General features: G+C 39.5%; 44 protein-coding genes and 1 tRNA gene. 28 read left to right on the top strand and 17 right to left on the bottom strand.

The features are described from left to right. Positions 1–92: 92 nt before the first annotated feature. The 3 genes from ACKPQ5_RS02380 to ACKPQ5_RS02370 form a co-directional block, all read right to left on the bottom strand. On the bottom strand, positions 93–1,502 hold the full coding sequence (locus ACKPQ5_RS02380; RefSeq protein WP_407677492.1) for a sulfatase family protein: 1,410 nt from the start codon (positions 1,500–1,502) through the stop codon (positions 93–95). A 25-nt stretch (positions 1,503–1,527) separates the two neighbouring features. Then, positions 1,528–4,728, bottom strand: a complete 3,201-nt coding sequence (locus ACKPQ5_RS02375; RefSeq protein ID WP_407677491.1) for a PVC-type heme-binding CxxCH protein — start codon at positions 4,726–4,728, stop codon at positions 1,528–1,530. Positions 4,729–4,996: 268 nt separating this feature from the next. Beyond that, on the bottom strand, positions 4,997–5,794 hold the full coding sequence (locus ACKPQ5_RS02370) for a hypothetical protein (protein WP_407677490.1): 798 nt from the start codon (positions 5,792–5,794) through the stop codon (positions 4,997–4,999). Between the two features lie 128 nt (positions 5,795–5,922). Between ACKPQ5_RS02370 and ACKPQ5_RS02365 the strand changes: the two genes are divergently transcribed. The 14 genes from ACKPQ5_RS02365 to ACKPQ5_RS02300 all read left to right on the top strand — a co-directional run bounded on the left by ACKPQ5_RS02365 (position 5,923) and on the right by ACKPQ5_RS02300 (position 22,556). Then, positions 5,923–7,416, top strand: coding sequence for an arylsulfatase (locus ACKPQ5_RS02365; protein ID WP_407677489.1), 1,494 nt, complete (start codon positions 5,923–5,925; stop codon positions 7,414–7,416). 98 nt (positions 7,417–7,514) lie between these two features. Next, positions 7,515–10,367 (top strand): DUF1553 domain-containing protein, encoded by a 2,853-nt coding sequence (locus ACKPQ5_RS02360; RefSeq protein ID WP_407677488.1) that lies wholly within the window; start codon positions 7,515–7,517, stop codon positions 10,365–10,367. 7 nt (positions 10,368–10,374) lie between these two features. Continuing rightward, on the top strand, positions 10,375–11,790 hold the full coding sequence (locus ACKPQ5_RS02355) for a DUF1501 domain-containing protein (protein ID WP_407677487.1): 1,416 nt from the start codon (positions 10,375–10,377) through the stop codon (positions 11,788–11,790). A 185-nt stretch (positions 11,791–11,975) separates the two neighbouring features. Next, positions 11,976–12,635 (top strand): 50S ribosomal protein L25, encoded by a 660-nt coding sequence (locus ACKPQ5_RS02350; protein WP_407677486.1) that lies wholly within the window; start codon positions 11,976–11,978, stop codon positions 12,633–12,635. Between the two features lie 46 nt (positions 12,636–12,681). Further along, on the top strand, positions 12,682–13,275 hold the full coding sequence (pth, locus tag ACKPQ5_RS02345) for an aminoacyl-tRNA hydrolase (protein WP_407677485.1): 594 nt from the start codon (positions 12,682–12,684) through the stop codon (positions 13,273–13,275). After that, a complete protein-coding gene (locus tag ACKPQ5_RS02340; RefSeq protein WP_407677484.1) occupies positions 13,272–13,562 on the top strand; it encodes a 30S ribosomal protein S6 in 291 nt (96 codons plus the stop codon). The genes pth and ACKPQ5_RS02340 overlap by 4 nt, the downstream gene beginning before the upstream one ends. A gap of 36 nt (positions 13,563–13,598) precedes the next feature. Continuing rightward, positions 13,599–14,060, top strand: a complete 462-nt coding sequence (gene ssb / locus ACKPQ5_RS02335) for a single-stranded DNA-binding protein (protein WP_407677483.1) — start codon at positions 13,599–13,601, stop codon at positions 14,058–14,060. A gap of 20 nt (positions 14,061–14,080) precedes the next feature. After that, positions 14,081–14,554 carry a 50S ribosomal protein L9 gene (gene rplI / locus ACKPQ5_RS02330; RefSeq protein WP_407677482.1) on the top strand — a complete coding sequence of 158 codons (474 nt, stop codon included), beginning with the start codon at positions 14,081–14,083 and terminating at the stop codon, positions 14,552–14,554. A gap of 35 nt (positions 14,555–14,589) precedes the next feature. After that, a complete protein-coding gene (dnaB, locus tag ACKPQ5_RS02325) occupies positions 14,590–16,071 on the top strand; it encodes a replicative DNA helicase (RefSeq protein ID WP_407677481.1) in 1,482 nt (493 codons plus the stop codon). A 7-nt stretch (positions 16,072–16,078) separates the two neighbouring features. Then, on the top strand, positions 16,079–18,478 hold the full coding sequence (gene bamA, locus ACKPQ5_RS02320) for an outer membrane protein assembly factor BamA (RefSeq protein WP_407677480.1): 2,400 nt from the start codon (positions 16,079–16,081) through the stop codon (positions 18,476–18,478). Between the two features lie 86 nt (positions 18,479–18,564). Beyond that, positions 18,565–19,071, top strand: coding sequence for an OmpH family outer membrane protein (locus tag ACKPQ5_RS02315; protein WP_407677479.1), 507 nt, complete (start codon positions 18,565–18,567; stop codon positions 19,069–19,071). Between the two features lie 36 nt (positions 19,072–19,107). Beyond that, positions 19,108–20,139: a UDP-3-O-(3-hydroxymyristoyl)glucosamine N-acyltransferase gene (gene lpxD / locus ACKPQ5_RS02310; protein WP_407677478.1), complete on the top strand. Its 1,032-nt coding sequence runs from the start codon at positions 19,108–19,110 to the stop codon at positions 20,137–20,139. 9 nt (positions 20,140–20,148) lie between these two features. After that, positions 20,149–21,099 carry a ribose-phosphate diphosphokinase gene (locus ACKPQ5_RS02305; RefSeq protein ID WP_407677477.1) on the top strand — a complete coding sequence of 317 codons (951 nt, stop codon included), beginning with the start codon at positions 20,149–20,151 and terminating at the stop codon, positions 21,097–21,099. 50 nt (positions 21,100–21,149) lie between these two features. Continuing rightward, the gene (locus ACKPQ5_RS02300; protein WP_407677476.1) at positions 21,150–22,556 is read left to right on the top strand and encodes a trypsin-like peptidase domain-containing protein; all 1,407 of its coding nucleotides are present in this window, start codon (positions 21,150–21,152) and stop codon (positions 22,554–22,556) included. An 8-nt stretch (positions 22,557–22,564) separates the two neighbouring features. Here the strand turns inward: ACKPQ5_RS02300 and pyrE are convergent, their stop codons facing one another. The 3 genes from pyrE to ACKPQ5_RS02285 form a co-directional block, all read right to left on the bottom strand. After that, positions 22,565–23,137: an orotate phosphoribosyltransferase gene (gene pyrE, locus ACKPQ5_RS02295; protein WP_407677475.1), complete on the bottom strand. Its 573-nt coding sequence runs from the start codon at positions 23,135–23,137 to the stop codon at positions 22,565–22,567. 107 nt (positions 23,138–23,244) lie between these two features. After that, positions 23,245–24,669 (bottom strand): c-type cytochrome domain-containing protein, encoded by a 1,425-nt coding sequence (locus tag ACKPQ5_RS02290; protein WP_407677474.1) that lies wholly within the window; start codon positions 24,667–24,669, stop codon positions 23,245–23,247. Positions 24,670–25,036: 367 nt separating this feature from the next. Then, positions 25,037–26,794, bottom strand: coding sequence for an ABC transporter ATP-binding protein (locus ACKPQ5_RS02285; protein ID WP_407677473.1), 1,758 nt, complete (start codon positions 26,792–26,794; stop codon positions 25,037–25,039). A 40-nt stretch (positions 26,795–26,834) separates the two neighbouring features. On the opposite strand from ACKPQ5_RS02285, the gene ACKPQ5_RS02280 reads away from it, so the two are divergent. Beyond that, positions 26,835–27,296, top strand: coding sequence for a DUF5069 domain-containing protein (locus ACKPQ5_RS02280; protein ID WP_407677472.1), 462 nt, complete (start codon positions 26,835–26,837; stop codon positions 27,294–27,296). Between the two features lie 8 nt (positions 27,297–27,304). Here ACKPQ5_RS02280 and ACKPQ5_RS02275 read toward each other — a convergent pair whose 3' ends face one another. The 3 genes from ACKPQ5_RS02275 to ACKPQ5_RS02265 all read right to left on the bottom strand — a co-directional run bounded on the left by ACKPQ5_RS02275 (position 27,305) and on the right by ACKPQ5_RS02265 (position 29,992). Further along, positions 27,305–28,747, bottom strand: a complete 1,443-nt coding sequence (locus ACKPQ5_RS02275) for a PP2C family protein-serine/threonine phosphatase (RefSeq protein WP_407677471.1) — start codon at positions 28,745–28,747, stop codon at positions 27,305–27,307. Positions 28,748–28,758: 11 nt separating this feature from the next. Beyond that, the gene (locus ACKPQ5_RS02270) at positions 28,759–29,259 is read right to left on the bottom strand and encodes an STAS domain-containing protein (protein WP_407677470.1); all 501 of its coding nucleotides are present in this window, start codon (positions 29,257–29,259) and stop codon (positions 28,759–28,761) included. A 265-nt stretch (positions 29,260–29,524) separates the two neighbouring features. Continuing rightward, complete coding sequence (locus ACKPQ5_RS02265) at positions 29,525–29,992, bottom strand: redoxin domain-containing protein (RefSeq protein WP_407677469.1); 468 nt, start codon at positions 29,990–29,992, stop codon at positions 29,525–29,527. A gap of 149 nt (positions 29,993–30,141) precedes the next feature. On the opposite strand from ACKPQ5_RS02265, the gene tyrS reads away from it, so the two are divergent. Further along, on the top strand, positions 30,142–31,326 hold the full coding sequence (gene tyrS / locus ACKPQ5_RS02260; RefSeq protein ID WP_407677468.1) for a tyrosine--tRNA ligase: 1,185 nt from the start codon (positions 30,142–30,144) through the stop codon (positions 31,324–31,326). Here the strand turns inward: tyrS and uvrA are convergent. Then, positions 31,323–36,743: an excinuclease ABC subunit UvrA gene (gene uvrA, locus ACKPQ5_RS02255; protein ID WP_407677467.1), complete on the bottom strand. Its 5,421-nt coding sequence runs from the start codon at positions 36,741–36,743 to the stop codon at positions 31,323–31,325. The genes tyrS and uvrA overlap by 4 nt on opposite strands. Positions 36,744–36,792: 49 nt before the next feature. Further along, positions 36,793–36,869 (bottom strand) — tRNA-Glu (locus tag ACKPQ5_RS02250). A 115-nt stretch (positions 36,870–36,984) separates the two neighbouring features. Between ACKPQ5_RS02250 and rpmH the strand changes: the two genes are divergently transcribed. Genes rpmH through metX form a run of 5 tightly spaced genes read left to right on the top strand, consistent with a single transcriptional unit; the run spans position 36,985 to position 42,216 of the window. Next, positions 36,985–37,140: a 50S ribosomal protein L34 gene (gene rpmH / locus ACKPQ5_RS02245; protein WP_407677466.1), complete on the top strand. Its 156-nt coding sequence runs from the start codon at positions 36,985–36,987 to the stop codon at positions 37,138–37,140. Between the two features lie 54 nt (positions 37,141–37,194). Beyond that, positions 37,195–37,518: a ribonuclease P protein component gene (rnpA, locus tag ACKPQ5_RS02240; RefSeq protein WP_407677465.1), complete on the top strand. Its 324-nt coding sequence runs from the start codon at positions 37,195–37,197 to the stop codon at positions 37,516–37,518. A 3-nt stretch (positions 37,519–37,521) separates the two neighbouring features. Next, positions 37,522–39,582, top strand: a complete 2,061-nt coding sequence (locus tag ACKPQ5_RS02235) for a YidC/Oxa1 family insertase periplasmic-domain containing protein (RefSeq protein WP_407677464.1) — start codon at positions 37,522–37,524, stop codon at positions 39,580–39,582. 40 nt (positions 39,583–39,622) lie between these two features. Beyond that, complete coding sequence (locus ACKPQ5_RS02230; RefSeq protein ID WP_407677463.1) at positions 39,623–40,375, top strand: YebC/PmpR family DNA-binding transcriptional regulator; 753 nt, start codon at positions 39,623–39,625, stop codon at positions 40,373–40,375. A 41-nt stretch (positions 40,376–40,416) separates the two neighbouring features. Beyond that, positions 40,417–42,216: a homoserine O-acetyltransferase MetX gene (metX, locus tag ACKPQ5_RS02225; RefSeq protein ID WP_407677462.1), complete on the top strand. Its 1,800-nt coding sequence runs from the start codon at positions 40,417–40,419 to the stop codon at positions 42,214–42,216. Positions 42,217–42,245: 29 nt separating this feature from the next. On the opposite strand, the gene ACKPQ5_RS02220 is transcribed toward metX, so the two are convergent. Next, complete coding sequence (locus ACKPQ5_RS02220) at positions 42,246–43,127, bottom strand: rhomboid family intramembrane serine protease (protein WP_407677461.1); 882 nt, start codon at positions 43,125–43,127, stop codon at positions 42,246–42,248. Positions 43,128–43,511: 384 nt separating this feature from the next. Then, positions 43,512–44,534, bottom strand: a complete 1,023-nt coding sequence (locus ACKPQ5_RS02215) for a tetratricopeptide repeat protein (RefSeq protein ID WP_407677460.1) — start codon at positions 44,532–44,534, stop codon at positions 43,512–43,514. Positions 44,535–44,676: 142 nt separating this feature from the next. On the opposite strand from ACKPQ5_RS02215, the gene ACKPQ5_RS02210 reads away from it, so the two are divergent. The 6 genes from ACKPQ5_RS02210 (at position 44,677) to ACKPQ5_RS02185 (ending at position 53,457) form a co-directional block, all read left to right on the top strand. Continuing rightward, positions 44,677–45,837 carry a tetratricopeptide repeat protein gene (locus ACKPQ5_RS02210; protein WP_407677459.1) on the top strand — a complete coding sequence of 387 codons (1,161 nt, stop codon included), beginning with the start codon at positions 44,677–44,679 and terminating at the stop codon, positions 45,835–45,837. Positions 45,838–46,476: 639 nt separating this feature from the next. Continuing rightward, a complete protein-coding gene (hrpB, locus tag ACKPQ5_RS02205) occupies positions 46,477–49,011 on the top strand; it encodes an ATP-dependent helicase HrpB (protein WP_407677458.1) in 2,535 nt (844 codons plus the stop codon). Positions 49,012–49,045: 34 nt separating this feature from the next. Further along, positions 49,046–49,468, top strand: coding sequence for a YraN family protein (locus ACKPQ5_RS02200; RefSeq protein WP_407677457.1), 423 nt, complete (start codon positions 49,046–49,048; stop codon positions 49,466–49,468). Between the two features lie 14 nt (positions 49,469–49,482). Continuing rightward, complete coding sequence (zwf, locus tag ACKPQ5_RS02195; RefSeq protein WP_407677456.1) at positions 49,483–51,030, top strand: glucose-6-phosphate dehydrogenase; 1,548 nt, start codon at positions 49,483–49,485, stop codon at positions 51,028–51,030. Positions 51,031–51,157: 127 nt separating this feature from the next. Next, on the top strand, positions 51,158–51,661 hold the full coding sequence (gene msrA / locus ACKPQ5_RS02190; RefSeq protein ID WP_407677499.1) for a peptide-methionine (S)-S-oxide reductase MsrA: 504 nt from the start codon (positions 51,158–51,160) through the stop codon (positions 51,659–51,661). A 1,022-nt stretch (positions 51,662–52,683) separates the two neighbouring features. Continuing rightward, positions 52,684–53,457, top strand: a complete 774-nt coding sequence (locus ACKPQ5_RS02185; RefSeq protein WP_407677455.1) for a helix-turn-helix domain-containing protein — start codon at positions 52,684–52,686, stop codon at positions 53,455–53,457. 13 nt (positions 53,458–53,470) lie between these two features. Here ACKPQ5_RS02185 and ACKPQ5_RS02180 read toward each other — a convergent pair whose 3' ends face one another. The 4 genes from ACKPQ5_RS02180 to ACKPQ5_RS02165 all read right to left on the bottom strand — a co-directional run bounded on the left by ACKPQ5_RS02180 (position 53,471) and on the right by ACKPQ5_RS02165 (position 56,901). Beyond that, a complete protein-coding gene (locus ACKPQ5_RS02180) occupies positions 53,471–54,562 on the bottom strand; it encodes a PulJ/GspJ family protein (RefSeq protein WP_407677454.1) in 1,092 nt (363 codons plus the stop codon). A 65-nt stretch (positions 54,563–54,627) separates the two neighbouring features. After that, positions 54,628–55,524 (bottom strand): archaetidylserine decarboxylase, encoded by an 897-nt coding sequence (asd, locus tag ACKPQ5_RS02175; protein WP_407677453.1) that lies wholly within the window; start codon positions 55,522–55,524, stop codon positions 54,628–54,630. Between the two features lie 38 nt (positions 55,525–55,562). Then, complete coding sequence (rpmB, locus tag ACKPQ5_RS02170) at positions 55,563–55,793, bottom strand: 50S ribosomal protein L28 (protein WP_407677452.1); 231 nt, start codon at positions 55,791–55,793, stop codon at positions 55,563–55,565. A 118-nt stretch (positions 55,794–55,911) separates the two neighbouring features. Beyond that, a complete protein-coding gene (locus ACKPQ5_RS02165; RefSeq protein WP_407677451.1) occupies positions 55,912–56,901 on the bottom strand; it encodes an FAD:protein FMN transferase in 990 nt (329 codons plus the stop codon). A gap of 147 nt (positions 56,902–57,048) precedes the next feature. On the opposite strand from ACKPQ5_RS02165, the gene ACKPQ5_RS02160 reads away from it, so the two are divergent. Next, on the top strand, positions 57,049–57,671 hold a 623-nt coding region (locus ACKPQ5_RS02160), incomplete at its 3' end, for a c-type cytochrome domain-containing protein (RefSeq protein ID WP_407677450.1).

Here is a 57,671-nt window from a genome sequence, read left to right as displayed (position 1 = left end):
CAGCACAATATTAGGTCTTTTGGCCGAAAGGGATAAATAAGCCCAAAAACAAGGATTGTGAAAATACTTTTTATTGATTTATTTAAATTTAATTAAAATTTCTTAAGTATTGATTTATATTCGGGTCGATCTTTCCATTTCCGCAAATATTTTTTATATTCTGGAAGTTCAGTCCAGAAAATTCTCGGTGGTTGTGGAAGAACTGATCCACTTGGGTAGTCTTTTCCATTAACACTTTTTTCAATGGATTTGCGAGATTCCACAAGGATTTTTCGTAAATGAATTACTTGAGGGTGTTTGGGTCGAAATTCATTGGTAGATTCTGTCGAGTCGGTTAACAGGTTATACAGTTCTATTTTTCTTCCGATATCTTTTGGTTGAGAAATCATTTTCCAATCGTTGTCAATTATTGCCATTCGTCCACGACTGCTGAAAACTAAGGGTTTTTCCCTTTTTGAAATCTTCGAGCTGAAAAGCGGAGTAAGGCTTACGCCATCCATAGGATTGAGCATAGCAGATTCTTGGATACCGGCAATGTCTGCTATTGTGGGAAATATGTCTACTGAACCAGAAGGATATTTGCTGATTCGGCCCGTCTTTATTTTGCTGGGCCACTCTATTATTGATGGAACCCGAATCCCACCTTCATACAGACTACCTTTATAATCTCTCAATCCACCCGTGGTGGACGGGTTTATTTTGGGTAGTCCCCCGTTATCACTGGTAAACCAGACTAGTGTATTTCGATCGACTTCCATATCTTTAAGTCCTTTGCGAAGAGTCCCTATGCTTCGATCCATCGCTTTAAGTTCCGCATAGTGATCCTGAGAATTTTTATCTAGCTCTTTAAATTCTTTCCTATCTTCTTCGAGTGCCATCCAAGGGCTATGTGGAGTACCATACCAAATGACACAGAAGAATGGTTTTTCCTTTTTTGCTTCCTGCTCCATGAACTTAAGGGCTTCCTCAACTATGATTTCGGAGGAATCTCCCTTGAACTCTTCGATTTTTCCTTGGCGACTCATAATTGGGTTGAGGTCAAAAAAATTGGTAACTGAGAGCCATCTCTCAAAACCAAATACGTGGGGCCCATGAGGGTCTGTCTTTAGTATTGGAACACCCGCTCCTCGTAGTCCAGAAAGGTGCCATTTTCCGAAATGTCCAGTAGAATATCCCGCTTTAAGTAGGGCTTGCGGAAGTGTTTTTTCCTGTGTTCTTAATGCATAGCCGTGATCAAACACTCCGGTTCGATCATGGGTTCTGCCGGTTAATACGGTAGCCCGTGTTGGCGAACATACTGGACCTCCTGCATAGAATCGATCCAATCGTAATCCGCACGAGGCCATTTTATCTAAATTGGGCGTCTTCAGCACAGGGTGATTGTAATAGCCAGTTTGTCCCCACCCTTGATCGTCTGTCATGACAAGAACAAAATTTGTCTTTCCATCTAACAGCAGCAGAGTAGAAAAACTCAGAAAAAGATTAATTATTAAAATCTTCATTTTTAATTAAGCGTATAATTATTGTTTATTTTACGATAAGATTACCTTTCATAATTGTCCAGTGTCCAGGAAAACTACAAAGGAAAGGATAATTCCCAGTTTTTTTAGGTGCATTAAAGCGAAGTATTTCACTTTCTCCTTGCTTGAGCATTTTAGTATGCACAATTATCTTGTTGGATTTCGGAATAAACTGTCCGCTTTGAGCTGCAATTGGATCCTTTGCCATATTGTTCGCAGCAAGACCAACCTCTTCTACAGAATTTGGTTTAACAAGAACAAAGTTATGTGGCGTGGCATCAGGATTTCTGAATTCAATTCGTATCGGTTGATTTCTTTTTGCATATATATCTCCCTTCAAGGACCTCTTATATTCTCCAAGGTTTGTCTTTTCCATAAGTTCAACGGAATAAAGCATTCTTTCCTTCATGCAGGAAACTTTGACTTTAACTAGATTTTTTTGTCGGTCAAATTTGTTATCTTCTTTTGTTTGTTCTGCTTTTTTATAAACATTTTTTTGTCTGTTTAAAAAAGCATAAAGGAGTGGTTGTTTTTCTTCCAATTCTTCCGAATCCCAAAATTTTTTCATGGGTGCTGAACCAAGGGAAGTTTTAATGGCGTAGCTTAAGTGTTTATCATTGGGTTTACTGCTTACAACTTTCAGTGCTTCAAACGCACTTTTGGTACCGATATAACTGCAAGCAATTGCTGCTTCTAATCTTACAAGCCCATTTTTATCTCGAGCCGCTTTTAGTAATAAATCATCTCCCCTATTGGTCAATGAATGCCAATGTCTAAGTTGTCGTGTGGCTGCTGCCCGAGCGTTGTGGTTTTCACATTGAAGCAATTCCGCAAGGAGTTTTATATTAGATTGCTCCACATTCCGGTAAGTCCACAATGCCTCGACTTGATGATGCCTGAAACGTGGATCATTGGTATCGAGTTTCTTGACCCATTGGTCGAGTGCTTTTTTAACTAGAATTGGTTCCATCTCTCGAATCTCCCTTTTAGCCCAGTAACGGTAGCGATATTCTGGTCGTTTAAGCAGATTGAGCAATTGAGGAAGAGTAGCACCAGTAATTTTCGGTGGATTTACTTCTTTTGCTCCCTTTGGCAGGATACGCCAGATTCGACCGGACTTTCGATCTCTCCTTTCATCTCGGAGAGAATACTGGGCATGTCCCTTTACCGGGTTGTACCAATCGCAGACATACATCGCACCTCTTGGGCCGTATCTTAGATCAACTGGAATAAAGCTGAGATTAGAGGAAAATATAATATCTGAAACATACTCTTCTTCGTATCCGTATTCGTATTCTTTCCACTTTAATAGCTCCACCCGGTTGGTTGATTTATAGCGGACTTTAACCATCATCCCCTGTAATTCTTTTGGCCAGTTTGGAAAGTCAATAAATTCCTGTCCGCATACTCCTGAATAAGCCTGCATCCCACTAGGCTTTGGGTGTTGTTTTGGGTAAGGAGGGTCGAGTGCATGATGGGCAGAGGCAAAAATTGGGTAACTGGCAACATGCTGGCCCCAGTCATCAAAGGTAACTCCCCATGGATTTGTACTGGGGTGAGTTCCAAAAGCAGTGAGTCTGTGTAGCTTGGGTTCCCAGGCGAACCAGCCGCTATTTTGTTGTCTAACTGGGCCGTAGGGGGTTTCCACCTGAGTGTGGTGAAAAATAGATTCCCGGAAAATTAGGTCCCCGTCCGGAGTCCAGACAAAGTCATGAAGTGCATGGTGAGAATCTTCACACCCAAATCCAGTGAGGGGGATTTCTCGGAAGTCCGCTTTTCCATCTCCGTTGGTATCCTTAAGAAAAGTCATGTGCGGTTCCTCTGAGACATAGACTCCCCCATTCCCAAATTCGAATGACAGAGGAACATTCAAACCTTCTGCCCAGACTGAACATTGATCGGCTTTTCCGTCTTTGTCTAAATCTTCCAGGATTACTATCTTGTCATTTGGAGCCTGTCCCGGATAGACATGAGGGTAAGTGGTTGAACAGGATACCCACATTCTACCTTTTCCGTCCCATCTCATTTGAATAGGACAGGCAATGTCAGGAAATTGCTCTTCACTTGCAAAAAGAGATACCTCGAATCTGGGATCAACCTTAAAAGCCGCTTTTTCCTCCTCGGGTGACATCCATTTGTTAGCACCCCTACTCTCCTTGGTGATGGGCAAGGGAGGGACATTAGAATCATTGATGATGGGGGAAGGCTTTTTGCCTTGGGCAAGGCGGTGAATTTGCCGATCCCTATTCTCGGTCATCAGATCAAAATTTCTCATAGCGGGCAGAAAATCGAGGTACCCATAACTCCCTTTTCTTCCACCGGTGTAATAAAATGTGTTGAGTGGGCGGTATCGATAAAAATGTTGTCTGTTTTTTTCAATCACCGCGGCGCGTATATCCTTATCTACAGAGGGAGCCTCTTTTTGAAAAACTCCTTCGAATAAAATTTTTGCAAACTTAGAATATCCGAGGGCATTTAAATGTGCTCCATTTATGGTTAGGTCGTTTTTTTTCAGGAGCATTTCTGCAGCAGTTCCATCAAACACATTGACGAAGCCGACTTTTTGTTTGTCCGCAACTTTTTTCATGGACTTACAGTAAGCCTTAATGTTCTTATTATTCAGATTGGCTGCGGAAACACCGTTGACATTTTCGTTTGCGATTGGCGAGACCAGCACCAGAAGTGGTGCGGATTTCCCATTGTACGATTTTGACCCTAAATTTAACAAATAATTTGCCAGGCGAGTTTCAAAAGAGGAAAGTTCTTTTATTCCACCAAACGATTCGTTGAACCCAAAAGCAGCGATAATAATGTCTGCCTTCATTGCAGTAAGGTGTTGTTCAGTATCGGCAAAATTGGCGGGCCTTGGTTGCAGGTCAATCTCATCCGCTGACCAAGCCAAATTCCTAACCACCAAATTTAGATCGGGATGTGCTTTTTGTAGGATTGCCTCGAAATGGCCAAAATTTCGCATTCGATCAAAAAGGGTGTTTCCTAAGAGTGCAATGCGGGCATTCGCCTGTAACGTAAAGGGTAGCCTGGAGGGGATTGGGTTGGTAGATTCAGGCCTTTCTGCGTTGGATGCAAACATGGCGTATTTTCGAAAGTCTTCCTCTTCCGAGTGAAGGGAGATTGAGTAGAAAAATGCGAGGAGCCAAACGAAAGATAAGCTTGGGCCCTTAAACACTTTAGAGATTCTGTTCTTCATAAAATTCATTTTTTAATACAAGTTTTTTGATGAAAGTTTGGGTACCCGTTGGATTTATTGCTTTATTTTTCGCACTCTATTGGAAGTGCAATCACTGTAATCTGATAGAATCTATTAAGGGCAACGACCTATTATCTTTCAACTGTCAAAACACATTCAATTGAAAATTCTAAATGAGGGGTATTGTCTTTGGAAAACAGTCGATGTTCCCATCTGAAGTTAATTTCAGTGGGGTTTTAAAGTTCGCACTGAATTATAAGAAACCAAGTTACCGATTTATTCGGATCGAGATTCCCATTCCTCGGGAATGAGTGTGAGTAATCCCCGAGTATCCTCCACCTGTCACTCCAACTCCATTCATGTTCATTCCTCCAGTGTAAGGATTGACGAACACCGGAGCCGGACCTCGGGGTAAAACGATCAGTGAGTTTGGATTTTGGTTTTTGCCTAGGACCACAATTCTTTGTGGTTGCTGGTAAAGAATGGGTCCCCCGACGCTAGGCATGCCGTATAAATTTCCTGAGGGGATAAGCACAGTTCCCGTATTTTGGGTAACGGATCGACTTGCCTGAAAGGATATACTTGCCCGCCAGTTGTTTTCGATTAGATCAAAATTTACTCTCGTTGCATTAAACCTACTATACGCCCGGCCTAGTTTGTCATAGCCGTCCACCCAAGCAAGAAAAGGGGTAGGCCCGTTTCCTATCGCAACCGGAGGAAGTCCGGGATTATATAAGACCGTTTGGCCATACCCCACTCCGCCTGAATTTAAAATTTGTAGGAACATTTGAAGATGTCCGGGGTATTCCTTACCGACATAAAGATAGTTTTCAGTCGCTCCCTCATGCCATTTTAAAGTATAGGCCTGATCTTCAACGCTAAAAGAAGAAAGCTTGCTATTAAAAGATTTTCCATCTTTCCGAATAATACTTACGACCTCTGATTTTTTATCATAGGCTGTAATGGAAGCCACGATTTTACGAACCCCATCTGCACTCGTGAATGTGCGGGCTTCCATAAAAGAAACAATAAGTAGAAGGCAGAAAATATGCTTAAATAATGGCATTTACAATCAATCTAGTCCGAAACCCTTCAAATCGTCAAATCGCAAGCTTGCTTTTTAAAGCTTGTGCATTCCGAAGGTAAGACTTGGGATGTTCTCTCAAGCCCCAATTTAAAACCAAACCATCAATCATGAAAGTAACTTTATTCCTCTCCCTAATACTCTCTATTTTTACGGTAAACAAAATCTTAATATCCAAGGAGCTACCCTTTGGAGTCAGGCCCAATATCGTACTCATGATAACCGATGATCAAGGTTATGGACCGATAGGAAAGCACGGCAATCCTTGGATCCAGACACCTAATCTTGATAAGCTACACGGGCAAAGCACCCGCTTTGAAAGGTTCTTGGTCAGTCCCACCTGCTCGCCCACCCGAGCCGCCCTTATGTCGGGCCGTCACCCCATGAAAAATGGAATTACTCACACCATTTTAGAAAGGGAAAGGATGGCATTAAGCACGGTGACCCTTCCTCAGGTGTTATCGAAGGCGGGCTATGTTTCTGGGATATTTGGCAAGTGGCATTTAGGGGACGAGGAGCCCTACCAACCACATAAGCGCGGGTTTGACGAAGCCTTTATCCATGGAGCAGGTGGAATTGGACAGAAATTTAATTGCTCATGTGCTGATGTTCCGGGTAATCAATATTTTAATCCAACCATTCGTCACAATGGTTCCTTTGTAAAGACTAAGGGCTATTGCACCGACTTATTTTTCACCGCTGGAATGGGATGGATGAAAAAAATGAAAGACCAAGGGAAACCCTTTTTTGCCTATATCACGACGAATGCTCCGCATGGCCCTTTTATTGCTCCGCCCCAAAATGCAAAACGATTTACTGATCTTGGTTTCTCCGAAAGAGATGCCGGATTCTATGGAATGATAGAAAACATCGATCAGAATATGGGGCGGCTTATGAGCAAGCTCGACGAATGGAACCTCGCCAAGGACACAATCCTTATTTTTATGTCTGATAATGGCTCAGTTGGCGGAATGGTACGAGAAGGCTCCAAGCTTGGTATGTCCAAGGACGGCAAGCCTATGGAAGGTTTCAATGCGGGGATGAAGGGTGCAAAAAGTTCGGCTGATGAAGGTGGGGTTCGCGTGCCATTTTTTGTTCGTTGGCCAGGCAAATTCGCAGCCGACCAAGCGGTTGAAAGGATTTCCGCTCATATTGATCTTTTACCCACACTTGCTGCTATTGTGGGAATTGACCAGTTACCCAAGGGGCAAGTCGAGGGACGGAGCCTCCTGCCGCTAATCAAAAATCCACAAGCCAAGTGGAAGGACCGCTATCTTTTTACGCAGGGTGCCCGTTGGAAAACCGGTTCCGAACCGACTGATCATATGTGGAAGCGTTTTGCAGTTAGGAACGAGCGTTTTCGCCTAGTGGAGAACAAGCTCTACGATATGAAGAAAGATCCTTCGCAACTTTTGGATATTGCAGACAAAAATCCCAAAGTAGTTCAGTCGATGCGTTTAGCCTACGAAAAGTTTTGGAAGGAAACCCGCCCCCTTATGGTGAATGAGGAAGTTCCCATGTCTCCAACCCAACCCTACCATATACTTCATGCCAAGCAGTTAGAGAATGGCGGTATTCCGGACTGGAACGCACCCCCACTTTAACTAAAAGAATCTAAGACCATTAAAAAGAAAATTAGCTAAATCGTGGGTGTAAATTTGACTTAAATAATTGTTTTTAATGGTTTAAGTATGACTTTGTCATGAATGTAATTTTCCGAACATTTGTCCTCTTTTGGATATTACAACTCGTCCATTTAAGTTTGGGGGTAGATGCCAAGAAAGTTGCGTTTTTTGAAAAGAAGATTCGACCCATTTTGGTAGAGAATTGTTACGAGTGTCATTCGGAAAAAGCCAAAAAAGTGAAAGCAAATCTATATCTCGACACGCGGGCGGGTTGGATTCAAGGGGGAGACAGCGGAACGGTAATAGTACCCAAAAAACCTGGTCAAAGTTTATTATTTAAGGCGATAAGTTACGAGAGTAACGACCTGCGAATGCCGCCAGATGGCAAGTTGTCTAAAGAAGCGATTAAGAATCTCCAAAAATGGATTTTGGAAGGAGCGATTGACCCTAGGGAAAATGAGATGGGAATGAAAAAAAAGCAAAACCCTATTTCCTTAAAGGAGCTAGCAGATGTACGGGACTATTGGGCTTTTAAACCGGTTCAATCTCAGCCATTTCCCAAAGTTAAGATGGCGGGATGGGCCGAAGATTCAATCGATTATTTTGTTTTGGCAAATTTGGAGTCAAAAAAATTAACCCCCTCGCGGTATGCGGATAAATATACTTTATTAAGAAGGATTTATTTTGACCTCATCGGATTACCTCCAAGCCCAGATCAAATTAATGATTTTATTTCTGATCGCTCTCCGAATGCGTTTCCAAAAGTGGTTGATGAATTACTCGGCTCAGAAAGGTTTGGAGAAAGATGGGGTCGACATTGGCTCGATGTTGCTCGTTATGCCGATACTATTGGTGGAGGCCGGAACAACCCTTTTCCTAATGCCAGCCGTTATCGAGATTATGTGGTATACAGTTTTAATAAGGACAAACCCTTTGATCGCTTTGTTATCGAGCAAATTGCGGGCGATCTGATGCCTTCAAAATCTAAATTGGAATATAATGAATATCTTACAGGCACGGGATTTTTGGCTCTCGGTCCGCATAATTATGAATTACAGGACAAGGAACTCTTACGCATGGAAGTGGTCGACGAGCAACTAAGCGCGGTGGGTCGGGCGTTCATGGGCATTACTATGGGTTGTGCCCGCTGTCATGACCATCCCTTTGACCCGATTCTAACAAAAGAATACTATTCTATGGCGGGTATTTTTCGGAGCACTAATAGCTTGGTTCCAGGAAATGTAGCTAGTTTTCATGAAAGAGTATTGCAGGATGACTTTGGCACCCAACGAAAAGAACACGCGAGAGTCTTGACTTCTCTTGAGGAGAGATTGAAGGAAGCCATTTTAGCAGTTAGGTTATTAGGTGGTAAAAAGATAAGTTTGATTAGACAAAAAAGGAATTTAGACCCACTTTACTTAGACGGAATTGTTGTGGATGATTCAGATGCCAAATTGATCGGTAAATGGATTTCCTCGACTCACACAAATGGCTTTGTGGGAAAGCGATATTTGCATGATGACAATAAAGGTAAGGGTACTAAATCGATTACTTTTTCGGCAAATATTCCACGCAAGGGAGAATATGATGTTCAAGTTTCTTACACCGTTGGTTTAAATCGATCAAACAGAACTCCGGTGACCATTATGCATGCGGATGGCGAACATAAAGTCCTACTTGATCAAACAAAAGCCCCTCAAATACTGGGAGCGTTTAAGTCGGTTGGAAGATTTAATTTCGACAGGAGAGTAATGGAGGTCGTTCAGATTACAACAGAAGGAACGAGGAAGGTTGTGATCGCGGATGCGATCCGCTTGGTTCCGGTAATGAAAGTGCCTTCTCTCGACAAAACGGCGAAAAAAAGTACTGCTGATTCTAAAAAAAATAACATGCTTAAAGTTCAGATTAAGAATGCAGAAATACGAGTCGAGGAGCTGAAAAATTTAATCGTTGAGCACAATAAGAAGGCTCCGCCTAAAGCTGAAAAGGCATTGTCAGTTCGAGAGCAGAAGGCAGTTGGTGATTGGCATGTTCATCTTCGTGGAGGAATCCGTAATTTGGGACCGCTTGTTCCGCGGGGATTTTTGGTAGTCGCAACCCCGCGGCATACATCTCCATTTCCCCAGATACCTGAAGGATCAAGCGGTCGCCTAGAACTTGCCCATTGGGTATCCTCTCCTCAAAACCCCCTTACTGCTCGAGTATTTGTCAATCGGGCTTGGCATCATCTTTTTGGTCGTGGAATCGTATCGAGTACAGATAATTTCGGGAAAATGGGAAGTCGACCTACCCATCCAGAACTTCTCGATGACCTAGCACAATTTTTCATTGATAACAAATGGTCTATCAAGACACTTATCCGCAAAATTGTACTTTCGGCAACATATCAAATGTCTTCCACCGCAAATGAAAAGGCATTAAAGGAGGATCCGGAGAATCAACTATTTTCTAGACAGAATAGACGAAGACTGGATGCGGAGGCAATTCGAGACGCCATGCTATTGGCAAGTGGGCAGATTACATTTGAAAACTCGAAGGCAAATCAAAATCGTTCATTGTTTCAAAAGATTGACCGGAACAAAATTCCAGAAATTTTTACTGTCTTTGATTATCCCAATCCAGGATTGGTTTCAGGGAATCGTAACACTAGCACTGTTCCTACCCAAGCTTTGTTTATGATGAATAGTGATTTTGTAATGAGGCAAGCTGTGCTTACCGCTCAAAATATCTTCGGTCGAGAAAGTGTAGATGTCGAACTCAAGATTAAATTGGTTTTCCTGAGCTGTCTTGGGCGTGAGCCGAATTACGACGAAAAGAAACTGGTTTATAGTTACTTAGATCAAAGCCTGGACGGAGAAACTGGCACTAAAGCAATGGAAGGCCTTGTGCATTCTCTTTTTGCATGTTTAGATTTTCGATATTTGAATTAGGAAAGTAATGACTAGGTGTTTTCAAGAATTAACCCGAAGAAGTTTACTTCAAACAGTAGCTTGTGGGTTTGGTTCTATTGCCTTAGCCGGATTAGAAAATGTAAATGCTCAACCCTCAAGCTCCCTTCTTGCGAAGCCTCCCCGTTTTCCGCAACGAGCTAAACGGATTATCTTTATTTTTATGGCTGGTGGCCCGAGTCATGTGGATACATTTGATTACAAGCCTGAACTTTTTACGAAGGACGGAAAGGAGATCGATTTTGTAGGGGTTCGCACAAATACATTTGGTAAAGCGAGCAAACGCAATTTGATGAAACCTCTTTGGGATTTTAAGCAACATGGACAGTGCGGAAAGCATATTTCCTCTCTATTTCCCAATATTGCGAGCCATGTCGATGAACTGGCTTTTATTCACTCCATGCATACCGAGGGAGTGGCTCACGGTCCCTCAACTCTTTTCATGCATACTGGAGCAACTAACTTGGTTCGTCCATCCATGGGGAGCTGGATATCGTATGGACTAGGATCGGAGAATCATAATTTGCCCGCTTTCGTAACTATTTCTCCATCTACAAGCAAGGGCGGTCCGAGAAATTATGGGAATGCCTTTTTGCCATCCATTCACCAGGGAACCGCCCTTGGAAGAGCTGGGAATGTGAATGGAGCCAAGATTCGAAATGTAGAAAATGCCATGCTCGGTGATTCTCAGAGAAAAAGTCGCTTTGACCTCTTGCAGAATTTAAATACGGTTCAGTCGAATCGTTATTCGCATGATGATGAGTTGGAGGCGACTATTGAAAATTACGAATTGGCTTGGCGTATGCAGATGGAAGCGCCGGAATTAACGGATCTCTCCAAAGAAACCAAGTCGACCAAAAGTATTTATGGGATCGACGAGAAAGATACCGATGATTTTGGAAAGCAATGCTTACTGGCAAGAAGAATGGTAGAGCGAGGTGTTAGGTTCGTAAGTGTTAATTATTCGGATGAATCCGCTAATCCGAGGTGGGATCAACACAGCAACATGCCGAATCATGCCAACCATGCCAGAGCAACCGACAAGCCGGTTGCTGGATTATTACAGGACCTAAAAGCGAGGGGCTTATTGGAAGATACCTTAGTATGGTGGGGCGGGGAATTCGGAAGAACCCCTTTTTCTCAGGGAAAAGATGGGCGTGATCATAATCCACGGGGCTTTACAGTATTTTTAGCCGGTGGTGGAATTAAGCCAGGTATTTCTTATGGTTCGACAGATGAAATTGGAGGCACTGCTGTTGATAACCGTGTCCATATGCATGATCTGCATGCCACCATTCTACACGCAATGGGCCTGAATCATGAAAAATTGACTTACAGATCTGCAGGGAGAGATTTCCGACTGACCGATGTACATGGAAGTGTGGTAGAGGATTTGTTTTCTTGAGGTCTTATCCTTTAAACTTAGGATATCGAATTCAAAAAAGGCTAAAAGTATTCAATCTACAATGTAGTACGTTGTTGTTAAATTTAATTCAGGATCTTCATTCTGATAGTAAAGAGCTTGCAAGATTTGCTGACAGCTGTTATTTCTGATCGCTTTCTCTAATTTTTGTACCCCCCCAATTTATTATGTCAGAATTAAGTGATTTAACTATCAAGGTAGCGCCACGCGAACAAACTGGCCGCCAGGCTTGTAATAGACTCCGTGCATCCGGAAGGATACCCGCTGTTTTTTACGGCAAACAAATTAACAAGTCATATTCAATTGAAGATCGAGCAATGCGCATTCTTTTGCGAAAAGCTTCAGGATCATCGTCTTTGTTCCGTCTGCTTGGAGATAAAGGGGAAGATGAGCTTGTTTTGATTAAAGACATGCAAATGGATTCTATCAAAGATACAATAACTCACATTGATTTTATTCAGGTTAATCGTGGTGAAGATCTTCAAACTAAAGTCCCTCTTACTCTTCTTGGAGAAGCGGAGGGAGTCAAGACACAGGGTGGAATTTTAGAGGCACTGGTTAATGAAGTGGAAATTCGTTGCCGACCTAGTAATTTACCTTCTCAAATTGAACTTGATATATCAAAATTAGAACTTGGAGAAAATTTACAGGTTAAAGATTTGCCGGTAATTGAAGGAGTCGCTTATGTTGCAGAATTGGATGGAATGCTTGTTTCATGCGTAGGTAGTGCGGGCGGTCGTTCATCGGCAGAAGATAGTGAGGACGGGGAGCCGGAGGAAGTTGCTACAGATCAAGAATCTACCGAAGAGACAAAATCATCTGACTAATCCGGAATTTTTTATAATCTTAAAACCTTTCGATTGTAAATGACTCGTGGTAAATTTCGCAATAATTGGACTTGGAAATCCTGGAGATATTTATCAAAGCACTAGGCACAATTTAGGCTTTTGGTTACTTGATAAAATTGCAGAAAAAGAAAATGTCCGGTTTAATAATAGTAAAGAATTTCATGCCGATCATTTAATTATGAAACGCAAGGAAAAAAAAGTTCTTTTAGTGAAACCCAAAACTTTTATGAATGAGAGTGGGCGCTATCTTTCGAGTATCCTGAATTATTTTCGATGCTCCCCTGAGAATGTTATAGTGCTTCACGATGAATTAACTTTGCCATTTGGCGAAATAAAAATTTCCAAAAATAGAGGAGCCGGCGGTCACAACGGGGTTAGTAGTGTAATTTCATCACTTGGTAATTCCTTTGTGAGATTTAGACTTGGAATCGGCAACAAGCCTTTCCCTCAAATGAAACTTTCTGATTTCGTTCTTTCCAAACTTTCTGCTGAGGAATGTTTATTTTTAGAAAATAAAAAAGATAATTTTTATGACGCTCTATTTGGGATTTTAGATAACGGAATAGATGCCACAATGAATTTAATTAACCAAACAAAACGATCCCAATCAACCTCATGAACAAGAGAAACTACTTAGCAACTATTGTATACAATGCCCGCGGGGCAGATGGATCTTCTGACGAAATGATTCCAAAATTAAGTGAAATCATCCGCCAATCAGAAGGAGAAGTCACAAAAGTAGAAAACCAAGGTAATCACGATTTTATCTACCCACAAAGCAAGGAAGTGACCTCTGGAACTTACCTCCAATTCGAAATCGAGGCTGATGCAGAAATGCCTCTCCGCTTGAAAGAAAAATTAAAGCTAGAAAAAAAAGTTGATCGCGTTCTAATTGAGCGCAAGTAAAGTAAGTTAAATCTTCTTTACTACTTTAAATTTATTATGGCATCGTTAAACAAAGTTCTACTCATAGGAAATCTTACCCGTGACCCTGATGTAAGAATGATGACTAATGGTCGCCCAGTTTGCAATTTCGGGCTTGCCTTAAATCGCTCCTACAAGGACGCAGAGGGCAATCGTAAGGATGAGACTACTTTTGTTGATGTTGAGTCCTTTGGCCCTAGGGCAGAAGCGGTCGGTCGGTTTTTCACTAAGGGTCGGGCAATTTTTATCGAAGGGAGACTTAAGTTAGATCAATGGGAGTCTAAGGAGGGTGAAAAGAGAAGTGCACTTAAGGTGGTTTTAGATAGTTTCGAGTTTGTTGATTCCAAGCAAGAGGGTGGTTCTACTGCACCTAGAAGTGGGGAGCAGACAGCACCACCTCAGGCAAATGAAGCCCGACCAAAACCTTCCCCCGAACCGGCTCCAGAAAGCAACGACTTAGATGACGATGTACCTTTTTAATCACTGACAAATTTATAATTATGGCCACCACAGAAATACTACTCGTAGAACACATAAACAATCTTGGATCCGAAGGAGATGTTGTAAAGGTCCGACCTGGATTTGCACGAAATTATCTTTTGCCCCAGAAGAAAGCAGTTCCATTAAATCACGCAAATAAAAAACGTTTAGATTCATTAAAGGTTGCCCGTGCTGCCAGAGAGACTGACGAACTTCAGAAATCACAAGAGATTGCCACCAAGTTAAAGGATACAAAAATCGCCGTGGCGGTGAAGACGGGTGCGGGAGGAAAACTCTTTGGATCCGTGACTGTTCACCATATTCTTGAAAAGTTGAGTGAAAAAGGATTTACTTTCGATAAGAAACACATCACTTCATTTTCTCCGATCAAGGCATTGGGAATTAGTAAGATTTCGATTTCACTACACAAAGAAGTGGAAGCCGAAGTTGAAGTTGAAGTTGTATCTGAGAATCCAATTGAAGAGAGCGAGTAACTCTTACCTATTCGCTAATTAGCAGGATTATTTGAATGCCAAGTCTAGGAACTTCTTCTTCCAAAGAAAAATCAGTTCCTAAGTACCAAGGTTCTGGAGCCAAACATCAATCATCTGTTAAAGATACCATAGAGGGTAAACCTCTACCTAGCAATTTAGATGCAGAGCAAGGTTTACTCGCGGCTTGCATTATGGATACATCCGGTGAGGTAATGGGAAGATGTGCGGAGCAAGCAATTAGTGCCGATCATTTTTATCATTTAAATCACCAAATTATTTTCGAAGCACTTTTGGACCTTAATCGTGATAATAAGGCTGCGGATGAAATTTTACTGGCAGAAAAACTTGAAAGTAGAAAGCAACTAGAACAAGTAGGTGGACAAAATGGCTTATTTGAACTTACTTCAAGAATCGATACCACTGCCCATGCAACCTATTGGTTAGAGATCGTCAAAGAAAAAGCCCTTTTAAGAAGATGTATATATGTTGCTTTTGAAATTATAGACGGTGCGAATAACCTACAGGGTGAAGTCGATGATTTTCTTTCTGGAATGGAGCAAAGGGTCTGCGAGTTGGGTGATGATCAAAATACCCGTTCCTCTATTCATTTTAGAGAGCCGATACAGAAAGCTATGGGTGAGATCCAGAAAATGCTTTCGAAGGAAGAATCGGATGGTTTGTTAACAGGCTATAAAGATTTGGACAATCTGACAAATGGCTTGAAATCGTCAGAAATGATTGTTATCGCGGCCCGTCCTTCTGTAGGTAAAACAAGCCTTGCGATGAACATCGTCGAGAATATTTCCTTCTCCCACAAGTATATTAACAACCCAAAAAATATCTTAGTTTTTAGTTTAGAAATGAGTGCCTCATCATTAGCGATGAGATTAATATGCGGAAAGGCAAAGGTAAATATGAATGATTTGCGTAAGGGCTTTGTTGCAAAGAATTACGCAGAAAAACTCAATGAAATAAGTCAGCAATTTCAACAAGCTCCCATTTGGGTAGACGATACAAGTGGCTTGAGTATCAATCAAATCCGTGCAAAAGCACGAAGAGTTAAATCAAGGAATGGTCTTTCTTTAATTGTGATTGATTATTTACAGTTAATTTCAGGGGATCGTTATTCTTCTTCTCGGGAAAATGAGATATCAGTGATTTCAAGAGGATTGAAATCGATGGCAAAAGAATTAGAAGTCCCGGTTATTGTTCTTAGCCAGCTCAATCGAGATTCTGAAAAGGAGAAAAGGGACCCCCGACTTTCAGACTTGAGGGAATCCGGTTCAATTGAGCAGGATGCTGATATTGTTATGTTATTGGGTAAAGAAAGAAAGGGGGAAGATATTCGTGCAAGTGATGTTTCTCAGACTGGTGAAGAAAGCCAAGCAGATGACTTTGAGCCTATTAAGTTAATCCTTGCCAAGCAAAGAAATGGGCCTACCGGTTATGTAAATCTTGCATTTGTGCGGAAATATACGAAATTTGAAAGTGCACAATATGACCCCCGACTTAATTAAAAATTAAATGAATAAAATTCGTTCTCTTTTCCCCATCCTGTTCCTACTTTCTGGAATGATGATTTTATGGTCTCAAGTAGTTCCAGATGGTAAAACAATTTCTTCCATATCCATCGAATTGGAAGGCCCTGATACCATTGGGAAATCTTTTATTTTACAAAATTTACAAATAGAAACGGGAATCCCTTACAAATCCAACGCGATAGACAAATCGATTACTAACCTTATGGCAACGGGTGCGATTGATGATGTAAAAGTATTTTTGGACCCAGAAATAAGCACTGAACAAGAGGTGGCCTTAGTTTTTAAGGTCTATACAAAGTCTCGGATTGGAACGATTATCTTTGAGGGTAATGATAAGTTGTCCGATCGAAAACTCGAAAAGGAAATTGAAATAAGTATCGGGGAATTGTTGGACGAGTCTGAGATAAAAGCTGATCAACGGGCACTTAAAGAGTTATATTTAGAAAAAGGTTTTTGGAATTCTCAAGTAGACAGTCAAATTATAACCAAAGAGGAAGGAAGAAGCGTCTCAGTTGTATTTAAAATTATAGAAAATGAAAAACGAAAAATAGGTAAAATTATTTTCGAAGGAAATAAGAATATTTCAGATAAAAAACTCTTAAAGGAAATGGAAACAGCACCCTGGAGATTTTGGAGATTTTGGTCTAAAAGATCTCGTTACCGACCTAGTATCTTTGAAGAGGACTTAATTAAACTCAGAACTGCTTTCCGGGATCAAGGTTTCTTAGATGTCACAATTGAGCAAAGTGGAGTAAAAATTATTCCGAAAGGATCTAATTCTTTAGATGTTGTCATCCGTGTGGACGAGGGTGAGCGATCCTATTTCGGTGAAATATCTATAGTTGGTAATTCCGTCATTACTGCAAAAGATTTAAAGCGACTGGATAGTCGTGCTGACAAAGAACTAAAGACAGGGGATCACTATTCGCCAACACTTCTATCCGAGGAAAGAAATCGCTTGCGAAAGAAATACGGCGAGCAGGGTTATTTGGATGCTAGAGTGGTTTCGATTAGAAAGCCTAATCTTCGAACAGGACAAATTGATCTAAGGTTTGAGATTACGGAAAATAACAAATTTACAGTGAACACAATTCAAGTTCGGGGAAATGAGAAAACAAAAACAACTGCCATTGTTCGGGAACTTGCTTTGGCGCCAGGTGAGACGTTCGATTTACTTCGAATGGAAACGAGCGAATCCCGTCTAAGAAATACGCGTTTTTTCGAGAAAGTAACATTGGATGACGAACCAATTGCATCACAGGATCCAGAATTGCAAAGTAGCAGAAGAAACCTGGTAGTAAATGTAGAGGAGGGTCGCACTGGCCATGTTTCTTTTGGGGTTGGATTTAGTACTTTAGAGAAAGCGATGATGTTTGCCGAATTTAGGCAAGGAAACTTCGATATAATGAGATGGCGTAGTCCCCATCGCTTGCAGGGAGACGGGCAGAAATTCCGTCTTCGTTTAAAGCTGGGTGCTCGAAGTAATGAGGTTCGACTTGCACTTGAGGAACCCTGGTTTATGAATCGCAGGGTTGCTGCTGGATTTGAGTTATTTCGGGAAAAGTCTGATTACTACAGTTCATACTACGATGAAATGCGAGCAGGGTTTGAGGTCTATTTTAGAAAGAGATTATTCGAGCTTGTAGAAGGTCGCTTATTTTATCGTCTCGAAGATGTCATCATTAGTGATATCGGAATTGGTGTTCCTGCTTTCATAACTAACGATCCGAAATATGATCCATCGAAAAACGAAATTGACCGAACAATTTCTAAAGTGGGTCTTAGTTTAACCCGTGATACAAGAAATAGTATCTTATTTCCCTCCGAAGGTAGCATTGTTACCCTAAGAAAAGAATTTGCCGGTGGCCCATTTGGTGGAGATGCTGACTATGGCCGTTTCGAATTACAGGGAGCGAAGTTTTTTGAGACTTTTACTCCTATGGAACAAGTTTTATCGATCGTAGGTAGAACAGGAACACTGGGTCGTTTTGATGGAAAAGATGCAGATGTACCTTTCTTCGAAAAATTCTTTTTGGGGGGGCCTTATAATTTGAGAGGGTGGGACTATCGGGAGGCAGGGCCACAAGATTCAAAAGAACCTAATGGAGGAAATTCTTACAGTTATTTAAGTGCAGAGTATACTTTTAAAATTGCTGACCCATTGCGTTTTGCAGTTTTTTATGACGGCGGTTTTTTAAGAACCAATGATTTTAAATTTCTGCCTGGAGATGATATGGAAGGCTGGCATGATAATTGGGGATTGGGAGCACGCATAATGGTTATGGGTATGCCCCTTCGACTAGATTTAGGTTTCCCGATCTCGGATCCCTCAAAAACAGGTGGATCGCCGCAGTTTCATTTTTCTGGTGGTACACGATTTTAAACTTTCACTATTCATTCATTACCTAACTCACATCTAATATGCATAAGCTAATTCTCTTTTTGACCCCTCTCGCCTTTTTGTTTTTAATGCCTTCTTTTTCGACTGCACAAAAAGTAGCGGTGGTAGATGTACAGAAAGTTTTTGATGGATATCAAAAGGTAAAGGAAGCAAGAGCTAGATTGGACAAGTCCAAGAAAATTGCGATGGAGGAACTCGAAATTTTCCGTGCAGAAATGGAGAAAATTGTTAAAGAACTAAAAGAGATGGAGGATAAGATTAAAAATCCAAATATTGACAGTACGGATCTTAGAAAAAAATACCAAGAAAAAGTTGAAAAAGCGAAGGTCAAGCAGGACGATATGGTTTCTTACGATAAACGAGCGAAGGCTACCATTTCTCAAAGGCAAAGAAACCTACTTGTCGAACATCTTGCAGATATCCGTAAAGCGGTACAACAAGTGGCAGGTGCTAAAGGGTATGATTTGATTTTAAATTCTTCAGAAACGCAGTTGGGTGTATTTTATGCAGGAGATAAATTTAATGTGACTGAGGAAGTTATTATTACTCTTAACGCATCCCAAGGTAAAAAGTAAGTAGTCCGTTTAAAACTGCTCTGAAAGTAGGAGCTTATGAACTTTAAGATAGCTTTCGATCAACTTCTTGTGATCCTTCCTTCTGCGGAAGTAGATGGAACTTTAAAGATTTCTAGTTTAAGTGGCATCGCTGCACTTGAAAGAGCGGTTGAAGGTGATATTTCTTTTCTAGGTAATTCAAAGTACAAGTCATTAGTTTCAAAATCTAATGCATCTATTATTTTATTGCCTAAGAACTACATTGGTTCTCCAAAAGAAAACCAAGTTTTTCTTCGAATTGATGACCCTTCTCGTGGATTGGCTTCATTATGCAGCTTTTTAGAGGGTGAATTGTATCCCCCGCCAAAAGCTGAAATTCATTCAACTGCCTGGGTTGATTCAGGTGCAAAATTGGGTGCTGGAGTTGCCATTGGCGCATTTTGTTTTATCGGAAAAGAAGTTTTAATTGAAGCCGGCAGTATTATTGGAACTCATTGCCATATCGGAGATTTTGCAAAGATTGGTCGTAATGCGAATTTACACCCCGGTGTGAAGCTATTATCAAGGTGTGAGCTCGGTAATAATGTTGTAGTTAATGCGGGAGCTGTCATTGGATCCGAAGGCTATGGATTTGATCAGGCCGAGGGCTCTCATAAAAAGATACCGCATCTTGGAAAGGTTGTGGTAGAGGATGAGGTTGAAATTGGTGCAAATACATGCATAGACCGTGCTCGATTTGAGGAAACAAGGATTGGTGCGGGATCAAAAATTGATAATTTAGTTCAAGTAGGTCACAATGTAAGAATTGGAAAAGGTTGTTTAATCGTAGCTCAGGTTGGCATTGCCGGCAGTGTTGAGTTTGAGGATAATGTAGTGGTAGGCGGTCAGGCTGGGTTTGCGGGACATTTGAAAATTGGAAAAGGAGCGAAGATTGCCGGGCAGGCAGGTATTACAAAAAATGTCGAGCCTGGTGCATTCCTCAAAGGCAATCCTGCATTACCCTTTCAATTAGCACAAAGAATTTCTATTTTACAAAAAAGATTGCCTGAATTGTTCAATAGATTTGATGGCTTTGCCGATAAGGGGTAATTTTAAACTATGGAGAACGGAAAAAAACTAAAGATTTTTACAGGTAATTCAAGTAAGCCACTATCTCAGGAAATATGTGAATACCTTGATGTTCCTCTAGGAGATGCAACCGTAACTTCATTTCCTGATAATGAGAGCTTTGTCCGTTATAATGAAAATATTAGAGGGATGGATGTATTTTTAGTACAATCGACCTGTTCCCCTGCGAATCATAATGTAATGGAGTTATTAATTATGATAGATGCCGCTAAAAGGGCATCTGCAGCAAGAGTCACCGCAGTACTTCCATTTTTTGGTTATTCAAGGCAAGACCGAAAGGATCAACCACGGGTTCCAATTACCTCAAAATTAGTTGCAAACCTTTTAGTAGCAGCGGGTGCCAATAGAATTTTAACAATGGATTTGCATGCACAGCAAATTCAAGGTTTTTTTGATATACCAGTAGATCATTTGTATGCATCTCCTGTTTTCTTTGAAGAATTAAAAAGTCGTGATGTTCAAAATATGACCATTTTTTCTCCCGACGTGGGTGGAATGAAAATGGCAAATGCATATGCTGAGGTGCTAGGCTGTCCGCTTGGATTTGTGGCAAAACGACGAACTGGTGCAAGCACAGTCGAAGCGATGAATTTAGTAGGAGAGGTAGAGGGAAGAGAAATCCTCATGATTGATGATATGACAGAGACTGCGGGTACATTAACAGCAGCAGCAAAAATTTTGAAAGAACGAGGGGCAAAAAAAGTAAGTGCAATTGTAAGTCACTGTGTTTTGAACGAGACTGGGAAAGAGAGGCTAAGGCAAGGTATTCTAGATGAATTAATTACAACGAATACCGTGAATATAGATATTGGTGATCTCCCAATTAAGAAATTAAGTGTTGCACCCTTACTTGGTGAAGCAATTAGACGAACCAATACAGATAGTAGTATTTCAAGCCTGTTTCAAATAAAAGGTTTTTAAGTATTTTATAAAATTAGACAACCGCGTGGAGTAAATACGCTATGATAGTCATGAAACCAATTATTTTAGGCCTCATATTATTTACAGTGCTTGCGATTGGAAATGGGAACCTTTTTGCTCAGAATCGCAAACTTTCCTTAAAAATTGAAGATGGTGTTCTTGACCGCTCATTAAATAGAGCACCTAGTAGTTATTCTCCTGCTCTCAAGAAGGCGACTCCAGCTGTGGTTGCAGTAACTACTCAGCAAGTAGTTAGAAGGCTTTATCCAGGGGGAGGAAGTAGTCCGCGCGAAGAATTACTGAGGAGATTTTTTGGTTTACCCCTTTTAAATAATGCTAGAGTGGAAGAAGAAATGGTCCCTGCAGGGATAGGTTCGGGTGTCATTGTTAGCCCGGAAGGCCATACTATTACCAATGCTCATGTTATTACCGACCCGAGAACTGGTGAACTAGTGGAAGAGGTAACAGTTCAATTATCGGATAAAAGGCAATTCCAAGCCAAAATTATAGGTTTTGATCGATCAACAGATGTTGCGGTTCTGAAAATAGAGGATGATAAACCATTCCCACATGTAACTTTAGCAAATAGTGATCATTTAGAGGTGGGTGATATTGTTTTTGCAGCTGGAAACCCTTTAGGAATTGGTATGACGGTAACCATGGGAATAATTTCCGCGACAAAGAAATCAGAATTAGGTGTTCTTGACTTGGAGGGTTCATATGAGAATTTCATTCAAACGGATGCAGCAATTAATAGAGGGAACTCCGGTGGACCATTGTTAGATGCAGTGGGTCGTTTAATCGGTATAAATACCGCAATAATTTCTCAAACTGGTGCAAGCATGGGAATTGGATTAGCGATTCCGGTTAATATGGTTCAAAAAGTACTGACCGACTTGGTTGAAAGAGGAGGAGTGAGAAGAGGTTTTCTTGGTGTTGAATTAGCACCTTCAAGTGATGGTACAGGTGTAATCGTTACAAAGATAGTACCGGGAAGTGCAGCAGATCTCGCTGGCTTTGAACCAAAAGATCGAATTATAAAGGTGGACTCTCAAGCAGTTGACTCAATCAATCAATCGAGGTTGGCAATCTCTCAAACTGCACCGGGCACAAAGATAACGATTGATGTTATCAGAGGAGGAAATAAAAAAACATTATTTGTTACGCTCGATTTAATGGGAGGTAAAAATAGAATATCAATGCCTGGCGTCTCCTTGGAAGAGTTGAGTGTGGAAAATCGATTACGGTTTCAAATACCACCTACAACAAAGGGAGTGGTTGTGACAAAATCCACTGGTAATGCCGAAACCTTTAAGGAAGGCGTAGTAATTGTGGAAATTAATGGATTCCAGGTAAATTCGATTCAAGAAGTTGAAGAACAGATCAAGAGTGGAATTAATCGTTTTTATGTATGGTACCGTAACAAGTACCGATTTTTAGCTTATCGCGTTCCCTGATATACGATTCAACTGCCTGGCTTTATTGGATCAATTAGTTTTAATTCATCCGGGATTTCGCTCGGGTCATAAGTTGGAAAATGAAGCTTGAGAAGCGGCTGGAATGAGACACCAAAATCTAACTCATGAGTACTTCGGTCCACCAGTGAAGTTACGGCACAAATAGTGCACTCTGTTTCATTCAGTATAGATAGAGCTTCGGTAACCCGGCCTCCTTTAGTAACAACATCTTCGACCAGTAAAACATTGTCTTTCTTAGACAAAGAAAAGTTTCTGCGCAGTTCAAGTTTATCTTCCACTTTCTCTAAAAACAAAAAGCGACAGTTTAGTTGTCTGGCAACTTCCTGCCCAAGTACAAGCCCGCCCATTGCAGGAGCAACAATAGTGTTGGGGGTTGGACAATCTAATTGCTTTATGAGCAAACTTGCTAAAATGGAAACTTTGTCCAAGTACTGACAAACTTGTGCGCATTGGAAAAAATGCCCACTACGCTGGCCCGATCTTAAAATGAAATGGCCAGTGAGAAGTGCTTTAGTTTCTTTGAAGATAGATATTACCTGATCATCGGTTTTATTTTCCATCAATTCACCATTTTGAAATAGGAAAATTTAGCAACAGAATTCACTCATTTATCTAATCTGCTTGAAATAAGTATTTAGGTTCTAAGAAAAGCCGGCGAATATGACCTCTATTTTTTTGAGACAGTTGGGTTTTTCCAGCCTAAATTAATTTTCGGTCCCATGTTATAAAGTTTTGCATTAATATTTCGGAGTTCTTGTTGATTATCTTCTATCAATTTATCCATCGATAGTCGGGCATTTTGCAAATTTGATGAGGCGGTTAAGTATTCTTCCGATGCTTTGAAGCTAGGAATTTTTGACTGAATGGCATTATCTTGATCAAATTTAGCTTTGCATTTATCGCAGCAAAACCCGACTTTTCTCCCTTTGAAAATAGAAAATTTTTCGTCTACGATTTCTTTTTTAGATACGGGGCATTTGTTGTTAAATGGGGTTTTATCTTGAGTACGTAGGCCAATTTGAATGGTCTCTTCTTCCTGTATTTCGAACTTTAAGGTTTCCACTGCAATTAGTTTTTTTAAAGAATCTTGCCTGTCTTTTTTCTGAGCAATGAGAGCATTATAAGTTGGTGAGTCTACAAAATGTTTTTTCAATGATTCTGCACCCTGAGGTGTTACTTTGGTTTGCCATAAAAAAAGTTTATTAAGTTTACCCAGTTTTTGAAGGTGAGGAAGAGACGCATCGGATATTTGAGTGCCATAAAGATTCAGGTACTCTAGGTTGGGTAATTTGGATAAGTGAATGGAGGATTTGTCTGTTATTACAGTATTTTCAAGATGCAACCGAGAGAGAAGTCCATATTTGGTAAGGGATGCAATTCCATTATCAGTAACCTTTGTCCTGGCTAGATTTAACCAAACAAGTTGTTCGGCAATTGGTTCTAGTAACATAATTTTCTTATCATCAAAATTTTGTCCTGCATAGGAAGCATTTACATATATCGCATTAGTATTTTGAGCGATTGGCATAGCTAAAATTCCTGCTTTCCGTAGATTGTTGAGTGCTTTGGGACTCGCTGGAGGCACGATGGGAAGCTTGGGTTGCAATATGATATTTTTGGATATCAATTTCTTCGGCATATTGGCTAAGATGTGAAAGGCAGATTTTTGAGTTTTATCATCTAGGTCAGAAATCTGTAGGTCAAAAGATGCTCCTATCTTAATCCATGCCTTCATAACTTCAAGTTCCTGTCGTGTCACAGGATTGTAGTGGTCAGAATCTTCCATCGGGGGCATGGCTTCTTCGTCTTCTTTGGGCAGGGTAATACGATAAATGAGTTCACTCTCTTCAATGTTCCCCTTTACGATAATGTCTGCACCTACCCCGCTACCACCCTTTAGAAAGTCTTTTTTTGTATGAAGCTTTAATTTGCCTTTGCTTTTGTTTTCTCCATGGCATTCTTGGCACTTAGCTGCAAACACCGGAAGAATGAGACTGTCGTAAACATTTTTGTCGGATTTATCACTCTTGCCATGGACAAAAATTGAATTAGTTAAGATAAAAACGGTAGCAGTATAGATAAAGAGCTTCATAATTCGATTGGGAAAAAGTAATTGATAAGTATTATAAAACTTATTGGTTTCGTAAATTGGAGCAAGTGAATGATTATTAAATGAATAAAAAAATTGATTGGAGTAAAGAGCTTTGGTGCATTCTTTTTTTTGGATGTATAGGATTTACTATTTGGCCCTTGATGGTTTATTATTTATCCCAAGCTTTAGGAGTACATTATTTTATTGAACTGCCACTTAGAGTTTGGGCAGAGAATAAAGTTTATGGTCCACTTGCCTACTTTAATTTTCGCTCCCTTCTTAGTTTGTTTTTTTTGTGCTTTCCTTACCTTTCGTCAATTATTTTAAGGCTCCTTATTCGTTATTCACGAAAGTAAAAAGTTTGAAATTAATTGTGAACCAAACTTTCTTGGTGTTTACAAAAATTAGCATAACTTCCCTGCATTGCGAGCAATTCGGGATGGCTTCCTTGTTCGATAATTTCTCCATGATTGAGAAAAATAATTTGGTCTGCATCTCGAATTGTGCTGAGCCTATGAGCGATGATAAGTGTAGTCCTATTCTTAATGAGTTGATTTAAAGCAACTTGAATATCTCTTTCAGTCTCAACATCAACACTTGAGGTTGCTTCGTCTAAAATAACGATAGGGGGTGACTTTAATATTGCCCGTGCAAGAGTAAGTCTTTGCTTTTCACCCATGCTCAACCGGACTCCTCTTTCCCCAATTAATGTATTGAGTCCATCAGGAAGTTTTTGGACAAATTCCCATGCACTTGCAACTTTGAGTGATGAAATGATATCCTTTTCATTTGAACAAGGCGAAGCCAGCAAGAGGTTTTCTTCCACTGTTGTATCAAATAAGAAAGGGTCCTGTGATACGAAGCCAATATTGCTTCTTAATGAGCTTAGGGAAAAATTCCTAACATCAGTGTCTCCAATTGAAACTGATCCCTTTTCCACATCGTAATAACGAAGAAGAAGATTTGCGATCGTACTTTTTCCCGCTCCCGTTGGTCCCACCAGTGCAGTCGTAGAACCGGACGGCAAACAGAAATCCAAACCTTTGACAATCGATTGCCTTTCATCATAAGCAAATGTTACATTTGAGAACCTAATCGAATGATTTTCTTTGGGAAAGCGGGCTGGGTGTTTCGGGCTTTTAATTGAAACCTCTTCATCAAGAATCTCAAAAACTCTTTCTCCCGAAGCTTTTCCAGCAGCAATCATATTATTAATTGATACCAATTGTCTAACTGGTTCGTAAAACATGTTGGTATAAAGCAGAAAAGCAAAGAATTGCCCATTTGTAAAATTGGGATCCGTTTGTAGCAGGTATGCCCCCATCCCCACAACAGCAAGGATTCCAAGAGAAGAAGTAAAGCTCGCACTCGGCCCTTGTATCGACCATCTGTACATTGCCTGGAGTGATCGAGCTTCTAATTCCCTGCTACTTTCGAGAAAGCGCTTTTTTTCCCGATTTTTTAAGTCGAATGAATGAATTAATCGATTACCTTGAATATCCTCTACTAATAAGGAATTCAGGTCTCCAGAAGCTTCGCGCACGGCCTTCCAATTTTTTTTGGAAACCTTTGAATAACGAAAGGCCATGACTAAAAGTACAGGAAGTGGAAGGAAAACCAAAGCGGCAAGCCTTGGTTCTTGTAAAAACATCATAATGGTAACTCCAATCAGGGTAAGAATTGCGATTACCCCTTGCTCCGTCCCATCCAAAATAGCCCGTTCAACATTTTGCACATCTTCAACTACTCTGGAGGAAATATCTCCACTCTTCCTTCGGTCGTAAAAATTGATCGGTAAGTCCAATAGCTTGTCATGAAGAGCTTTCCTAATTCGTAGAATAACTTTTTGTTCTAATTTGTTATTAATCCTAATTCGTAAGCAGTTTAGGATTTCCTTCGATAGAAAAAGCGCTCCGATAAAAAGAATTCCATTAATCAGAATTTTTGATTCTTCGAACCCTTGTGTGAAAATTTGATCAAGTACTCTTTGAATAACGGACGGCACCAATACAGAGAGTACAGTCATTATAAAAGCCAATGATAGGGTAAGGATAAAGAGAAATTTATGCTCAAAAATATATCCCGAAACTCGTTTAATTACTTTTTTGTTTTTGCTTTGTTTCATTTATGGTGTTGAACAGATAGACAAAACCTTTTTTTTCATTTTGACAAACATCGACGATCAATTAATCGAAGGACCCACAGGCGCTATACTTCGTGACCTTCCTTCGCCCTATCAATCTCATCCATCTGGACTGCTCCATCTTCCTCGCTTTATTGGAAAGATAAGAAAACATTTAAAGGAGGGGTTGCCGAAAAGCTATCAGCGTAATTTCACAAAAGGTTTTGATGGTTTTTTATGCCTTCACTTAGGCGTTGAACCGAGCGATATAATAGAATGCGTACGAATCTCCAACTCAGAGGAAGAATTAAATTCTAAATTAAAAGAACTCTTTCCGGCTGAACTTAACTGTCATGTGTGGAATCGAAAAGTAGTGCAAATGGGAATGTCTGATATGGCATTAGAAAAATTGGAAGAAATCAAATCTGACCTTGGAGCTAAAAATCGTCCTGATTTACGATCTTTTGCGGATGTGATTGATTATGACGAGGGACGTATAGATTAGAAAATCTATTAAACCCTTTTGACTGTCAAAAGGGTAATGTCGTCTCGGTCCGATGATATGGAGGAAAATTCCTCAAGGCTATTCATCAAAGAAGAATTGAATAAATGCGGGCTTTTTTCTAGAGCTCCCTCGAGTTTTTTACACAAGCGATCTATCCCGAATTCTTCCTTTGATTGATTTTGTGATTCTGTAACTCCATCAGTGTAGAGTACAAGCATATCACCCTTCTCGAATGAACAGGTTTGATCTTCAATAACTTCTTCAAAAAGATCGGAAGGAACCATCCCGAGAGCCATTCCACTCCCGCGAAGTTTTTCTACACTTAATTGTTGCCCATTCACCTTTCCTAAAAGCGCAGGTTCATGTCCAGCACGAGAAAAAGTAATGGTGTTGGCCTGGGTATCAATAATTGCAAGAACTAGGGTGATGAACATATCTTCCCGAATTCTTTCTTCAAGGTCCTGATTCAGCTTAATCAAAATTTCTCGGGGCGATTTAGATTTTTTTACATAATGCCGAAGGTTTGTTTGGCAAAGAGCCATAAGCAAGGAGGCGGGTACTCCCTTTCCGGACACATCTGCCACTGATACAGCAAACTTAGTAGCAGATAATTTATAGAAATCATAAAAATCGCCACTTACCTGAGCAGAAGGAATATATTGAGTATCAATTTCCAGTCCTTTAAAATAAGGTGATTCTTTGGCAAGGAATAATTCCTGGACATCTCGTGCCAATGTAAGATCTGAGTCCATTCGTGTTTTTTCAACCCGTAAGTTCATTGCGTCGGAATTTTTAATCGCTAATGCGGCCTGTTCGGCAAGAGAATTGACAAGTGATAGATCTGTTTCACTAAAGGTTAAACCATTAGCAGGGTTGGCGACAACTAGAACTCCTGAAATTTGATCATCATGTACAAGTGGCGAAAAAATTAGGGATCGTAGAGTAAGCGATGGATCATTGTGCTTTACTACTCTTGGGTCGTTGAGAGCTTGCGGAACATAGACTGACTTTCCTGTTTTTGCCACTTCACCAATTATGCCCTCCCCTTCTTCCAAAACTTCAGTAGCTAGAATATTCTCCAAGAAACGGGCACGGGTTGTGCTAGTTTCAGTAAGGGAGGATTTAATCTTTCGTTGCGGGGGGAAAAGGCCTTCAGTTGCTACACTTTGCAACTTTCCATTGGGTAGTTTTTCGTAGACACATGCACTGATTGCACCAGTTGTCATCACTGCGGTATGAGCAATTCTTTGATACAGATCTTTTCGGACGACTCCCTCTCCGATAGCCACTGCTAAATTATGCATGAAATCAACTACGATTTCTTTTTCTTGTTGAAGGCGAATCTTTTGGTCGCTCAGTTCAGTGGTTTCAATCTTTGCTTTTTTTCTTGAGTAATTCCACGCGAGTAAACCCAAAATAAGTCCCGCCAGAAAATAAAGCAATGAGTTCATAACATGAAGTACTAAGCTGAATCCTCGACTTTCTGTTCAAGGTAATTCACCACATCTCGGAAAATCCGGGAATTTTTCTGATTTAGATCAAGTAAGGTTTTGTGTGCTCTGTAAATCACCTCAGGGCAGGCTTTCTCCTCTTCCGCTTTAACTTGTAGATTCTCTAGGTCATTTGGACTTGAGATGAACTCAGAACTCACTACAGCAATTTTGTGAATACCAAGATTTTCTACAGTTTCTAAGTTTCTACCTACAAGATTAAGTAGCGTTAGGGTTCCTCCTTGTTTTTCTTTTTTTAACTTTAGTGAAAGTCCAACTAAAATTCCCAAAAATGTACTGTCCATACTAGAGCAGTTTTCAAAATCGATTACAAAAAATTTATTACCCTCCTTCACCATTTCATGGAGAAAGGAGCGGAGTGGAGCACAATTTAAGTACGACGCTTTTTCTTTTATACGAACAAAAACTTCTTCGTTTGTTGCACAAACTTGATAAATTGATTCTTTGTTCACGCAGGAATAAGGTAAAACAATATTTAGTTTACCTCAGCGAAGGCACACATAAAATAATCGAGTGACATATTGAAAAAACTCATAGTTGATCAAGTGTTTAGTCTCGAGAATTTCAATGCCACTAAGAAGCGAAAATGAAATAGGATAACCAGTACACCTTCATTTCAAACAAATACCGAAACAAAATGAATCGTTGGATTTTCCGAGGAAGATTGTTTAAAAAAGCAAAGAAGTCTCATAACTTCGTTTGTTGTAAAGGTTTGCCTTATAAAGCTTCCTTAATGGCCTTAAAGTCTGGGAGCTGCTTTGGGTCATCAGAAGACCACGCAAATGCTATTTCTCCTTGCTTGGAAATCACAAAAGCAGATCTTTTACTTACGCCTTTGAAACCGATAAAATCTTCGTATAATACCCCGTAATGATCTGAGACTTCTTTATTGAAGTCACTGAGGAGCGGGAAATTAAGGTTTTCTTTCAAAGCCATTGCTTCCTGTGCAAACGGACTATCCACGCTCAGTCCATACACTTTAGCGTTTAAATTTTCATAGGATTTTAGATCATCTCTAACCGAGCAGGCTTCTTCCGTGCAAACGCCCGTAAAGGCAAATGGAAAGAAAAGTAGTACTACCGATGATTCTCCTTGGTGCGAACTGAGAGTTACATCGGAAAGACCTTCTGGCGTTTTTGTTTTTAGAGTAAAGTCTGGGGCTTTCGAACCTAGCAATAATGTCATGGCAATTTCTTCAATTTTAGGGTGAATAAATAGACTTAAATTAGGTAACGGACTATACGACGAAAGCAAGAGGAATTCGTGTAGAATAAAAAAGAATTAATATTCTACGCTCGATGATTATGAAATCAGTCCTTATAATTTATAACTTTATGAGTGTGAAAGAATTGTTAATAAATACCGAAATAGTAATTGGAGAAGAAGAATTCGCTAAAAAAATCTCCAGTGGACAAAAGCTGAAAATCAAATTCGGAGTAGATCCGACTAGACCCGATCTTACTTTTGGTCACTTGGTGGTATTTAACAAATTAAAGCAGTTTCAGGATGATGGCCATGAAGCAATTTTACTAATCGGAGATTATACTGCAAGGATCGGTGACCCAAGCGGGCGATCGGATTTACGTCCGGAATTAACAGAAAGCGAGGTGAACGAGAATGCAAAAACTTATCTTGAGCAAGCTTTTCGAATTATTGATCCCGACAAGACAACGGTAAGAAGGAATAGTGAATGGTTTACCAAAATGGATTTTGCTGAAGCCCTCTCTTTGTCTAGAAAAATGACTGTAGCAAGAATGCTTGAACGCGATGATTTTGAGAAAAGGTTTAAAAATAATCAGCCTATTTCAATGGTGGAATTTATGTATCCATTAATCCAAGGTTATGATTCCGTTGTTTTGGAATCTGATGTGGAGATTGGTGGTTCTGATCAATTATTCAATATGTTGGTGGGTAGAACATTACAAAAGGATAAGGGAGTGGATCCACAAGCCGTTTTAACTATGCCCTTACTGGTTGGCTTGGACGGATCAAAAAAGATGTCTAAAAGTTATGATAACTATATTGCATTTAATGATAGTTCAAAAGATATCTTTGGCAAAACGATGTCGATTTCAGATGAAACGATGTGGGACTATTATAAGCTTCTTCTGATAAGGGATACAGAGGAAATTGAAGAGTTAAAAAAGAATCATCCTATGGAAACAAAAAAGAAATTAGCTGAGGAATTAACCGCACTTTTTTATAGTTCTAGTATAGCAGAAAGTGAAAAAAACTCTTTTTCCAATGTTTTTACTCAGCGAGAAAATCCGGACGAAATGAATTCCTACTCGATGTCAGAACTACTTCGTTCCGATGAGTCACCAAGTGTTTTAAATATTTTGAATAATTCAAACATTTTTGAATCTAAGGGACAAATTCGACGATTAATTCAGCAGGGAGCAATTAAAATTGATGGACAAAAAGTGATGAAGTCCGAGGATATAATCACTTTGGAAAAAGCAGACTCTGCAGTGGTGGTGAAAGCAGGAAAAAAAATCTTCTTTCGGGTTGTTTCTTAATCTAAAATCTTTCTGAGAAAGGGAGCAGTCATGCTCGCATCACAATTTAATATTCCAGAAGTGTTACCTTTGTAAAGTAATTCCCCCCCATTCTGACCACCAGTTGGTCCAAGTTCGAAAAGAAAATCTGCCTCTGCTACAATGTCGGTATCGTGTTCAATTACAATCACGGTGTTTCCTTCATCAACTAAGCGATGAAGTAATAATATCAGTTTTTTACAGTCTAATGTATGCAGCCCTATAGTTGGTTCTTCGAGTATATAAAGGGTTGGTTTACTTCTCCTTAGATTTTTATGCTTTTGCTTATCTATACCATGAGCTAATTCGGCCGCTAATTTTAATCTTTGTGCTTCTCCCCCCGATAATGTTGGAGAAATTTGGCCGAGTTTAATGTACCCCAGTCCGGTTTCAATCATAAGTGAAAACGTTTGATGAAGGTAGTTATCGAATTTAAAAAAGTCAGCCGCTTCTTCAAATGTAAAATCTAGGATATCCGATATATTCTTACCTTTCCAAAATAATCCAAGTATTTCTTCTTTGTATCGTTTACCATTACATTCTGAGCACTTTACAAATGAATTGGGTAAGAAGCTCATTTCTACTTTTATTCTCCCTGCTCCTTTACAAACCTCACATCTACCTCCTTTAACATTAAATGAAAAATGTCCAGGTGGATACCCTCTTGCTTTTGCTTCTGGTAATAATGATATCATTGTGCGTATCTTATCCCATACGCCTAAATAGGTCGCAGGAGTAGACCGCGTAGTTTTTCCGATTGGGCTCTGGGTTACTTCAATTGCTTTATTAAAAATATTTCCGTTTTTAATTCTTCCATTACCCAAAATTAGATCCTTTGAATTTTCTAAAACTGCCTGCTTTATTGCTTGGAAGAGAAAGCCTCTCACAAAGCTCGATTTTCCTGATCCAGAAACTCCGCAACACACCGATAATCTTTCGGTGGGAATTTCGATGGAGAAATTGATAAGATTTCTAAAATTAACTTTTTCTACTTTTATCCAGTTTTTATTTTTTAAATAATTAACTTTTGATCTTAGTTTTCGCCATTTGCCAAGCATCGGATGTACGATACCTTCTCGCATATATTGAGCTGTTGAGGATCCCTCTATTTTTGATACTTCGGCTGGTTTTCCTTCTCCGACAATTTTGCCACCCTCTCGTCCAGCTTCTGGTCCAATATCAATTAGGTAATCCGCTTGCTGAATTGTTTCCGGATCGTGTTCGACCACGAGTAATGAGTTTCCACGGGATTGTAAATCCCGTAAGGAATGTAAGAGTTTTTGGTTGTCTTTTGGATGTAGCCCAATTGATGGCTCGTCCAAAACATATAAAACCCCTGAAAGATTTGATCCAAGTTGAGCCGCTAATCTAATTCTTTGTGCTTCCCCTCCCGACAAAGAGGCCGTTTCTCGGTTAAGAGAGAGGTAATCTAGTCCGACTCGGGTCATGAATTTTAGTCTTTCTATTATTTCTGGTATAATCGCATTGGCAACTGACTGTAGTCTTTGTGGGAGTTGTATGTTATTTAGAAATACTATAATTTCATCAGGGGTGAGTTCGAGTAAATGTGGAAAAGATATTTTCTTTTTTTCAGCTCCATATAAAACTACATTCCGACTGATTACATTAAGTCGTTCTCCTTTGCAGTCTTTGCATTTTTCTCCATCCTCCATTTTCCACCAATTACCAGTTGCTGGTAAATCGTCTTTCATCCATTGGAAAATTTTACCATAGCCCTTACAAAATGGACACCACCCTCTCGCGGAATTCCACGATAATAAACTTGGTTCTAATTCGGGGTAAGATTCACCGTTGGATGAATCCACACGAGAGGTCGAATACCAAATACTTGTTTCGTCATTTAATGAAGCAACAAGGCTTCTGCCATTTCCCATCTGAAGAGATTGATGTACGCTTTGTCGAATCGTATTTCGATCAGGAATAGAATTCCATTCTTCTAATAGAACTTCAACATTATGCAGGCGGTATCTATCCAATCCTTCAAACCCGTTTGTATGGAGAAACTGGCCGTCACATCTTACAAAATCATATCCTTTTTCTCTCGCCCAATTTACGATTGGCTTATGATGCCCCTTTCTGCTCGTAATTAATGGAGCTAAAAGAAAAAGGGGTGCCTTCTTTGTCGGTTTTTTAAGCCGTATAATTTTTTCAATTTGATCCGCGATTTCAGTTTCACTTGCGATGGATAAAGGATTGCCATCTTGAACGCTTAATTGGGTTCCAACACGGGCATATAATAATCTAAGAAATTGTGCCACTTCAGTAATCGAACCAACTGTGGATTTCTTTGTCCCTCTGGTAACTCTTTGCTCGATTGCGACTGTGGGGGAAATTCCAGATATTCGATCTACTGCAGGCTTACCAAGTTGTTCAACAAATTGGCGAGCATAGGATGACATCGACTCCATAAATCTTCTTTGCCCTTCTGCGAAAATAACATCGAATGCGAGTGAGGATTTTCCTGAACCTGAGGGGCCAGTAATTACAACAAATTGATTGGTGGGGATTTGAAGGGATATGTTTTGAAGATTATTTTCTCGTGCACCTTCAATTTCTAGAAAATTACAAGACTTCCTTGCTTTATTCCCCTTTTCTTGAATCGATCTTAGTTTTACTTTCGTTTTCTTTTTTAAGAGAGAGCCAGTAGGAGTACTTAGTTTTGACAACTTCGCGGGAGTTGAAGAGGCAATCATCTGCCCTCCTTGCTTTCCCGAACCTGGTCCCATTTCTAAAATCCAGTCCGCTTGTGCTAGAACATGGGTATGGTGTTCAACAATGAGAAGGCTATGCCCGCTTTCCACGATTTCCTGTAGGCTTTTCATGAGTTGCTTTACATCCTCCAGGTGTAGACCAGTAGTGGGTTCGTCAATGATGAGTAAAGAAGGGAGAACTCCCTTCTTTAATGTTGTCATATATTTAACTAACTTTAAGCGCTGGGATTCTCCTCCTGAGAGGGTATTTAATGGTTGGCCCAGGGTTAAGTACCCTAGACCAACTTTTTTTAATGAACTTAATTTTCGTTTGGTTTTGGGAAAGTGTTCAAAGCGTAGAACTGCATCTTCTATTGTTAAATTTAATGTTTCCAAAACATTTAATCCATCTAATTGAATCGTTAGGATTTCCTCTTTAAACCGTTTGCCATGGCAATGACTGCATGGAATTTGAACATCTGATAGAAATTGCATTTCGACTATTTCATATCCCAGTCCGGCACAAACTTCACATCTTCCATTACCGGCATTAAACGAGAAATCGCTTGCGGAGAAGCCAAGTCTTTTTGCAGATTCTGTTCTTCCAAAAGCTTCTTTGATCGGGCTCCAAGCGTCGGAATATAAAACTGGGTTTGATCTGGGTGATCGCACCACTGAACTTTGGTCAATTACAACAACCTCATCAAATACTAGGTCGCTTTTTACATTTATGTCTTGGGTCGGATTTACCATCCCGGCATAAATAATATCGTGCAGGAGTGTGGATTTTCCTGAGCCTGAAACTCCGGCAATGCACACAAGTTTAGAAAGGGGTAATTGAGTGCTTAAATTTTGAATGTTATTAGACGATGCATTTTTAATATGCAAAAAAGGATCTTTCGCACGAACTTTCCTTTTAGCACTGCTTAAAAAGGCAGGGATGTAATCGTGATTAAGCCAATGCCCTGTGATGGAACTTTCGGATTGGTGGAGCTGTGCGACTGTTCCTTCAAAAGAAATTTCTCCACCTTTTGTTCCCGGAAGTGGTCCAATTTCAAAAACCTTGTCTGCTGCGTTAATTATTTGTTCATCATGTTCCACCACACAAACGCAATTCCCTGCATCTGCTAGTGCCCTCAGTATTGAAATTAGTTTGTGGATATCTGTTCCGTGGAGCCCAATGGTCGGTTCGTCTAAGGCAAAAAGCGTATCTGTTAAAGAAGCTCCTAGGCAGGCAGTTAAATTAACCCGTTGAGTCTCTCCGCCACTTAAGCTTTTAGCGGTACGATCTAAGCTTAAATAACCAAGTCCTACATCCTGAAGGTATGAGAGTCTTGCCTGGATACTTTCAATTGCGAGATCGGATTTTGGATCACCAGTCAGTTTGTAGGTTGAAATCTTTTTAAAAAGTTCATCAATGGGCATGCGATAGAGATCTGGTAATGAAAAGCTTTTCCATTTCCAATGGAGCGAATCTTCTTTGAGCCGATTTCCCTGACAGCCTGGACAATTAAAATATCCTCTGTACTTTGAAAGAAAGACCCGAACATGCATTTTATAAGTTTTCTTTTCTATCCATTTAAAAAATGCATCAATTCCGTGCCACTTCTGGCTTCCTTCAGAATAGGTTGGATCGCCCTGCCAAATATAATTCTTTTGCTTTTTGGTAAGACTCTTCCATGCGGTATTTGTGGGAATCTTCTTATCTTTACAGGCTTGTATTAGTTCGTCCTGACAGTGACCATATACCTTTCCTGAAAAAGCTTTTACCGCTCCCTCAACAATTGATAATGTTTGGTCTGGAATAACAAGAGTGGGGTCAATTTCTATAATTCGGCCAAACCCTTTACATTTTGCACATGCTCCAACTGGTGAATTGAATGAAAAGGCGGAGGGATGTGCTGCCGGAAATTTTCGTCCACTTTCGGGAGATCGAAGTCCCTCGTAGATCAGGTTGAGCAAATTCCCCGAATGATCCCTTACTTGGCCCAAGCCATGACCATGCTTGATCGAAAGTGAAATGGCCTCTATGAGCCTAGATTTATTGTCCTTTTGAGTATCAATACGATCCACGACCACAAAGATTTCATTTTTATTCCAATCGGAATTCATAATATCTTCTAAGTGTAGGAATTTATTTTCGTGCAAGCCACGAGCATGTCCCGCCTGTATCAAGAAAGTAAGGAAATCTTTCGAGGGAAGTTTTTCCGGTCTTACCGCAATAAAACCAACAATGAATTGGGAGTCTTTTTTCTTTGTTAGCTTAGCGGCTTGTGATTGAGAAGTTTCGTGCTGAAGGACATTTCCAGAATCTGGATCAATAAAGCGGGCAACTTGAGAAAACCACACTTTGAAATAATCGCAAAGTTCTGTCATCGTACCAATCGTCGATCGTGAATTCCTAATAGTATTTTTTTGCTCAACTGCAATAGACGGCCTGATATTTTTAATTGATTCTACTTCCGGCCTTTGCAGGGTTTCAAGGAATTGACGCACATATGGGCTAAAGGTTTCTACATACTTTCGTTGCCCTTCCGCATGTAGAACATCAAATAAGAGTGTTGATTTCCCTGCACCACTTAAGCCAGTAAATACAATCAGTTGCCCTGGCAGTAATTCTAGATTAATCCCTTTAAGATTATTTTCCGTCGCACCAAGTACTTGAATTGGGGAATGTTGAGAAGCCATTTTTAATATTTAGGTGTAGTTTCAGAACAGTCAAGCTACACAAGTTAAATGGCGTCCCGTAGGGGATTCGAACCCCTGTTGCCGGGATGAAAACCCGGTGTCCTGACCTGGCTAGACGAACGGGACAACGCTACCTACAATACTTGAAAAATGATTTTCGGCAAGATCAAATGATTTATAAGTTATAATTGTGAAGGTTTGACTTTAGACCTCATTACTCTATTCTAGGGGTTTTTTTCTAATGAAACCTACCTACAATCCATCCAAGCTGCGTCGAGCACGTAAATTTGGCTTTCGTAAACGCAACCAAACTAGTGCCGGTCGTAAAGTTTTGAGAAACAGGCGCCGTAAGGGAAGAGCCAGCCTAACTGCTTCCGTACCTCGCCGATTTCGCTAACTCAAATTCTCTTTAGTTTCTTTGAATTTAAAGGAACAATGCTATTCGCAATCAATGCGCTTGCGGAAATCTTGGCAGTTTCAATTTGTGAAAAAGAACGGAAAGAGATACCGAGATCAAGCTTTTTGGTTTCAACTAGCAAGCAATTCGGCATCCAACGAATTGCCTAAGCTAGGAATTATTGCCTCTCGCCGTTATGGTGGAGCAATTATGAGAAATCAAGCAAAGAGGAGGTTTCGGGAGATTTTTCGAAAAAACATCCATTTTTTTCCCAAAGGTTCACAGGTTGTAGTTCTGCCCAGACCTGCTTTATTTTCTTTCTCTTTTGAGGAAACCGAAAAACGAATTTTAAAAGCGATACAAAAAACAATTTTTTAAGTAATGAAAAATATTCTAATTGGTATAAGCATGCTTGTTCTCGCTTTCTACTTGTTATGGGAACAAGGAATGCAGCAGCAGGATCTCATCGATAACAGTATCGTCGCAGACGAAAATGCAAGCAGTAGAAATCAAGGTGAAACGCGAATATCCGCTCAGTTTGATCCCTCTTCTTTTTCCGAACCAGTGGCAGATCAAAATAGAAGTCTATCTGACATACCCTCATCCCCCACCCTGGTCGAGAGAGAGGAAGAATTATTTGAAGGACTTGCCAACGAATTTTCTACTCTTGTATTCACGGATCATTCAGGCGGAGTTCGAGAAGTTAAACTCAAAGAGTTTTCAAGATTAAGTCGTGACTATAACATGACGCATGTTGGAGACTCAATGCTATCGCTTTCATTTGAAGATGAGGAAGGAAGGAAGTTGCCTGGAGTACTTTCTTCTCCCCGTAAGTATGAAAAAGTGAGAAGCGACCGATCGAGCGTTGTTTACGAATGGAAATTGGCTAATTTTTTAAAAATTGAACGGATATATACCAGGGAAGATAATAGCACCTATTTATTTGATCATAAAACAATTCTCACAAATCTGAGTACCAATCCACTTGCCTTGGATCGGGTGAAAATTAATTTGGGAACGGCATTTCGAATGCCTCGCTTGTACAATCCATTTGATAATGCAGCGACTTATTTAAACGTAGGTTATTATAATGCTGGTTTAGCTCTGGCCGAGGGTTGTTCTTGTGCAGAATGTAGCGGGCGGATCGATGGAGAAAAAGAGGAATTTTTTCAGCTAAATGAAATGGGAGTAACTGGCGAGCTAGACAAACGAAAGCTATCAAAAGCTAAATGGGCATGTGTGAACAATCAGTTTTTTGTGAATATTATTCGGCCCACAAGTGATATTTCAAACGCATGGATTGGCGGTAAATCAATTCAGATTCAGGGAAATGAAGGGGAAGAAATCGAAGGCGTCAGTGGTACGATGTCATTTCCTGTTGGAATTTTAAGATCTCAAGAATCCAAGGAATTTGCACTTCATGTATATGCTGGACCCAAAGATTATGCGGGTCTTGCATCCTTAGGTCATGAACAAAAGAAAGTGATGCAGTTTGGAGTGTTTTGGTGGATATCGGAACCATTTAGTTGGGTCTTAAACAAATTGCATGGAGTTTTTGGTAGTTATGGACTGGCTATAATAGTTCTTACTATTTTAGTTAAATTAATACTTTGGCCTCTTACAGCACAAGCCACGAGATCCCAGAAAAAAATGCAGTCCTTGCAGGGGCCAATGTCAAAATTAAGGGAGAAACATAAAGGAAATTCGCAAAAGCTTAATCAAGAAATGATGAAGTTTTATAAAGAACATAAGGTGAACCCTTTTGCAGGTTGCTGGCCTATCCTTATCCAAATCCCAATTTTCCTCGGTATGTTCTGGATGCTACGATCAGCGGCAGAGCTATACGGGCAGAGCTTTCTGTGGGCTAATGATTTATCCGAACAGGATCATGTCGCTCAAGTGCAAGGATTTTCATTAAATGTATTGCCCATTTTAATGGTGATTACTCAGTGGTTTCAAATGAAATTAAATCCTATGCAAATGGGACCTGAATTAAGTGATGCCCAACGAATAAATGCAAAAATGATGAGGTTCATGCCTTTCATGTTTCTAATATTTCTCTACTTCTTCTCCTCTGCATTGGTTCTTTATTGGACTATTCAAAATTTGATGACCATTCTTCAAACCTTGATTACTAAGAAGGTACCTGAACCAATCGCTGTAGTTGAGAGTTCGGATGACAATACTAAGGAAATTGCAGAAAATTCTCGTACCAGAGACGAGGTAACAGATAAAGAGAAGAGTTACCGAAATTTACTTGGATTAAAAAGCAGAGGTTCGATCGATCCCAAGATTTTGGAAAGAAATTACAAGCAAAGAGCAGATAATTATAGCGAATCTAGATTGGAAGAAATGAGTGCAAGTAAAAGAAGAATTGCTTTGGATAAAAAACAAAGATTAGAACAAGCCCACCAATTTCTATCTGATCTTGTAAATAAGTGAACTTGACAAATACTTGATTCCTTCTTTTCCCTCTTAGTATATGTCAGGACACAGTAAATGGGCGACCACTAAGCGACACAAAGCCTCGGTCGATGCGAAACGAGGTAAAATCTTTAGTGTTGTTAGTAAGGAAATTACTTTAGCGGCAAGAGATGGTGGAAAAGATCCGGAGTTTAACCCACGCTTGCGGACTTTGATTACTAAAGCAAAGCAGTCCAATATGCCTGCCGATAACATCGACCGTGCAATTAAAAAAGGAACTGGTGAATTGGGGGGAATCATTATCGAAGAACTCCTTTATGAAGGATATGCACCAGGTGGTGTAGGATTAATTGTTGAAGTTACGACCGATAATAAAAATCGATCTGCATCGGAAGTGCGTAGTACTTTTTCAAAAGCGGGAGGAAATTTAGCAGGTGCAGGTGCTCTTGCGTTCAATTTTAAAAGAAAAGGCCAGTTTCTTTTAGCGAAAGAAAAGATCGGAGAAGATGACCTTACAGAATTAGCATTAGAAAACGATGCCGAAGATGTAATTGTGGAGGAAGAACATTACGAAGTGATTTGTGAAACTGCCCTGTATGATCAAATCGCAGAGGCGTTATCAAATGCGGAAATTTCTCCCGATTCTTCCGAGCTCGCCTACCTGCCCAATAATTTAGTTCAGGTAACAGATGAAGATGTGGCCCGAAAAATATTGAAGTTAGTGGATAATTTGGAAGAACTAGAAGATGTGAAAGCAGTGCACGGTAATTATGACATAGATGGTGCTTTGCTTGAATCCTTGACCACTTAGTATCTTACTTGCGGACGGCGAAAGACTTGCCCTCCTTATAGATGAAGAAAACAGAAGATAAAATGAACACAGATGATGCGGGCGAGGTCGGTATAGTCTATCCGCAAGTATTTAAGTATAAAAATGAATTTCGTATGACTCATGGAGTCCTTGATAATTTTCAATTATATTATGAAACTTATGGGACTTTAAATGAAAGTAGAACCAATGCTATTTTAATTTGTCATGCACTTACTGGTGACCATCATGTAGCAGGAATTCACGAAGGAGCTGTGAGGAAAGGTTGGTGGAACCATGCGATAGGACCAGGCAAGGCGATTAATACAGATGAATTTTTCGTAATCTGTTCCAATTGTCTCGGTGCATGTCAAGGTTCTACCGGGCCCACTTCAATTAATCCAAAAACTCAAGAACCCTATGGAATGTCATTTCCAGATCTTACCATTAAGGACATGGTCGTCGCTCAAAGACTATTATTGGATCACTTAGAAGTTCTCTCCTTGTATTCAGTGATTGGGGGCAGTATGGGCGGGATGCAAGCCTTGCAATGGATCATTGAATTCCCTGAATTCGTGGAGAAAGCAATGATTATTGCAGCAACACCCCAACACAGTGCTCAAACAATTGCATTTAATGAGGTAGGTAGAACATCCATTAAAGGAGACCCTCGATGGAACAATGGAAATTACTCTCAAGATGCCAGACCAGAGATGGGTTTGGCAGTTGCCAGAATGATGGCCCATATTACTTATCTTTCAGACGAAGGAATGGAAGAAAAGTTCGGTCGTAATAAGATGAATCTAAGTGCGGAGGAAGCGGAAAAGCAATTTGCAGTCGAAAGTTACCTTCACCACCAAGGTTTACGGTTTGTAGACCGTTTTGATGCAAACACTTACCTAAAGCTTACAAAAGCATTAGACCATTTTGACTTGGTAGGAGAAGACGGACTTGAAAAATCTTTAGAGAACGTGCAGGCAAAGGTAATGGTAGTGGGGTTTACCACCGATTGGCTTTATACGCCTGCCCAGAATAAGTTAATATCCGAATCTTTGCAGAAGTTAAATAAACATGCGTCATACTTGGAGATCGATCACCCCCATGGACATGATTCCTTTCTCATTAACTCGGAAAATTTTCTTCGCCTAATCAGGTTGTTTTTGCAGGGTGCGGATGAAGACGAAATTGCTCGTCAAGAAATTAATAAATCCCGACATGCGATTACTCGAGCAGATGTAAAAAAAGAAGCAGACTTGAAAATAATAGGTGACTGGGTAAAAAAAGACGAAAAAGTTTTAGACTTAGGTTGTGGCCGAGGAATTCTGCTCGAAAATTTGCGCGAGACAAAGAATGTGAATGGTCTTGGCGTCGATTTTGACTGTGATAAAGCGAGTGCATGTATTTCTCGAGGTGTTGCAGTTTACCAAGGCGATATACGAAAAGCATTATCTATGCTTCCGGATAATTCTTTTGATTGGGTCGTTTTTTCCAGAATGGTTGAAGAACTGCCTGAACCTGGGCAGGTGATTTTAAATGCGCTCCGAGTTGGCAAGCGAGTTGCCGTAAGCTTTGTCAATCATGGCTATTGGAAAAATCGCCTCCATTTTTCACAATATGGCTCGAAGATAAACAATGATGTATACCGTGATAACTGGCAGAAAAGTGAGCCTAGAAATCATTTTTCAATAAGGGAGTTTGAACAATTTTGCTCAGCTCCCGAAAGTCAAAAGATCCCCTTTAAAATTGGAAGAAAAGTATTTCATCGTGGAAACTGGAAAACTACATGTAAATTACTTCCCAATCTTCGGGCTGGATTGGCTATTTACGAACTTGTCCGACTTTAACTTTATTTGCCCGAATGTTACTACTACTTTTAACTACGATTCCATCGGATCGCAGAGATATAACCCCAAGCGGAGCCAGTCAGTAATCCTCCGGCATGGGCCCAATTAGCAATCCCAAAGTTCGGTACCACGAAACATAGACAGAACCAGCCTAACATTATGAGTGCGGTTGTTTGATGGATAAATAAACCATCCCCCGGGTCAAATCTGCCTTTGATCCAAACATAGCCAAAAAGTGCATATACGACTCCGGACATTCCTCCAAATGCGGGACCTGCAAATTGAAATTGAGCAAAATTGGAAATGATGGCGGTGATTAATACAAATAGTGTTATGAACCGTGAACCTTTTCGCTTTTCAATTTGGCTTCCAAGGTCGTGCAGCCAAAACATGTTAAATAAAATGTGAAAAATTCCAAAATGTAAAAATATCGGTGTCACAACACGCCAGACTTGTCCTTCTAGTACTTCACTTAATGTTCCGTCTATTTTTTCAGAAATTAGAAATTTACTAACAATATCCTGATTTTTACCCATCCCGGACAGTAAAAATACTGCAACCGAGATTATGATAATTGAAAGAGAAACCATACCCGGCGCACGGTCTTGTTTGGCCCATTTTTCTCTTAAGTTGTAAGTTTTAAACCGTGATTTTAAATCCTGATTGATAACTGATTTGTGATTCGATTTTGGTTCTACTTTTTTCGAGCTATTAAATTTCGGGTCTTCAGGATTTAATTTAAATTTTTCGCTGAATTGAATGGCTGCAGGAATTTTTTCTTCATCAATTACCCAAATCGCCCATGCGTCGTTACCGTCCTCTTCTAAAGTCGACTCAATTTCCTCCCCCTGCAGATAATTCCAAAAACGGAGTGCAAGTTTTTCTTCCTTAAATGTAGCAATACTTCGCATGTTGAATTACTAAATAATTAATTAATAATTTGCGAGAAAATGCCGAAAAAAACCGAGTATAGTAAAACAGGACCCGCTCTAATCCATTTTTTGAATGTTTGTTTTAGAGTATTGGGCTCTTCCTAAAAGCAATTTTAACCGAGAAGGGCCAACAGGAAGGTGGAACTGCAAAGCAATCAAAAGTAATAGATTATTTGTATTCTTGGCTCAATGGTTATCCAACCCTGTTATCTTTTAGGTCCGGAGTGGCGAGTTTTCAACATCCTTGTTATGTTCGAGTCATGCATGAAATTGGGAGTAAATCCGAATGAGAGAATTCATTTTCTCAAGACGATATCTAATGTTATAAAAGTCCTAAAAGGTATTGATTGAAGTGGAGTAAATTTATTTTGGTAAATTAGTAAGTTCCAACTTTATTTGCCCTGATTGATCATAACTGGCTTTAATTGCATCAGATCTTAACTCACTTAGCATCTTTTCTTCTATCAATCGTCCGGTTAATTTTCGTAATCTTTCAAGGTGTGGATCCGATGGAATAAAGTTTTTATGATTCCAATTGAATGAACTCTTCTTTTTCTTTTTCGTTTTTTGTGTAGGACTATTTGCCTTCTCCCTATTATGAACTTTTAACAGCAGGGAATCTTTGGATTGTTTTAATGCGGTTGAAGAAACAGTTTTAATTAGTTCTGAAGCATCCTCTTTACGGTTGAGTTCAAGTAGGACTTTGGCTTGGCATAATTTAAAATAATCCCTTTCGGTTTTTGTCCTGTCAGGAAAATTATTCTCTATCTGTTTCCAAGCGATTAAAGCCCTTGATTTGTTCGAATCCGGATAGTCAAAAAAGCTCTGTGCATATCTCAACTGAAAATCAAAGTTGTTAGGTTGAAGGCTTTTTGCTTCGAAAAAGCAACGATGCATAAATGATTGGGCAGATAAATTGGTGAATATTTTTTCTGATACGAGTTCTTTCTCAAAAAGAAAGAGAAAGTTTCCAAGTTGAAAATGGTAAACTGCCTCTTGAGGGTTTAATTGAATGGTTAGGATTAAAAGTGGGAACGCATCCACAGGGCGATTTTTTTCAATTAAGAAATTTGCCAGTTGTTGTTTTACGACTGCGAGTTTTGGGTTAATTTTATCCGCTTCTAAAAAATATTCTGCTGCGTGTTCTTCTTGTCCGACCTTTCGGAGGAACTTACCAAATAATATCAAGGCATTTTCATCTCTAGGGTTTTGACTAAGGTAACTTTCATATTCAGCAACAATTTCTTGCGCATGCCTTGTCATTTCCTTTTCATTTAGTTGTGCGGACGAGTAGTTAATGAAAAACCTTTCCTGCCGGTCAATTATTTGACTTAAAATCTTTTCTGAAAAAGTAATTTCGTCTCCCATCGCAATAATTTTAACCAAAAAAATAAGACTGAATAGAAATGTTTTCCTAAGCGAAAATAAAGAGAAATGGATTTGGACTATCACGAGTAAATACATTCATTTAATATGACGGTTTTTTCAAGCTTGGAACGCTTTGTGAATATACCTATTGTTGTAAGTGATGAATATTCAAAAATGTGTCTTTAGTGCACTTATTATTTTCCATTCGTTACTGTCGGCAAAAACAGAGCGATGGAATGCGGAAACATCATATCAAAATATCATAGAAAATGCGCAGTCTGGTTCAGCATATTATCAAGGGTTGCTTGGTATATATCTAAGATCGGGTGAGGGAGGTTCCTCCGTTAACATAGAATTATCTCGAAAGTGGTCAAATGTCGCAGTTAAACAAGACCATCCTTTTGGTGCTTATAATCTAGCAAATTTAGCTATGTTGAAAGGTGATCTAGTTGCTGCCACTAGGCTCTATCAAGATGCGGCTTTAAGATTACAACGGTATGCATCTGATGGAGATCCTGTCGCGATGTATTGTATGGGGGAAATAGATTTCCAGGTAATTCCTACGAATGTTACTAGAGCATTGGGTTTATTCATGCGATCTGCAGAATTAGGCTATCCGCAAGCGCAGGCAACGATTGGTGCTCTTTATTTAAGGGGTTTACCTGGACTGTTAGACAGAAATACGGATAAGGGAATCAATCTTTTATCAAAAGCGGTACGTGCAAAATCTTTAACTGCTCGTTTTAATCTAGGTATGGCATATTATAATGGTGATGGTGTCGAAAAAAATGCTTACAAAGCATCTCAGTGGTTAAGGTTGGCAGTAAAACAAAATTTTTCGGAGGCCCAGTATTCATTGGGTTTACTTTTATTGGATGGCGGGGATGGAATTAATAAAAATACAACTGAAGGCTTGAAGCTCCTCCAGGATGCCGCTGCTCAAAATCATCAACTTGCCAAAAAATACTTGCAAAAGAGAGGAGCCCCACCCGAGCAAATTACCAATTTAGTCGATTCCAGTCCTGACTTGGATTTAGGGCAAGATCAGCCAATTTTAGATGATCTCGCACGAATGGATCAGGCTCGAAAGTATTACACTGGAGTGGGGGTTACTCGGAATTATGATAAAGCCTACAAACTTTTCTTTCCTCTTGCACAGGGAGGCAATGCGGAGGCAGCAAGATTTATAGGTTTGATGAAGTTAGGAGGAAAAGGTACCGATAAAAATCTTAAATTAGCGAAAGAGTGGCTCTCGGTTGCCTCCCAGAAAGGGGATAAAATTTCTCAGAAATTGCTGTCTTCATACAAATCACTCTTCTAATCCATTGCCGAGACAAGGTGACTCGATAGTTTTGCCCGCCCTTGCGGTGGGACATTTTGGCTCTTCTTGTCTCTTGTCGATATATGTAAGTTTCTGTTCACCTTATCTTTAATGTTTATTTATATTGGTATTTAGTAAGCATCAATCTAGATAATTACTCACCAATAAATCCTATACAAATAATAAACAAACTAGATTCGACTTCCCTCAGCGATGTAATCGATTCCCTTTTCAATACTTTTGACCGAGGGTTTGAAAGGGTAAACAGAAGGGAGGCAATTGGCTATAATGGAGTCGGATTATAAAGAACATGATTCGACGCTTACGATTGAGGTTTGTGTGCCCGTTTTTACAAAGGAAGGAATTCAACTTCTTTGTGGATGAAAAATTATAAATTGGGAAGCATCAGTTGATGATCATAAAAAGTCCACTTCCTCCATTCTGAAATTTAATACGCGTAGATTTGAAATTTCTAAATTATATAATATTTCTAAATTATCATTTAGGTTCAGTAATGGGATCTTGGAAATTAACCTACCTAAAAAACTCTACCTAAGCCGAAAATAGTTAGAATTGATTAAATGAAAATAATACCTTTTTTACTGTTGAAAATTTTGTATGATTAATAAATTTTGAGGGATGAATGAACTGTCAGATTTGCCAATTTTTAAGGCTTTTAATGAAATTAAAGATGCTTTTCATTCGAGCCCAAGCTTGGTTTTAAAATCGCCCACTGGTTCTGGGAAATCTATTGGATTGCCACTGCTCCTTTTAAAAGAAAATTTAGTTCAGGGACAAATTTTAGTCGTTCAGCCAAGGCGGATAGCAGCTCGTTTATTGGCCCGACGTGTTGCGGGAATAATGGGATCTGAAATCGGAGACTCTGTAGGATATCAAGTTCGTTTTGAGAATAAGACTTCGAGAGATACTAAAATTATATATTTAACAGATGGTGTATTATTTAGAAAAATTTTAAGCGATCCACTTTTATCTCGTGTTGGACTAGTAATATTTGATGAATTTCATGAGCGAAGTTTACAAATGGATACTTCGTTAGCTCTGCTGCGTGAATTACAGAATACAGAAAGGCCATCCATTAAACTCGTGGTTACATCTGCTACGCTATCATTAGAGCAAGTTACCCAATACTTACCCAAAAGTAAATCGCTTGAGTTATCATTTAGAAATTACCCAGTTGAGATTGAATACCGCTCAATGCAATTGAATGAAGTTATTTGGAAGCGAGTCACATTTGAGTTAAGAAAATGTTTAATCAATCATGACGGGGATGTTTTAATTTTCGCTTCAGGTGCGTTTGAGATTTCTAGAATAATTCAAGAGATAAAATCGGCACCATGGGCAAAGTCACTTTTGGTTCGACCACTTTATGGTGATATGAGAATTGAGGATCAAGAATTTGCCCTTAAAAAAACCGCGGAAAGAAAAATTATTGTCAGTACTAACATTGCTGAGACTTCATTAACTGTCGAGGGAGTCCGCATTGTAATTGACACTGGAGTTGCTAAAAGATCGAGCTTTGATCCCGTTCGAGGGGTTAATGTTTTACTGGCCCAAAAAATAAGTAAAAGTGCGGCGGATCAAAGAGCAGGACGAGCGGGTAGAATGTCATCGGGTTACTGCTTGCGGTTATGGGGTGAGAAGGAGCATGAAAACCGTGAGAATGAAGAGGTTCCCGCAATAAAAAGGTTAGATTTATCTGAAATTTATTTAAATTTATGTACTATTGAGAAAAACCCGATTTCACTATGTTGGCTGGATAAGCCATCAGTTGAATCCTTGGATCGAGCTCGTAGTACCTTACATGCGCTTGGGGCGTTATGTTCGAATTCACTCATTACAGATAAAGGACGAGAAATTTGTAAATTTCCAGTTAATCCAAAACTTGGGATGGCGTTATTATTAGCCAAGGATTTGGGTTGTCTCCCTGCGTTTGCACTCGCCTTAGCATTAATTGAAGACAGAAGCCCTATTATTCATAAGGAATTTAACCAACAGATCGTAGATTCGTTTTTATCTAAAACTTTTGCTGAGAAACATTCCAACGAATTGGATTCTGACTTAAGGTTATTACTGGGCGTATGGTTATATGCCAAGGAAGAGGAATTTTCGGTTGACCGATGTAAGTATGTTGGAATCCATGCTCTTAGGTGTAGGGAAGCGGAAAAATTGGCTTTTCGGTTTTGCAAAATAGCGGGGTTGAATTCCTTTCATTTTGAATTTCCGAAAATGAGAGATTTTGCAGAGGTTTTCCTCGTTGCCTTCCCAGATCATCTTGCTCGATTAAAGAGTAGAGGGACTGGGATGTACGAAAGTATTAATGGAATCCATTTACATGTAAGTAAATTTTCAGAAGTACAAAAAGCAGAATGGGTCATAGCTCTTCGTTTAGTGGAAAAGGCCCTTAAGGGAAAAATTGGGCTAGAAATGGAACATGTAACTGAGTTGAATGACCAAATTGTAAAAGATGTCTTAAGAACAAGGGTAATAAGTGGTGAGGAGGTCGCATTGCACTCCGATACTAGGCAAGTTATTCGAAGAGAGTATGATCAAATTGGAACGATTAAATTCAATGTTAAAGAAAGAGAAGGCGAGGGAAAAGAAGACTTTCAAAATGCTTACTCAACTGAGCTTAAGGCCGGTAATCTTAGTTTAAAAAAGTGGGATAATCAAGTGGACCACTTTGTCTCCAAAATTTCATTCCTCTGTACTCATTATCCAGAATATAATGTACCTCAATTTAGTTCAGACCTGAGGCATTTATTATTTGAAGAAATTTGTAAAGATGCAAAAAGTTGGAAAGAAATAAGAAATAGAGAAGTCCTGCCTGTTTTACAAAAACTCTATTCCATTGAAGAACTTGATTTGTTGGAGCAGGCAACACCCTCTACATTCTCTTTGAATAATGGAAAAAGACCATACCGTATCACTTATGAGGGCAGTCATGCAGTGATGCGGGTCAAATTGCAGGACTTATATGATATCTCAAAGCAGCCTCGGGTAGTTTTTGAAAAACATAGAGTTACTCTCCATATCTTAGCCCCCAATGAGAGGTGCGTTCAAGTGACAAACAATATTAATGAATTTTGGCTAGGTTCATACCTAGAAATTAAGAAAGAATTAGCGGGGCGATATCCTAAGCATGAATGGCGTTAATAATTTTGTCTAAATAAGGATGTATTGGAAATTTTTGAAATGGACCTTCGGCATAAAGCCAACATTTAAGAATGGAAAAGAAAACGGAGAATATGGTGAATGGCTCGGGAGAAAATATTTAAAGAAAAAAGGCTTCGTGGTCCTTTATTCAAATTGGCGAAGTTTACGAGACCGAAGAAATGAAATTGATTTAATCTGTATGGATCAAGAAATGTTAGTTTTTGTTGAGGTAAGAGCGAGGTCAGAAAACTCTTTTACCACAGGGTTTGAGTCGCTAAACAAAAGAAAAAGAACCGCTTTATTACGCTCCTTCAAAGCCTATCTTAGAGAAATGCAGGATTGTCCCCCTTCTTACCGGTTTGACGTGGTAGAAATTGATTTACCTATGTCAGGCAATAAAAATGTGAAAGTTTTTCATCATGAAAATATTGCCATCTTCCACGAGTCCTTGCATTAAAGATATATCTTAAAATGATAAACACTTCTACAACCGACTCTAAAACCTCATTAAATAGAAAAACGCCCCCGACGATTATTATAATCTTTGGTGCTTCTGGAGACTTGACTGCACGGAAGCTAGCCCCTGCTATTTTTAACTTGTCCAAAGATAATTTATTACCAAAGAAATGCTTTTTAATTGGGTATGGTAGGTCCGCGATAAGTGATGAATCATTTAAAAATGAAATTAAGGAAGCCCTAGACGCTCACTCGAGGAGAAAAATTGAGGCATCTACTTGGAATACATTAGAAAAGAATCTTATTTTTCACGCAGGAGCTTATGATGATTTAAATAGTTTTCTAACTTTAGAGAAAAAGATTTCGAAGATTGAGAAACAAATTGATTGCAAAGCACAGTGCCTTTTTTATGTGTCCACTCCACCGGGCGTCTTTATGCCGATTTTGGAAAACCTCGGAGAAAGCGGATTAGCGAAGAGGCACCGTGGTACAGAAACAGCATCCAAGGTAATTATTGAAAAACCTTTTGGGAGGAATTTACAATCGGCTCATGAATTGAACCAGGTTATTAATAAACGATTTGATGAATCCCAAGTATTTCGAATCGACCATTATCTTGGAAAAGAGACCGTGCAAAGCTTGCTTGTTCAGCGATTTGCGAATTCAATTTTTGAACCAGTTTGGAATCGTAATTATGTATCGAGCGTACAAATTACGGTTTCGGAAGACATAGGAGTTGGAAATCGTGGTGGGTACTATGATAAAAGTGGTGCACTACGAGATATGATTCAAAACCATGTGATGCAATTGCTTGCATTAACTGCCATGGAACCGCCTTCATCCCTGGATCCTGAATCAATTCGTGACGAAAAAGTAAAAGCCCTAAAAGCCCTAAAACCATTGGCTATTGAAGGGGAAAGCCCGGATGTAGTTCGTGCTTCTTATGCGGCCGGTCTAGTAGGAGGCTTACCGACGAAAGCCTATCTCGATGAAGAGGGCATCCCTCAAGATTCTGGTACAGAGACCTATGCGGCAATGAGGTTGTATTTAGATAATTGGAGGTGGAAGGGCGTTCCGTTTTATTTGCGTTCAGGAAAGAGACTGGCAATGAAAGCAAGTGAAATTGTTGTTCAGTTTACTAGACCTCCTGCCATATTATTTGGTCAAGATTCCCGACTAAAGGTTTCGCCAAATTTACTGGTCATTCGAATTCAACCCAATGAAGGAGTCACATTATATCTAAATTCAAAAACGCCAGGATTAGAAACAAAACTTCAGCCAATTAAACTTGCATTTGGCTATGAAACGACTTTTGGTTCAGATACACCAGAGGCTTACGAAAGGCTTATTCTCGACGCCTTGAATGGTGACGGAACTCTTTTTATTCGTGGCGACGAAGCGGAAATGTCCTGGGGACTGCTTTCCCCTGTTCTCGACTATTGGGATAGTCAGGGCCGACAAGGCTTGGAAAGCTACGCCTCAGGAACTTGGGGGCCTTTGGCGGCAGATAAACTTTTACTTGGAAGTGGACACGAATGGATAACGGGAAGAAGTTATGATTAAAATGAAATATTATTCTTATTTTTGTATGATCGCGCTACTAATTAACGCTGGTTGTTTGCGTCAAGAGGAAGCCTCGATTAAAACTGACTTAGAGGAGGTTGAATTAGATATTATTAAAAAGGTAAATATGGAAACAATTGTTTTAGGTGGAGGATGTTTTTGGTGTACGGAAGCAGTTTTTGAAAAACTAGATGGGATCAAGGATGTAATTTCTGGATATGCTGGAGGTGAGATTTTGAATCCAACCTATAAGCAAATCTGTACTGGAAATACAGGTCATGCTGAAGTAATAAAGATAACATTCGATCCCGCCGTTATCAGCTTTACTGCAGTACTTGATATCTTTGGAGATTGCCATGATCCGACAACATTGAATCGTCAGGGCGCAGATGTTGGTACCCAATACCGGTCTACTATAATGTACCTCTCTGATAAGCAGAAAGAATTGGCAATTCAATGGAAAGAGAAACTTAGTAAAAAATTAGAAGACCCTGTTGTTACCGAAATCGTAGCTGTACCCGTCTTTTATTCTGCAGAAGAGTACCACCAAGATTATTACAGGAAGAATCCGAATGAGGGTTATTGTAATTTTGTGATTAGACCTAAGTTAAAGAAGCTTAATTTAGAGTAAGCTATTTCTACTAATTATCTTATTTATTTAATTAGGCTTCGAACTTACGGCATTCCCCTGTTGTTCAATTAAAAAGCTTCACCAAGGGGTATTTTGCCATGTCGGATATCAATGGTTTTGTAAACATTACGAATCTGCACATGGGTTCCGAACCGGATTACGTTTTCCAATTCAAAGTTGGAAAAATGAATAACTCCCAAGCTGAAGCTACTTCATCTTAAAGACTAAAAACCAAGCCAGATTGGAGGAGGTTATTATGGCTATGGAAACGAATATGGGATCTCAGGGCCGAGTTATAAGCTGTTTTATTAGTAATCTGCCCCCTAATTAGAAAATCTTTCTTCGATTAGGGTTATCAATATAGATCCGGACTTAATGTAAGTAAAAAAAGTTTGATTTTTTGAACCCAAAATCAAACAACGGACGAATACACATGTATTGTCATAAATTTTGACATACAATTTAAACCTTTAAAAAATAATACTATCTGTAACTTCTCTTCTAATCATGGGCACCCAATTAATTGGTGCTCCCCCAAAAGACGCCGTCGAAACAGCAGTGGAAGCAGGAAGTTTTAAACCTCTAGTTAGTGCTGAATTTTTTTAGATTACATGAGTATAGCAAAAAAAGAATAAAAAAACGTAACTTTGTGAGGTTCAAAAATAAAATTAAAACATAAAAATAGAGGTATCAAAACCCATTGAAGTATTTCACCAATTTAAATTTAGATAATCAGCCTAATTTAGTTTAATCAGGAATTCTTAAAAATCTTTTTTTGGTTTATTCTAACTAAAAAATTAAAATGAACCTTTGATATATGGGTATCGATAAATTACTTTAGTAAATACTTAATAAGAATAATTTATTATGATTTTACTAAATATTTTATCTCCCTTCAGCAGGTTATTTTAAATTTAAAGAAAAACCTATTGTAAAAAAGGCAAAATATATTATGGTGGGAAAAAGTTTCTGTAATGATAAACACAAAATTAGCTTTATTGACATTGTCAATTTTAACATAAATGAAAAATTTTCAGCAAAATAGTCTTAGTAATACAAAATTTTTACATAATTGGTTTGAGAATCAAAACTCTAGTGCAGCGCAGTTGAGTTTGATTTTCGAGAACATACCGGGAGTCTCCTTTTTTATAAAAGATTTAAACCACAGACTCATATTTGTGAATGAGAGTCTATTATTACGTTTTGGGTTAGAATCGGAGAAGGACTTAGAGGGCAAAACGGATTTTGATCTATTTCCTCCTCGTCTTGCTGAACATTTCAGGAGGGAGGATCGCTTAGTTTTCGAGACCAAAAAACCGAGGTTAAATATTCTCGAGTTGTTTTTCAACAAACAAGGATTACCAGGTTGGTGTCTTACGAATAAATACCCAATGTTTGATACTGATGGAAATGTTACCGGAATTATGGGAACTGTGCGTCCCCACGATGATGGAGAACTTAAATGGGAACGTGAGGATGGTATTGGCCGTGCTGTTGGTCTAATTCGCCAAAAATTCAGGAAGGATCTTGCTATAGCAGACCTAGTTAAGGAATCTGAATTAAACCATCGTAAATTGCATCGTGGTTTTATTGAACTTTTTGGAATAGCACCGATGCAGTTTATTACCCGAACTCGTATCGAAGCTGCTTGCGATGACTTGCTTACGACTAACAAAAAGCTTGTTGTGATTGCGAAAGAAAATGGTTTTTACGACCAAAGTTCCTTTACGCAACATTTTCGCCGTCAAATGAAGGTGACTCCGCTTAAATATCGTAAACAAAAAGGTTTCGCTTAAGGACTGAAATATTTTATATGCCAGTAGGAAATATTCTGATCCTGCGTATATAAACTTCAGAATTTTTTTCTGCGAGTTCCCACCAATATTCTTGAGGGGACATGCCTTTAGGGGTTGGGATTAATCCTTCTTCATAAGCTGAAATGGCGGATGCCCCTTCAATTGTCATTACCCGGAGCATAACATCAATAACTTCAGGGAAAGAATAAAGGCGATTTGGTTTTCCTGAATCTCTGTAGTTGGGATTGCTTGTAGCTAAATATTCATACGGGGGAGTACCGCCTCCACTTGATGCATTAACATCTGGAAAAATTTGTTTTAAATTTCCAGTACCAAAACTATTTTTCTCAATTAGGTAGGCTCTAATTCCAAAATCTATAATATTGGAAGCAAGTGAAAAGTCGGTAGAGGCTCCATCAGCTCCATCCATAATAGGGTTTTTGATATTTCCTGGTGTACGAACCCCATTGGAAGTTTGAATGTAGGAACCAGAATTAGGGTGCAGATTATAGCCTGCGTTAAATGTTTGTACTGCAGATACATCAGATCTAAATATCTGATATCGAGGACGGGAAGTCGAAGATGCTGTTAAGCCATGCCGTACAATTTGGTAAGAAATTGCTCGTGCACCTCCTGTGTTAGTTGAATCGGGGTCAAGCTCAGGAGCTATGGTAAAAAAGCGAAAAAAAGTACCCGCCATTCCGAATCGAGAATTGATCAGAGAAATTTGATTGTTCGCATCGGAGATTGGATCATTGGGACCATCTGACCAGTCATTGGGAGTTATTCTAAGAGATTCATTCGTTGGTTTTGGTACTTTTGCTTCCTTCCATGAACCGCTAGTAGTTGAATCTTCCAGGACTGTTGCTGCCATCCAAACATTTCCGTCGTTTCGGTAGACGGCACAATGTAGGTCTTCCTGAATCCGATCTAAGATAAACTGCGCAACTTGATTTGTTTCTAGATCTCCGGATGCCTGTGTTTGAGTTCTGACCACTTGAGATGTTATATTGAGTAACATTCCTGCAAGAAGTGCAGTCACTGAAACCGCGACGAGTAACTCAAGAACAGTGAATCCAGATTTGGAAGATCGATGTACAGACATTTTAATAAGACTTAAAATGTAGAGTTGAAAATTTATTTATGCAAGGAGAGAGAAATTTTGATAGTTTAATTTATAATCCCCAGGGATTGTCCCATTTTTGCGTAAAGTTCTATTCCGCTTGTGGTCGATTCTATTAAATCGTCTGCAAGCGAAACGGCGTCCTTTTCAAAGAGAGTTAAAACAGATGAGCCCCCAAAAAGAAAGTATCCGTATTCCTCTCCTTTAGTAATATTCGCTGGTAATGTGGATGTAATCTTTACTGAACCCACGCAGGTTGCCCCTACCAGAAAGGATGCAACTTTACCCCCATTTGAACTTTCAATAAAGGAAAGATACCTTTTATTTTGCCAAAAGATTCCAATGTTTTTTCTAAGTGCAATTGGGTTTACTGAATAGAGTGAGCCGTTAATTAATTGTGGAATGGAAGAAATTCCTGCAACAGGAAAATGAAAACGATGGTAGTCAACTGGACACAAGCGACTAATGACCATTGAACCTTCCCGGTATGGTCTTGCTAATTCATCTGATTCAAAGAGTGCCGGTAAGTCAAATTGTTGACCTTTGACAAAAATGCTTTCAATTTTAGACAAGTTTTGGATTCCTGAATGTCTGCCATCAGCTGGAAATATAACTGAACCTTCGTTTGGATCAATCGGTCTAGCGTTATTGGTCAGTTGCCGGCTGAAAAATTCATTAAATGTTTTATATTCACTCGGCTTTTTAAGAAATTCATCTTCATTCAATCCAAATTTCTTGATAAAGGGGGTAATCTTATTTTTACTAGTTGGATTGTCCATCCTGTGCCCATACCATTTTGAAAACCAAGCACGTTTTATGGCAACCCACAGAGGAATTTTGCCGAAGGGAGTCCCATAAATCAAAGACAACCAATTTTCTCCGTACACTTTCTCTGATTCAACGCAACCTGAATCGCGGTTTAAAAATTTGATATCCTCGATCATTGATCGTGGGAAAGTGGCCTCTCATTGACCACAGAAAATTAACCTTTTTCTATTTTACCCGCTTTGATCGCTTTAACCGATACCCACATCCGTTTAACCTGGCCACTCGCCAACTTAACGCGAATCCGCTGAACATTAGGTCGGAAAGTTCGCTTGTTGTTTTTGACCAACTGCAAACCGATTCCTCCAGCTTTTTTGCTGACACCTTTATGAATGATTCGTCCGCCTACTTTTGGACGCTTACCTGTTATTGCACATACTCTAGCCATGGGTATAAATAGATTAAAGATTTCTATAATGTAGGATTAAACTTTATCTGACAAGTTCAATCATCTAATGGAGTAAATTATTGCAGCTAGTGAGGTCTAATATTTTAATGATTTAATTTTACTCTTTAGTCTTCTGAAGGACGGTTTCATTGTCCTTTTGCTCAAGAAAAAACGCCCGAACGCCTGGCTTTTTTTCTAAGAATGGAATTCCCTCTTTTGATCCAAGAACTAGAGATGCGGATGCAAGAGAGTCCGCTTGGGTGGCGTTGGGAGCAATTACAGTGACCTGTGCCATGGTTGTAAGGCCGATTCCAGTTTTAGGATTGATCAAGTGAGAGTATGTATTTCCTGAAAAGGTTATTGATTGTTCTAAATCGCCAGAGGTTGCAATTGCAACATTCGCAAGTACAAGATTTGGTAAATCGGGGTGTTTTTTACCGCCAATTGATATTTTCCATCCCGCTTTTCCTCGAGGGGGGTTTCCTAATAAAATATCACCACCCGCATCTATCAAAAATCGGGTTACATTCTGTTCCATTAAAATAGTAAACATTCGATCGGCTGCATAGCCTTTTGCAATTCCGCCAAGGTCTAGAACCATTCCACTCTTTAATAAAAGTGCTTCTTTACGACCATAGTCTAACTTGAGATTTTGATACCCCATTCTCTCTTGTGCATTCGATCGTTTTTCATTCGTGGGAAGAACTTTTTTAAATCGGGCAATTCTCCATAATCTCGATAATGGTCCAATTGTGATATCAAATGCACCCTCAGTTTCAACTGCGAGCTCTTGGCTACATGCTAATACATAAAATAAATCATCAGAAACGGAGAAAGAATCAGGAGAACCTGAATTTTGAGAAAGGATCGAAAGCTCGCTGTTGCTATTATAATCGCTTAATATTTTATCCAAACGGTGGGCTTCCTTAAACGCGCTTTGGGCAGCAGTGTTAGAAAGTAGAATATTTTGTTCGTCGATTAATAAATTAAATTTTGTCCCCATGCAGGTTTGACTATATTTTCTATACTCAGAATTTGCTTTTTCATTGGCACACAAAGAGGACTTCAGGAAAAGAAAAATGAATAGCAGTAAGGAAAATATTTTCATTTGATTACAAATTAATATCTTAAAAAGCTTTTCTTGCCCAAAGAATTTTGGGATAAAGGAAGATTGTTAATACATTATCTATTACCATACCACACTATGCATCAGTTATACTTTAGCACCCTATTACTTTTATCATTGGGATTTATAATGCCTCTGTCTCACGCGGAAATTGAATTTGTTCGAGATGTAAAACCTATTTTAGAGCATAATTGTGTGAGCTGTCACCGTGAGGGAAATGTAAAAGGGAAAGTAAGATTGGATACCAAAGAAGCCGCTTTTGCAGGTGACGATGTTATCGTTCCGGGAAAACCTGATGATAGCTCTCTCTACTGGACGACAACCCTGCCTTCTGATGATGAATTGGTAATGCCTCCATTCAAGCATGAGGACAAAGACTATCCACTCCGCGATCAAGAGAAGGAAATTTTAAAAAAATGGATATTGGCCGGTGCAAATTGGCCCGATGAAGAGGTTCTTGTACCCCTTAAAAGATTACCAAAGACAGTGACTTTTGTTGACAACATTCAATCTATTTTGGAACAAAATTGTGTTGCTTGTCACTACGAAGGAAAAGTGAAAGGCGAATTAAGGTTAGATAGTTTCGAGCATGCCTTTGCTTCCGATTATGTTATTGTTCCCGGCCAGCCTTTAGAGAGTGATCTTTGGGTATTATGCACTTTACCGCAAGACGATGAGATGTTTATGCCCCCCGAAGGAAATGATCCATTGTCTTCAACTGACTTATTTATGCTCCGCAGGTGGATTGAAGA

It is taken from the genome of Candidatus Seribacter sulfatis (assembly GCF_964187635.1).
Lineage (GTDB): Bacteria > Verrucomicrobiota > Verrucomicrobiia > Opitutales > Seribacteraceae > Seribacter > Seribacter sulfatis.
The sequence above is the reverse complement of the archived record's forward strand: the minus strand, read 5'-3'. Positions and strand labels throughout refer to the sequence as shown.

What these genes read in the sequence shown, in the direction of transcription:
- ACKPQ5_RS02380 (WP_407677492.1), bottom strand. Translation starts at nt 1,502, where the DNA reads ATGAAGATTTTAATAATTAATCTTTTTCTGAGTTTTTCTACTCTGCTG.
- ACKPQ5_RS02375 (WP_407677491.1), bottom strand. Translation starts at nt 4,728, where the DNA reads ATGAAGAACAGAATCTCTAAAGTGTTTAAGGGCCCAAGCTTATCTTTC.
- ACKPQ5_RS02370 (WP_407677490.1), bottom strand. Translation starts at nt 5,794, where the DNA reads ATGCCATTATTTAAGCATATTTTCTGCCTTCTACTTATTGTTTCTTTT.
- ACKPQ5_RS02365 (WP_407677489.1), top strand. Translation starts at nt 5,923, where the DNA reads ATGAAAGTAACTTTATTCCTCTCCCTAATACTCTCTATTTTTACGGTA.
- ACKPQ5_RS02360 (WP_407677488.1), top strand. Translation starts at nt 7,515, where the DNA reads ATGAATGTAATTTTCCGAACATTTGTCCTCTTTTGGATATTACAACTC.
- ACKPQ5_RS02355 (WP_407677487.1), top strand. Translation starts at nt 10,375, where the DNA reads ATGACTAGGTGTTTTCAAGAATTAACCCGAAGAAGTTTACTTCAAACA.
- ACKPQ5_RS02350 (WP_407677486.1), top strand. Translation starts at nt 11,976, where the DNA reads ATGTCAGAATTAAGTGATTTAACTATCAAGGTAGCGCCACGCGAACAA.
- ACKPQ5_RS02340 (WP_407677484.1), top strand. Translation starts at nt 13,272, where the DNA reads ATGAACAAGAGAAACTACTTAGCAACTATTGTATACAATGCCCGCGGG.
- ssb (WP_407677483.1), top strand. Translation starts at nt 13,599, where the DNA reads ATGGCATCGTTAAACAAAGTTCTACTCATAGGAAATCTTACCCGTGAC.
- rplI (WP_407677482.1), top strand. Translation starts at nt 14,081, where the DNA reads ATGGCCACCACAGAAATACTACTCGTAGAACACATAAACAATCTTGGA.
- dnaB (WP_407677481.1), top strand. Translation starts at nt 14,590, where the DNA reads ATGCCAAGTCTAGGAACTTCTTCTTCCAAAGAAAAATCAGTTCCTAAG.
- bamA (WP_407677480.1), top strand. Translation starts at nt 16,079, where the DNA reads ATGAATAAAATTCGTTCTCTTTTCCCCATCCTGTTCCTACTTTCTGGA.
- ACKPQ5_RS02315 (WP_407677479.1), top strand. Translation starts at nt 18,565, where the DNA reads ATGCCTTCTTTTTCGACTGCACAAAAAGTAGCGGTGGTAGATGTACAG.
- lpxD (WP_407677478.1), top strand. Translation starts at nt 19,108, where the DNA reads ATGAACTTTAAGATAGCTTTCGATCAACTTCTTGTGATCCTTCCTTCT.
- ACKPQ5_RS02305 (WP_407677477.1), top strand. Translation starts at nt 20,149, where the DNA reads ATGGAGAACGGAAAAAAACTAAAGATTTTTACAGGTAATTCAAGTAAG.
- ACKPQ5_RS02300 (WP_407677476.1), top strand. Translation starts at nt 21,150, where the DNA reads ATGAAACCAATTATTTTAGGCCTCATATTATTTACAGTGCTTGCGATT.
- pyrE (WP_407677475.1), bottom strand. Translation starts at nt 23,137, where the DNA reads ATGGAAAATAAAACCGATGATCAGGTAATATCTATCTTCAAAGAAACT.
- ACKPQ5_RS02290 (WP_407677474.1), bottom strand. Translation starts at nt 24,669, where the DNA reads ATGAAGCTCTTTATCTATACTGCTACCGTTTTTATCTTAACTAATTCA.
- ACKPQ5_RS02285 (WP_407677473.1), bottom strand. Translation starts at nt 26,794, where the DNA reads ATGAAACAAAGCAAAAACAAAAAAGTAATTAAACGAGTTTCGGGATAT.
- ACKPQ5_RS02275 (WP_407677471.1), bottom strand. Translation starts at nt 28,747, where the DNA reads ATGAACTCATTGCTTTATTTTCTGGCGGGACTTATTTTGGGTTTACTC.
- ACKPQ5_RS02265 (WP_407677469.1), bottom strand. Translation starts at nt 29,992, where the DNA reads ATGACATTATTGCTAGGTTCGAAAGCCCCAGACTTTACTCTAAAAACA.
- tyrS (WP_407677468.1), top strand. Translation starts at nt 30,142, where the DNA reads ATGAGTGTGAAAGAATTGTTAATAAATACCGAAATAGTAATTGGAGAA.
- uvrA (WP_407677467.1), bottom strand. Translation starts at nt 36,743, where the DNA reads ATGGCTTCTCAACATTCCCCAATTCAAGTACTTGGTGCGACGGAAAAT.
- rpmH (WP_407677466.1), top strand. Translation starts at nt 36,985, where the DNA reads ATGAAACCTACCTACAATCCATCCAAGCTGCGTCGAGCACGTAAATTT.
- rnpA (WP_407677465.1), top strand. Translation starts at nt 37,195, where the DNA reads ATGCGCTTGCGGAAATCTTGGCAGTTTCAATTTGTGAAAAAGAACGGA.
- ACKPQ5_RS02235 (WP_407677464.1), top strand. Translation starts at nt 37,522, where the DNA reads ATGAAAAATATTCTAATTGGTATAAGCATGCTTGTTCTCGCTTTCTAC.
- ACKPQ5_RS02230 (WP_407677463.1), top strand. Translation starts at nt 39,623, where the DNA reads ATGTCAGGACACAGTAAATGGGCGACCACTAAGCGACACAAAGCCTCG.
- metX (WP_407677462.1), top strand. Translation starts at nt 40,417, where the DNA reads ATGAAGAAAACAGAAGATAAAATGAACACAGATGATGCGGGCGAGGTC.
- ACKPQ5_RS02220 (WP_407677461.1), bottom strand. Translation starts at nt 43,127, where the DNA reads ATGCGAAGTATTGCTACATTTAAGGAAGAAAAACTTGCACTCCGTTTT.
- ACKPQ5_RS02210 (WP_407677459.1), top strand. Translation starts at nt 44,677, where the DNA reads ATGAATATTCAAAAATGTGTCTTTAGTGCACTTATTATTTTCCATTCG.
- hrpB (WP_407677458.1), top strand. Translation starts at nt 46,477, where the DNA reads ATGAATGAACTGTCAGATTTGCCAATTTTTAAGGCTTTTAATGAAATT.
- zwf (WP_407677456.1), top strand. Translation starts at nt 49,483, where the DNA reads ATGATAAACACTTCTACAACCGACTCTAAAACCTCATTAAATAGAAAA.
- msrA (WP_407677499.1), top strand. Translation starts at nt 51,158, where the DNA reads ATGGAAACAATTGTTTTAGGTGGAGGATGTTTTTGGTGTACGGAAGCA.
- ACKPQ5_RS02185 (WP_407677455.1), top strand. Translation starts at nt 52,684, where the DNA reads ATGAAAAATTTTCAGCAAAATAGTCTTAGTAATACAAAATTTTTACAT.
- ACKPQ5_RS02180 (WP_407677454.1), bottom strand. Translation starts at nt 54,562, where the DNA reads ATGTCTGTACATCGATCTTCCAAATCTGGATTCACTGTTCTTGAGTTA.
- asd (WP_407677453.1), bottom strand. Translation starts at nt 55,524, where the DNA reads ATGATCGAGGATATCAAATTTTTAAACCGCGATTCAGGTTGCGTTGAA.
- rpmB (WP_407677452.1), bottom strand. Translation starts at nt 55,793, where the DNA reads ATGGCTAGAGTATGTGCAATAACAGGTAAGCGTCCAAAAGTAGGCGGA.
- ACKPQ5_RS02165 (WP_407677451.1), bottom strand. Translation starts at nt 56,901, where the DNA reads ATGAAAATATTTTCCTTACTGCTATTCATTTTTCTTTTCCTGAAGTCC.